Origin of the sequence: Roseisolibacter sp. H3M3-2 (genome assembly GCF_029211165.1) — a bacterium.
Classification (GTDB): domain Bacteria; phylum Gemmatimonadota; class Gemmatimonadetes; order Gemmatimonadales; family Gemmatimonadaceae; genus Roseisolibacter.
Genome location: NZ_JARGEK010000002.1, coordinates 1 through 55,231, shown reverse-complemented (window position 1 = coordinate 55,231; position 55,231 = coordinate 1). Strand labels below are relative to the sequence as shown.

Annotated in this window: 56 protein-coding genes and 2 pseudogenes (1 of these 58 cut by a window edge); 24 read left to right on the top strand and 34 right to left on the bottom strand. The window is 76.1% G+C overall.

The window, feature by feature from the left end; all coding sequences use genetic code 11:
* The 14 genes from PYV61_RS00615 to PYV61_RS00550 form a co-directional block, all read right to left on the bottom strand.
* Positions 1-77 carry the 5' portion of a DUF2334 domain-containing protein gene (locus tag PYV61_RS00615; protein WP_275827218.1) on the bottom strand. Its footprint begins 631 nt before the window's first position, so only the first 77 of its 708 coding nucleotides appear in the window; its start codon is at positions 75-77; the stop codon falls past the left edge of the window.
* A complete protein-coding gene (locus tag PYV61_RS00610) occupies positions 74-958 on the bottom strand; it encodes an alpha/beta hydrolase (protein ID WP_275827215.1) in 885 nt (294 codons plus the stop codon). The genes PYV61_RS00615 and PYV61_RS00610 overlap by 4 nt, the downstream gene beginning before the upstream one ends.
* Positions 955-4,536: a M1 family aminopeptidase gene (locus PYV61_RS00605; RefSeq protein ID WP_275827213.1), complete on the bottom strand. Its 3,582-nt coding sequence runs from the start codon at positions 4,534-4,536 to the stop codon at positions 955-957. Before PYV61_RS00605 ends, PYV61_RS00610 begins: the two co-directional genes overlap by 4 nt.
* Positions 4,533-5,441, bottom strand: coding sequence for an ABC transporter ATP-binding protein (locus tag PYV61_RS00600; protein ID WP_275827211.1), 909 nt, complete (start codon positions 5,439-5,441; stop codon positions 4,533-4,535). The genes PYV61_RS00605 and PYV61_RS00600 overlap by 4 nt, the downstream gene beginning before the upstream one ends.
* Before the next feature lie 64 nt (positions 5,442-5,505).
* Positions 5,506-6,531, bottom strand: a complete 1,026-nt coding sequence (locus PYV61_RS00595; RefSeq protein ID WP_275827208.1) for a carboxypeptidase regulatory-like domain-containing protein — start codon at positions 6,529-6,531, stop codon at positions 5,506-5,508.
* Positions 6,524-7,171 (bottom strand): hypothetical protein, encoded by a 648-nt coding sequence (locus PYV61_RS00590; RefSeq protein ID WP_275827206.1) that lies wholly within the window; start codon positions 7,169-7,171, stop codon positions 6,524-6,526. The genes PYV61_RS00595 and PYV61_RS00590 overlap by 8 nt, the downstream gene beginning before the upstream one ends.
* Before the next feature lie 103 nt (positions 7,172-7,274).
* Positions 7,275-8,468, bottom strand: a complete 1,194-nt coding sequence (locus PYV61_RS00585) for an MBL fold metallo-hydrolase (protein ID WP_275827204.1) — start codon at positions 8,466-8,468, stop codon at positions 7,275-7,277.
* On the bottom strand, positions 8,465-9,241 hold the full coding sequence (locus PYV61_RS00580; RefSeq protein ID WP_275827202.1) for a heme ABC transporter ATP-binding protein: 777 nt from the start codon (positions 9,239-9,241) through the stop codon (positions 8,465-8,467). The genes PYV61_RS00585 and PYV61_RS00580 overlap by 4 nt, the downstream gene beginning before the upstream one ends.
* Positions 9,242-9,257: 16 nt before the next feature.
* Complete coding sequence (locus PYV61_RS00575) at positions 9,258-10,307, bottom strand: iron ABC transporter permease (RefSeq protein WP_275827198.1); 1,050 nt, start codon at positions 10,305-10,307, stop codon at positions 9,258-9,260.
* On the bottom strand, positions 10,304-11,200 hold the full coding sequence (locus tag PYV61_RS00570) for an ABC transporter substrate-binding protein (RefSeq protein ID WP_275827196.1): 897 nt from the start codon (positions 11,198-11,200) through the stop codon (positions 10,304-10,306). The genes PYV61_RS00575 and PYV61_RS00570 overlap by 4 nt, the downstream gene beginning before the upstream one ends.
* On the bottom strand, positions 11,197-13,542 hold the full coding sequence (locus PYV61_RS00565) for a TonB-dependent receptor plug domain-containing protein (RefSeq protein WP_275827194.1): 2,346 nt from the start codon (positions 13,540-13,542) through the stop codon (positions 11,197-11,199). Before PYV61_RS00565 ends, PYV61_RS00570 begins: the two co-directional genes overlap by 4 nt.
* A 112-nt stretch (positions 13,543-13,654) precedes the next feature.
* Complete coding sequence (locus PYV61_RS00560) at positions 13,655-14,392, bottom strand: dihydrofolate reductase family protein (RefSeq protein WP_275827192.1); 738 nt, start codon at positions 14,390-14,392, stop codon at positions 13,655-13,657.
* 58 nt (positions 14,393-14,450) lie between these two features.
* Entirely contained in the window at positions 14,451-15,728 is a 1,278-nt protein-coding gene (locus PYV61_RS00555; protein WP_275827191.1) for a cytochrome c peroxidase, read from the bottom strand.
* Between the two features lie 108 nt (positions 15,729-15,836).
* The gene (locus PYV61_RS00550) at positions 15,837-16,421 is read right to left on the bottom strand and encodes a hypothetical protein (protein WP_275827189.1); all 585 of its coding nucleotides are present in this window, start codon (positions 16,419-16,421) and stop codon (positions 15,837-15,839) included.
* 189 nt (positions 16,422-16,610) lie between these two features.
* Here PYV61_RS00550 and PYV61_RS00545 point away from each other — a divergent pair, with 189 nt between their 5' ends.
* The gene (locus tag PYV61_RS00545) at positions 16,611-18,110 is read left to right on the top strand and encodes a hypothetical protein (RefSeq protein WP_275827187.1); all 1,500 of its coding nucleotides are present in this window, start codon (positions 16,611-16,613) and stop codon (positions 18,108-18,110) included.
* Positions 18,111-18,212: 102 nt separating this feature from the next.
* Entirely contained in the window at positions 18,213-19,466 is a 1,254-nt protein-coding gene (locus PYV61_RS00540) for a DUF1343 domain-containing protein (RefSeq protein ID WP_275827185.1), read from the top strand.
* Here the strand turns inward: PYV61_RS00540 and PYV61_RS00535 are convergent.
* Positions 19,463-20,038, bottom strand: coding sequence for an NADPH-dependent FMN reductase (locus PYV61_RS00535; RefSeq protein ID WP_275827183.1), 576 nt, complete (start codon positions 20,036-20,038; stop codon positions 19,463-19,465). The two genes, PYV61_RS00540 and PYV61_RS00535, sit on opposite strands and share 4 nt — an antisense overlap.
* Positions 20,039-20,301: 263 nt before the next feature.
* Here PYV61_RS00535 and PYV61_RS00530 point away from each other — a divergent pair, with 263 nt between their 5' ends.
* On the top strand, positions 20,302-20,658 hold the full coding sequence (locus tag PYV61_RS00530) for a hypothetical protein (protein WP_275827181.1): 357 nt from the start codon (positions 20,302-20,304) through the stop codon (positions 20,656-20,658).
* A gap of 15 nt (positions 20,659-20,673) precedes the next feature.
* Here the strand turns inward: PYV61_RS00530 and PYV61_RS00525 are convergent, their stop codons facing one another.
* The 11 genes from PYV61_RS00525 to mbhE all read right to left on the bottom strand — a co-directional run bounded on the left by PYV61_RS00525 (position 20,674) and on the right by mbhE (position 29,857).
* Positions 20,674-21,426 (bottom strand): hypothetical protein, encoded by a 753-nt coding sequence (locus PYV61_RS00525; RefSeq protein WP_275827179.1) that lies wholly within the window; start codon positions 21,424-21,426, stop codon positions 20,674-20,676.
* 100 nt (positions 21,427-21,526) lie between these two features.
* On the bottom strand, positions 21,527-22,300 hold the full coding sequence (locus tag PYV61_RS00520; protein ID WP_275827177.1) for an alpha/beta fold hydrolase: 774 nt from the start codon (positions 22,298-22,300) through the stop codon (positions 21,527-21,529).
* Positions 22,301-22,362: 62 nt separating this feature from the next.
* The gene (locus PYV61_RS00515; RefSeq protein ID WP_275827175.1) at positions 22,363-22,713 is read right to left on the bottom strand and encodes a hypothetical protein; all 351 of its coding nucleotides are present in this window, start codon (positions 22,711-22,713) and stop codon (positions 22,363-22,365) included.
* Positions 22,714-23,255: 542 nt separating this feature from the next.
* On the bottom strand, positions 23,256-23,552 hold the full coding sequence (locus PYV61_RS00510) for a hypothetical protein (RefSeq protein ID WP_275827173.1): 297 nt from the start codon (positions 23,550-23,552) through the stop codon (positions 23,256-23,258).
* 113 nt (positions 23,553-23,665) lie between these two features.
* Positions 23,666-24,118, bottom strand: a complete 453-nt coding sequence (locus tag PYV61_RS00505; protein WP_275827171.1) for a MarR family transcriptional regulator — start codon at positions 24,116-24,118, stop codon at positions 23,666-23,668.
* A 108-nt stretch (positions 24,119-24,226) separates the two neighbouring features.
* Positions 24,227-24,589, bottom strand: a complete 363-nt coding sequence (locus PYV61_RS00500; protein WP_275827169.1) for a monovalent cation/H(+) antiporter subunit G — start codon at positions 24,587-24,589, stop codon at positions 24,227-24,229.
* Complete coding sequence (locus PYV61_RS00495; protein ID WP_345785192.1) at positions 24,586-24,786, bottom strand: monovalent cation/H+ antiporter complex subunit F; 201 nt, start codon at positions 24,784-24,786, stop codon at positions 24,586-24,588. Before PYV61_RS00495 ends, PYV61_RS00500 begins: the two co-directional genes overlap by 4 nt.
* A gap of 77 nt (positions 24,787-24,863) precedes the next feature.
* A complete protein-coding gene (locus PYV61_RS00490; protein WP_275827166.1) occupies positions 24,864-25,214 on the bottom strand; it encodes a Na+/H+ antiporter subunit E in 351 nt (116 codons plus the stop codon).
* Entirely contained in the window at positions 25,211-26,728 is a 1,518-nt protein-coding gene (locus tag PYV61_RS00485; RefSeq protein WP_275827163.1) for a proton-conducting transporter membrane subunit, read from the bottom strand. The genes PYV61_RS00490 and PYV61_RS00485 overlap by 4 nt, the downstream gene beginning before the upstream one ends.
* Positions 26,718-27,101 (bottom strand): NADH-quinone oxidoreductase subunit K, encoded by a 384-nt coding sequence (locus PYV61_RS00480; protein ID WP_275827161.1) that lies wholly within the window; start codon positions 27,099-27,101, stop codon positions 26,718-26,720. The genes PYV61_RS00485 and PYV61_RS00480 overlap by 11 nt, the downstream gene beginning before the upstream one ends.
* Positions 27,098-29,857, bottom strand: a complete 2,760-nt coding sequence (mbhE, locus tag PYV61_RS00475; RefSeq protein ID WP_275827160.1) for a hydrogen gas-evolving membrane-bound hydrogenase subunit E — start codon at positions 29,855-29,857, stop codon at positions 27,098-27,100. The genes PYV61_RS00480 and mbhE overlap by 4 nt, the downstream gene beginning before the upstream one ends.
* A 230-nt stretch (positions 29,858-30,087) precedes the next feature.
* Here mbhE and PYV61_RS00470 point away from each other — a divergent pair, with 230 nt between their 5' ends.
* From PYV61_RS00470 to PYV61_RS00460, 3 genes are all read left to right on the top strand, one after another.
* Positions 30,088-30,843, top strand: a complete 756-nt coding sequence (locus tag PYV61_RS00470) for an SDR family NAD(P)-dependent oxidoreductase (protein WP_275827158.1) — start codon at positions 30,088-30,090, stop codon at positions 30,841-30,843.
* Between the two features lie 152 nt (positions 30,844-30,995).
* Complete coding sequence (locus PYV61_RS00465; RefSeq protein WP_275827156.1) at positions 30,996-31,466, top strand: PAS domain-containing protein; 471 nt, start codon at positions 30,996-30,998, stop codon at positions 31,464-31,466.
* A gap of 80 nt (positions 31,467-31,546) precedes the next feature.
* Positions 31,547-32,017 (top strand): pyridoxamine 5'-phosphate oxidase family protein, encoded by a 471-nt coding sequence (locus tag PYV61_RS00460; RefSeq protein ID WP_275827154.1) that lies wholly within the window; start codon positions 31,547-31,549, stop codon positions 32,015-32,017.
* 1 nt (position 32,018) lies between these two features.
* On the opposite strand, the gene PYV61_RS00455 is transcribed toward PYV61_RS00460, so the two are convergent.
* Positions 32,019-33,581 (bottom strand): peptide ligase PGM1-related protein, encoded by a 1,563-nt coding sequence (locus PYV61_RS00455; protein ID WP_275827152.1) that lies wholly within the window; start codon positions 33,579-33,581, stop codon positions 32,019-32,021.
* Between the two features lie 235 nt (positions 33,582-33,816).
* Here PYV61_RS00455 and mscL point away from each other — a divergent pair, with 235 nt between their 5' ends.
* The 10 genes and pseudogenes from mscL to PYV61_RS00405 all read left to right on the top strand — a co-directional run bounded on the left by mscL (position 33,817) and on the right by PYV61_RS00405 (position 40,049).
* The gene (gene mscL / locus PYV61_RS00450) at positions 33,817-34,284 is read left to right on the top strand and encodes a large conductance mechanosensitive channel protein MscL (protein ID WP_275827150.1); all 468 of its coding nucleotides are present in this window, start codon (positions 33,817-33,819) and stop codon (positions 34,282-34,284) included.
* A 113-nt stretch (positions 34,285-34,397) separates the two neighbouring features.
* Positions 34,398-35,108: a PEP-CTERM sorting domain-containing protein gene (locus PYV61_RS00445; protein ID WP_275827148.1), complete on the top strand. Its 711-nt coding sequence runs from the start codon at positions 34,398-34,400 to the stop codon at positions 35,106-35,108.
* 236 nt (positions 35,109-35,344) lie between these two features.
* Entirely contained in the window at positions 35,345-35,857 is a 513-nt protein-coding gene (locus tag PYV61_RS00440) for an Rrf2 family transcriptional regulator (RefSeq protein WP_275827146.1), read from the top strand.
* A 190-nt stretch (positions 35,858-36,047) separates the two neighbouring features.
* A pseudogene (gene nirK, locus PYV61_RS00435) lies at positions 36,048-36,992 on the top strand (copper-containing nitrite reductase); the annotation flags it as partial.
* Positions 36,993-37,072: 80 nt separating this feature from the next.
* Positions 37,073-37,861, top strand: coding sequence for a formylglycine-generating enzyme family protein (locus PYV61_RS00430; protein ID WP_275827142.1), 789 nt, complete (start codon positions 37,073-37,075; stop codon positions 37,859-37,861).
* A 19-nt stretch (positions 37,862-37,880) separates the two neighbouring features.
* Positions 37,881-38,498 (top strand): SCO family protein, encoded by a 618-nt coding sequence (locus tag PYV61_RS00425; protein WP_275827140.1) that lies wholly within the window; start codon positions 37,881-37,883, stop codon positions 38,496-38,498.
* A 5-nt stretch (positions 38,499-38,503) separates the two neighbouring features.
* Positions 38,504-38,773, top strand: coding sequence for a hypothetical protein (locus PYV61_RS00420; RefSeq protein WP_275827138.1), 270 nt, complete (start codon positions 38,504-38,506; stop codon positions 38,771-38,773).
* The gene (locus tag PYV61_RS00415) at positions 38,770-39,102 is read left to right on the top strand and encodes a cupin domain-containing protein (protein ID WP_275827135.1); all 333 of its coding nucleotides are present in this window, start codon (positions 38,770-38,772) and stop codon (positions 39,100-39,102) included. Before PYV61_RS00420 ends, PYV61_RS00415 begins: the two co-directional genes overlap by 4 nt.
* Positions 39,102-39,566 carry a hypothetical protein gene (locus PYV61_RS00410; RefSeq protein WP_275827133.1) on the top strand — a complete coding sequence of 155 codons (465 nt, stop codon included), beginning with the start codon at positions 39,102-39,104 and terminating at the stop codon, positions 39,564-39,566. Before PYV61_RS00415 ends, PYV61_RS00410 begins: the two co-directional genes overlap by 1 nt.
* 18 nt (positions 39,567-39,584) lie before the next feature.
* Positions 39,585-40,049 carry a group III truncated hemoglobin gene (locus PYV61_RS00405; RefSeq protein WP_275827130.1) on the top strand — a complete coding sequence of 155 codons (465 nt, stop codon included), beginning with the start codon at positions 39,585-39,587 and terminating at the stop codon, positions 40,047-40,049.
* Between the two features lie 22 nt (positions 40,050-40,071).
* Here PYV61_RS00405 and PYV61_RS00400 read toward each other — a convergent pair whose 3' ends face one another.
* From PYV61_RS00400 to PYV61_RS00380, 5 genes are all read right to left on the bottom strand, one after another.
* Positions 40,072-40,545: a DUF3597 domain-containing protein gene (locus tag PYV61_RS00400; protein WP_275827128.1), complete on the bottom strand. Its 474-nt coding sequence runs from the start codon at positions 40,543-40,545 to the stop codon at positions 40,072-40,074.
* 615 nt (positions 40,546-41,160) lie between these two features.
* Positions 41,161-41,742 (bottom strand): hypothetical protein, encoded by a 582-nt coding sequence (locus tag PYV61_RS00395; RefSeq protein ID WP_275827125.1) that lies wholly within the window; start codon positions 41,740-41,742, stop codon positions 41,161-41,163.
* A 118-nt stretch (positions 41,743-41,860) separates the two neighbouring features.
* Positions 41,861-42,091, bottom strand: coding sequence for a hypothetical protein (locus PYV61_RS00390; protein WP_275827123.1), 231 nt, complete (start codon positions 42,089-42,091; stop codon positions 41,861-41,863).
* A gap of 98 nt (positions 42,092-42,189) precedes the next feature.
* Entirely contained in the window at positions 42,190-42,915 is a 726-nt protein-coding gene (locus PYV61_RS00385; RefSeq protein ID WP_275827121.1) for a hypothetical protein, read from the bottom strand.
* Positions 42,912-43,181, bottom strand: coding sequence for a hypothetical protein (locus tag PYV61_RS00380; RefSeq protein WP_275827119.1), 270 nt, complete (start codon positions 43,179-43,181; stop codon positions 42,912-42,914). Before PYV61_RS00380 ends, PYV61_RS00385 begins: the two co-directional genes overlap by 4 nt.
* Before the next feature lie 682 nt (positions 43,182-43,863).
* Between PYV61_RS00380 and PYV61_RS00375 the strand changes: the two genes are divergently transcribed.
* The 3 genes and pseudogenes from PYV61_RS00375 to PYV61_RS00365 form a co-directional block, all read left to right on the top strand.
* Positions 43,864-45,486, top strand: coding sequence for a Na+/H+ antiporter (locus PYV61_RS00375; RefSeq protein ID WP_275827117.1), 1,623 nt, complete (start codon positions 43,864-43,866; stop codon positions 45,484-45,486).
* A gap of 304 nt (positions 45,487-45,790) precedes the next feature.
* Positions 45,791-47,299, top strand: coding sequence for a SulP family inorganic anion transporter (locus PYV61_RS00370; RefSeq protein ID WP_275827115.1), 1,509 nt, complete (start codon positions 45,791-45,793; stop codon positions 47,297-47,299).
* Between the two features lie 38 nt (positions 47,300-47,337).
* Positions 47,338-47,913 (top strand): annotated as a pseudogene (locus tag PYV61_RS00365) (carbonic anhydrase); the annotation flags it as partial.
* 564 nt (positions 47,914-48,477) lie between these two features.
* On the opposite strand, the gene PYV61_RS00360 reads toward PYV61_RS00365, so the two are convergent.
* Both PYV61_RS00360 and PYV61_RS00355 read right to left on the bottom strand, forming a co-directional pair.
* On the bottom strand, positions 48,478-48,936 hold the full coding sequence (locus PYV61_RS00360) for a histidine kinase dimerization/phospho-acceptor domain-containing protein (protein ID WP_275827111.1): 459 nt from the start codon (positions 48,934-48,936) through the stop codon (positions 48,478-48,480).
* A gap of 245 nt (positions 48,937-49,181) precedes the next feature.
* Positions 49,182-49,796, bottom strand: a complete 615-nt coding sequence (locus PYV61_RS00355; RefSeq protein WP_275827109.1) for a hypothetical protein — start codon at positions 49,794-49,796, stop codon at positions 49,182-49,184.
* A 614-nt stretch (positions 49,797-50,410) separates the two neighbouring features.
* Here PYV61_RS00355 and PYV61_RS00350 point away from each other — a divergent pair.
* The 5 genes from PYV61_RS00350 (at position 50,411) to PYV61_RS00330 (ending at position 54,361) form a co-directional block, all read left to right on the top strand.
* On the top strand, positions 50,411-51,337 hold the full coding sequence (locus PYV61_RS00350; RefSeq protein ID WP_275827106.1) for an RNA polymerase sigma factor RpoD/SigA: 927 nt from the start codon (positions 50,411-50,413) through the stop codon (positions 51,335-51,337).
* A 156-nt stretch (positions 51,338-51,493) separates the two neighbouring features.
* On the top strand, positions 51,494-52,030 hold the full coding sequence (locus tag PYV61_RS00345; protein WP_275827104.1) for a hypothetical protein: 537 nt from the start codon (positions 51,494-51,496) through the stop codon (positions 52,028-52,030).
* A 790-nt stretch (positions 52,031-52,820) separates the two neighbouring features.
* Entirely contained in the window at positions 52,821-53,321 is a 501-nt protein-coding gene (locus tag PYV61_RS00340) for a hypothetical protein (protein ID WP_275827102.1), read from the top strand.
* 61 nt (positions 53,322-53,382) lie between these two features.
* Positions 53,383-53,883: a hypothetical protein gene (locus tag PYV61_RS00335; RefSeq protein WP_275827100.1), complete on the top strand. Its 501-nt coding sequence runs from the start codon at positions 53,383-53,385 to the stop codon at positions 53,881-53,883.
* A gap of 73 nt (positions 53,884-53,956) precedes the next feature.
* Positions 53,957-54,361: a hypothetical protein gene (locus PYV61_RS00330; protein WP_275827098.1), complete on the top strand. Its 405-nt coding sequence runs from the start codon at positions 53,957-53,959 to the stop codon at positions 54,359-54,361.
* Positions 54,362-55,231: the final 870 nt, after the last annotated feature.

The following is a 55,231-nucleotide window of genomic DNA, read 5'->3' as shown; positions in this document are numbered from 1 at the left end:
CCGCGCAGCATCGCGCGCGTCTCGCGCGCGAACGCCGGCGTGGCGTCGTGGAGGCAGACGATGAACGGCCGCGTCACCGCGCCCCCGCCCGCCGCGCCGCGAACGCGTCGCCGTCGTGCCGCAGCTCGCGGTCGAGGAACGCGTGCAGCGCGCGGCGCGCCCGCGGCACGCGCCAGCACTCCTCGTGGCACTCCCCCTCGTCGCCGTCGAGGCGCACGAACTCGGTCGTCGCCCCCGCCGCGCGCAGCGCCGCCGTCAGCCGCTCCCCCTGGTCGACGTACACGTTGTCGTCGCCGGTCCCGTGGACGGTGAGCACCGCCGCGTCGGGGCGCGCGAAGGTGACGGTCGAGATGTCGCGCAGCTCGGCGGCCGACCACGGGGCGGGGTGCCCGAGCACCTGCGTCATGATGTCCTCGAAGTCGTCCATCACCCGCGCGGGGGGCATCGTCATGTCGTGCTCGCCGTCGAGGTTGACCGCGACGCGCACGCGCCCCGCGTCCCCCGCCGGATCCTCGCGCAGCGCGGCCATCGTCGCCAGGTGCCCGCCTGCCGACATGCCCAGCGTCGCCACGCGCGAGGGGTCGACGCGGTAGCGGCGCGCGTTCGCGCGCAGGTGGCGCAGCGCCTTCCGCACGTCCTCGATCTGTGCGGGCCACGTGCTGCCCGGGGGCCCGGCGCGGCGGTAGTTGATCGACAGCACCACGTAGCCGCGCGGGCACAGCTCCTCGGCGAACGCCTCCCCCCACGCCTTGTCGCCGCCGCGCCACGCGCCGCCGTGGATCGCCACCACGACCGGCCGGTCGGCGCGCCCCCCGTCCCCGAGCGGCTCGTACAGGTCGAACGCCCCCTCGTAGCCGATCGACGCGTCGTAGCGCAGCTCGGGGGTGACGACGAACGGGCGGTCGCACCCGGCCGCGGCGGCCAGCGCGAGCGCGGCGAGCGCGACGGCCCGCCTCACGGGGCGGCGGCCGGGGCGGCGCGCACCGTCGCCACGTTGTCCGAGCGGTCGCGCTCGATCAGCTTGCGCGCCGGGTCGACGCCGGCGCGCGCGGGCTCGCCCGACACGACGACGCGGATGGTCTGCCGCCCGCTCCGCAGCCGGTGGCGCCGGAGGTACAGCGGCGCGCCGCGCGCGCCGTCGGCCGCCGCCGCGGCGTAGACGCCGACCTCCACGAGGTCGTCCATCGGCGTCTCGGTCTCGCGCCCCACGCTGTCGGCGCGGAGCTTCCGCGCCACCACGTCGAGCGCCACCTCGCGGCGGCCGTCGGCCGTGCGCGTGACCGTCGCGCCGCGCGTCGCGACGTCCCACAGCGTGATCGTCTCGAACAGGTCCGTCACCAGGTGGCGGAGCGAGTCCGGCGTGACGGCGCGCAGCTCGGCGACCACCTCGCCCGCGGTCGCGTACGGCGCCCCCCCGCCGCGGTACCGCTCCAGCAGCCGGCGCAGCGCGGCGTCCATCGCCGCCTCGCCGAGGTGCTCGCGCATCGTGTACAGCGCGACCGCGCCCTTGCCGTACGCGACGTGCGGGTGGTCCTCGACCTCCACCAGCGGGACGTCGCGCGCGAACTCGGCGCGCCGGGTGAGGTACCGATCCATCTGGTAGTCGTACACGCGCCGCGCCTCCTCGGCGCCCAGCGTCCGCTCGGTCACCATCATGGCGCTGTAGTTCGACAGCCCCTCCGAGACGAACGCCGCGCCGCGCGCGTGGGCGGGGCGGACCTGCCCGCCCCACCAGGCGTGCGCGACCTCGTGCGCGGTGCCGAAGGAGGCGTGGTCCACGCGCCCGCCGCCGCCGCGCGTGATGAAGTTCTGCTCCGCGAACGCGATCGCGCCCGCCATCGCGCGCCCGTTGATCGAGTACGGCGGGATCTCGACCACGCGCAGCTGGTCGTACTGGTACGGGCCGAACGCCCGCGCGTAGTGGTCGAGCGACGCCTTCATCGCCGCCAGCATGCGGCCGACGTTCTCCCCGTGCGCCGGGTGGTGCAGCACCCGCAGCGCCACGCCCCTCCACCGGTCGTCGCGCACGGCGTACCGCGCCGAGAACGCGGCGGGGCCGAACGGCGACGGCGCGGCGGTGCCGTAGCGCGCGTAGTTGCGACCGTTCTCGGTCCAGCTGCGGCGCAGGAGCCCCGTGGCCACGGGGAGCTGGTCGGCCGAGGTGCCGACGGTGACGTCCGCCAGCACGCGGTCCTCGTGTCGCGCCGCCCCGCCGCGATCCGTGGCGCCCGGCGCGCCGGCGGCGGGGAGCCCCGTGCGCGCCACCAGGCCGAGGCGGCGGCGGGCCGTGGCGCCCGAGACCTCGAAGGCCGGCTGGTAGCCGACGAAGGGGAGCCACGTGCGGTCGACGTACGTCCCGTTGCCGACGACCGCCGTCGGGGGCCGTCCCGCGCGGAAGCCGCGCGGCCGGTACGTCACGTCGAACGCGAGGCGCAGCGAGTCGCCGGGCGCGAGCGGCCGCGCCAGCGCGAGGATGCGGTACCCGGTCTCGGCGTCGGACAGGACCTCGCGCGACGGCCGGTCGAGCGTGAGCGTGCGCGCGGCGACGTCGGTGCTCAGGACGACGTGCACCGAGTCGATCGGCGCGGCGGTGCGGTTGACGAGCGTGTAGGCGCCGCGCAGGTCGGCCGCCGGCGCGTCGGGGTACAGCTCGACGCGCAGCGTGGCCGCCGTGAGGCTCGGCTGCGGTGCGTCGGCGAAGCGCGCGTAGCGCCGCTCGTACTCGGCGAGCGGGCGCGACGCCTCGTCGGGCGCGGGCTCGCGGGCGAGCACCGCGGTGTTGTAGGAGACGAAGCCGCCCAGCGCGAGGGCGAGCGCGGGCGCCGCCCCCGCCACGCGCGCCGTGCGCCCCGCGAGGCGCGCCCGCGCGACCGCGAGCCGCCGACGCGCGCCCGGCTCGCGCCCGCGCACCCAGAACAGGCGCGCGACGACGCCCAGCAGCAGCGCCCACGCCGCCCAGTACGCCTTGAACCAGAGGAAGGGCGCCAGGAACGGGCCGAAGCCGTTCATGTCGGAGTACGTCCAGCGCGGCCCCGCGCCGTACACCGCGAGCGGCGACAGCCCGAGCGGCGCCGCGAGCATGCCGAGCAGGAACGCCGACATCACCACCACGTGGCCGACGTACTTCTGGTTCACCAGCACGTGCACCGCCATCGCGAGCGCGGCGAGGATCACGTGGCTCAGCAGGTTGAGCCCGAACAGCACGCGCAGGTACAGCCCGGGCTCGTAGCGCCGGTAGCCCTGCAGCGTCTGCAGCAGCACGCCGCCGGCGAGGAACGCCACGTGGACCGCGACGACGATCGCCACCAGCGCCAGGAAGCGGCCGAGCAGCGCGACGCCGGTCGGCACCGGCGCGGCGTCGGCGATCTCCGACGCGCCGACCTCGCGGTCCTTCCACACCAGCTCCCCGGCGTAGAGGGCGATGAACGCCCACGGCACCAGGATCGCGCGCTGCGACAGCACGGTCGACAGGACCAGGTGCGTGACCGGCCACGTCGCGGTGTCGAAGGCGGTGTCGGCCGCGTTCCACCCCCAGAGCAGCACGAGCCCGACCGCCGCGACCATCGCCGCCTGGAACGCGCGCCCCGACGCCACCTCGGCCAGCGACCGCCGCGCCACGGCGAGCGTCTGCCGCACGCGCGTGCGCGCGCCGAACGTCCCCGCGTGCGCCGGGACCGCGGTCGGTGCCGCCGGCGCGGTGCCCTCCTCCGCCGTGAGGCGGCGCCCGCGGCGGGACGCCCCCTCGGCCCGGTGCGCGAACCGGAACCCGCGCACGAGCGCCGCCAGGATCGCCAGGGCGACGGCGAGCCAGAGGACGCGGTTCGCCAGCAGCACCGCCGGGAAGCCGACCAGCCGCGCGTTCAGCTCGGCCGGCGTCCAGTAGCGCGTCATCGCCTCGAGCGCGTTGATCCCGAGCGGGTCGGCCAGCGCCGACAGCGTGGGGCTCTCGAGCGCCGACCAGTAGTTGGCGGCGACGATGTAGCCGACGAAGAACGCCGCCGTCCCCAGGTAGACCGGGACCGCCTGCCGGACCAGGGTGCCGATCGCGAACTGGATCGCCCCCACCAGCACGAGGTTCGGCAGCAGGAAGAGGAGCAGCGGCTGCGCGTATGCCGCGACGCGGTGCGGGCCGACCGCGTCCGCGTCCACCAGCGTCAGCGTCGAGACGAGGAAGCCCAGCGGCACCGCGACGACGACGATCGCGTTCACCGCCAGCGCGGCGAGGAACCGGCCGCCCAGGTACTCCGCCGGGCGGAGCCGCGTCGTGTAGAGCAGCGGGTCCATCCCCGACGCCGGGTCGCGGATCGCCGCGTCGCCGAACAGCGCCGCCGACACGATCAGCCCGAACAGCCCGCCGAAGCGCACGACGGCGAGCGCCAGCTCGCGCGGGGCGTTCACCGCCACCGCGTCGCTCCCGTCGGCGGTGGCGAGCAGCCCCCACGCCATCACCAGGAAGAGGAACGCGGCGTGCGCCCAGGTCGCACCGCTGCGCAGGCGGTAGCCGAACTCGTACCGGAAGACCTCGCGCAGCCTCACGCGGCGGCCCCCGCGCGCGCCGGCGCGCGCCGGCCGTGGTGCCCGGCCATCACGCTGAAGTAGACGTCCTTCAGGTCCGGCTCGACGGGCTCGAACTCCGCCCCGGGCGCGGCGTCGGCGTACACGTGGGCGACGGTGCGCCCGGCCATCAGCTTCGTCGAGATCACCGGCAGCGCGCGCTCGAGCGCCGGCAGCTCGTCGCGGGCGACCGCGCGCCGCCAGATGCGCCCGCGCAGCTCGGCGACCGCGCGCGCCGGCTCCCCCTCCAGCAGGATCTCGCCGCGGTCGATGATGGCGAGCCGGCTGCACAGCTCCTCGACGTCCTCGACGATGTGCGTCGACAGGATGACGGCGCTCTCCTCGCCGATCTCGCCGAGCAGGTTGAGGAAGCGCACGCGCTCCTCGGGGTCGAGCCCCGCCGTCGGCTCGTCGACGATGATGAGCTTCGGGTGGCCGAGCAGGGCGACGGCCACGCCGAGGCGCTGCCGCATCCCGCCCGAGAAGGTGCCGACGCGCTGCCCGCGCACCGCCCACAGGTTCGTGCGCCGCAGCAGCGCCTCCACCACCTCGCGCCGCGCCCCGGCCGACTCCAGCCCCTTCAGCACCGCGAAGTGGTCGAGCAGCCGCTCGGCGCTCACCCGCGGGTGGAAGCCGAACGTCTGCGGGAGGTAGCCGAGCGTCTCGCGCACCCGCGCCTTCTCGCGCACGACGTCGATGCCGCCGAGCGTGACGGCGCCCGCGTCCGGCTCCTGCAGCGTGGCGAGGATGCGCATCAGCGTCGACTTGCCGGCGCCGTTGCGGCCGAGCAGCCCGAACATCCCGGGCGGGACGTCGAGCGACACGCCCTTCAGCGCCTGCGTGCCGTTGGGGTACGTCTTCGACAGGTCGCGGATGGTGAGCTGCATGGGCCGGGGCGCGGGGCGGCGGGAGCGCCGACCGGCCGATTATGAAGTCCTTTGCGCCATGAAGTCAAGGGCGGGGCAGCCAGCGCACCCCGGTCACCCGCCCGGTCTCGACCACGACCGGCCCGTCGGCGTCGCGGAAGGTGTTGGTCAGCTCCCACTCGGCGAGCACCGGGACGCCGGCCCCCAGCTCGTCGAACCGCGCGCGCGTCGCGTAGCCGCGCAGCCCGCGGAACTCCGGCGGGATCCGGTTCAGCCGCGTCTCCATCCCCACCAGGCGGAAGTCGGCCGCGCGCACGTAGATGCTCCCCTCCAGGTCCACCTCGCGCGCGAGCCAGGGCACCGGCTCGAAGTCGACGCGGATCACGGAGTCGCCGCCGAAGCGCTGCTGCCCGGCGTACCACAGGCAGTGGTGGTTGGTGAACGCGGTGTCGGCGACGTCGGCCAGCTCGGGGAGCTTCACCGCCCACACCTCCCCCGCGCGGCCGTAGATGCGCCGCGGGACGTAGCGGTTCGCCGGCAGCGGGCCGCGCGTGATCGTGTCGGTCGCGAGCGCGCCGCCGCGGTCCCGCCGGCCGCGCGTGCGCGTCGCCTGCATCACGAACGGCCGCTCGGCGGCGAGGAGGCGCGTGCGGTCGGCGCCCTGCTCCACCTGGTCGAACAGCTGCGCGAGGTCGGCCGGGCGCGGCTCGAACGGCGTGCGGTCGGTGCACGCGCCGTTCACCACGCGCGTCGGCAGCCGGAGGACGAGGCGCGCCAGCGCGACCCGCACGCGCGCGGTGCCGTCGGCCGCGACGGCGAGCGTCGTGTCGCGCGGGGCGTAGCCGATGCGCGTGAAGCGGAGCCGCACCTCTCCCGGCGGCAGGCCGCGCAGCACGAACGTCCCCTCCTCGCGCGCCAGCGTCCGCACGCCGAGCGCGGGGACGGCGACGGTGGTGTAGCCGAGCGGCTCCCCGCCCTCGTGCGCGACGACCGCCCCCGCGACGGTCGCGCCCTGCGCGGTCGCGGCCCGCGCGACCGCCCCCTGCGCGGCCAGCGGCGCGCCCGCGGCCGCGACGGATCGCGCGCGCCGGGCGCCGGGCCGGTCACGCACCGCCGCCGGGGGCGGGCACCTCGCGCCCGCCCCGGTACGCCCGCACCATCCCCTCCGTGCTGTAGAGGAGGAGGAGCGCGTCCGCGCCGCCGCGCCGACGCATCAGGTCGCGCATCACCGGCGCCTCGCCGTCCCACGGGTAGCCGAACACGACGTCGAAGTCGTCGAGCGCCCGCCCCAGCGCCAGGTAGCCCGACTCGGCGTCCATGATGGTGCCCGTCCGCGTATCCCCGTCCTCCGACCGGAACACGTAGCCGGTGGGCAGGAAGCTCCCGCGCACGAAGCGCGCGCCCGAGCCGTGGCGCGCGGCGGTCGCGCGCGCCGTCTCGACCAGCCCGCCGTCGATCTCGATCCCGCTCGCGTCGAACCCCATCACGTCGGCCATGATCGTGATGGTCCCCGACGCCGACCCCCACTCGAGGAAGCGCAGCCCGGGCGCGCGCGCCGCCAGCAGCGCGCGCCGCACGACGTCGTAGTTGGCGGGGACGAAGGGGTGGAAGCGGCGCTCCCGCACCGTGCGGTCGAACCGCTCGAAGAACTCCCACCCGTCGGCGCACACCGCGTCGAGCCGGGCGTCGAGCGCGGGGTCGCCGCTCGTGGCGTTCGGGGGCTGCGTCGCGTCGGGCTTCGGGCGGGGCATGGGCGTGGCGTGCGGGTCCGCCGGAGCGGGAGGAGGGGGGACGAGCTGTCCCTGCTGCATCTTTCGCTCCGGCGGTCCCGACGGGTGCCGCCCGGGCACGATCTCAGGGGCGCGCGATGCCGCTCGACCAGACGGGCGCCTGCTGCACGGTCCGCCACGGCACCGCCGGCCACCAGCGCTCCGGGGCTCCGACCGTCGCCGGCTCCACCATGCCTCCCGGCCGCGGCGAGGCGACGCGCACCCCGGCAGCGCGCGCCGCGACGAGCACGCGCTCCATCGGCTCGGTCCAGCCGTGCAGCGCGAGGTCGAACAGTCCCCAGTGCACCGGCAGCATCACGTCGCCGCGCACCAGCCGGTGCGCCAGCACCGCCTGCTCGGGCCCGAGGTGCACGTCGGCCCACAGCGCGTCGTACGCGCCGCTCTCGATCATCGTCAGGTCGAACGGGCCGAGCCGCCGCCCGATCTCGGCGAACTCCTCGTGCAGCGCGGTGTCGCCGCTGTAGAAGGCGCGGCGCGTCGGCCCGGCGAACGCCCACCCGGCCCACAGCGTGGCGCCGGCGTCGTCGAGCCCGCGGCCGGAGAAGTGGCGCGCCGGCGTCGCCGTCACCGTGACGTCGCCGACGCGCGCCGCCTCCCACCAGTCCAGCTCCGTGACCCGCGCGTCCGGCACGCCCCACGCGACGAGGTGCGCGCCGACGCCGAGTGGCACCAGCCACCGCACGCCGCGCGCGGCCAGCGCGCGCACCGTCGGCAGGTCGAGGTGGTCGTAGTGGTCGTGCGAGATCACCACCGCGTCGACCGGCGGCAGCTCCGCCAGCGCGAGGGGCGGGGCGAAGAAGCGTCGCGGCCCGATCGACGAGAACGGGGACGCGCGCTCCCCCCACACCGGGTCGATCAGCACGCGGCGCCCGTCGATCTCCAGCAGCAGCGTCGAGTGGCCGAGCCACGTCACGCGCAGCCCGCCCGCGGGCGGGGTGCGGTAGTCGGCCGCGGTGCGGCGCAGCACGGCGATCGGCGCGTCGGGGACCCGGTGCTCGGAGCCCCCGAACACGAACTCGCGCAGCATCCGTCCCGCGGGCCCGTCGACGCGCGGGAGGCGGTTGCGGAAGGCGCCGTCGCGCCACTGCGGCGAGCGCTCGACGCGGGCGAGCCGCGCCCCCTCGACGCGCCCCCCGAGCGCCGCGCGGGCGTCGAGCCAGAGCGCGCCGGCGCCGAGGAGGGCCAGGACGACGAGGGCGAGGACGCCGCGCAGCAGCAGGCGCAGGAGGCGGCGCGGGCGCCGCGGCGCCGCGCTCACGCGTACAGCAGGTGGAGGCGGCCGTCGAGGCGGTGCGCGACCGGGCGCACGCCGAACGCCGCCTCCACCCGGTCCGGCGTCAGCACGTCGGCGGGCGCGCCGTCGGCGAGCACGCGCCCCCCCGCGAGCAGCACCAGGTGGTCGGCGAACCGCGCCGCCAGGTTGAGGTCGTGCACCACGCCCACGACCACCAGGTCGCCCGCCGCGGCGAGCTCGCGCACGCGGTGCAGGAACTCGAACTGGTAACGGATGTCGAGGAAGGTCAGCGGCTCGTCGAGCACGAGGTAGCGCGTCGCCCCGGGGGCGCGCTCCCAGATCTGCGCCATGACGCGCGCGAACTGCACCCGCTGCCGCTCGCCGCCGCTGAGCGTGAGGTAGCTGCGGTCCGCCCAGTCCCAGACGTCGAAGTAGCGCATCGCCGCCTCGCACGCCGCCTCGTCGCGCGCCGTGGGGCGGCCGGCGAAGTGCGGGTAGCGGCCCATGAGCACAACCTCCCACACCCGGAGCGGGAACGCCAGCTCCACGCTCTGCGACAGCACCGCGCGGACGCGCGCCAGCTCGCCGTCCGACCACTCGCCGAGCGGGCGGCCGCCGTAGCGCACCTCGCCCGCCGCCGGCGGCAGCTCGCGGCACAGCACGCGCACGAGCGTGGACTTCCCCGCGCCGTTGGGGCCCACGACGACGCTCACCGCCCCCGGCGCGAACGACGCCGAGACGTCGTCGAGCAGGCGGCGGCCGCCGGCCGCGTAGGCGACGCCGCGCGCCGTCAGCACGGGGGCCCGCCGGCGCTCAGAAGAACGCGCGCCGCTGCCGCAGCAGCGCCACGAACGCGGGGACGCCCACCAGCGACGTGACGACGCCGATCGGCAGCTCGGCGGGGGCGAGCAGCAGGCGCGCCGCGAGGTCCGCGAGGCCGAGCAGGATCCCGCCGGCCAGCATCCCGCCGAGCATGAGGAACCGGTTGTCGGCGCCGCGGAGCATGCGCAGCAGGTGCGGCACCACCAGCCCGACGAACGCGATCACGCCGGTGAACGCGGTCGCCACGGCGACCATCACGACGTTCGCGCCCAGCACGACCGCGCGCAGCCGCCGCACGTCCACGCCGAGGTAGCGCGCCTCCTCCTCGCCGAGCATGAGCGCGTTGAGCTGGCGCGCGTGGCGCAGCCCGACCGCGACGCCGAGCGCGGTGGCGGCACCCACCACGGCCACCGCGCGCCAGCTGGCGCCGGCGAGCGTGCCGAGGTTCCAGAAGGTGATCGAGCGCGCCTGCGGGTCGCGCGCCATGTAGGACAGGAATCCGACGCCGCTCATGAACAGCGCGTTGATCGCGATCCCGGTGAGCAGCAGCGCGACCACCGACCCCCGCCCCGCCGCGCCGGTGCGCGACAGCGTGAACACCAGCCAGGTCGCCAGCAGCCCGCCGGCGCAGGCGGCCGCCGGCAGCGTCCAGGCGCCGGCGTGGACGCGGAACGACGCGCCGAGCACGAAGTACAGCGCCGCCCCGAACGCCGCCCCGCTCGACGTGCCGACCAGCCCCGGCTCGACGATCGGGTTGCGGAAGAGCGCCTGCATCAGCACCCCGCCCACGGCCAGGCTCGCCCCCACCAGCGCGGTCAGCAGCGCGCGCGGCAGGCGGATCTCGAGGAAGATGCGCTCGTCGAGCGTCAGCGCGCCGGGCGCCTCCCACGAGTGGCGCAGCGCGCTCGCCATCTCGGCCGGCGCGATCGCGACCGCGCCCCAGCGCGCCGACGCCAGGACGACGAGGACGAGTCCCGCCGCGAGCAGCGGCAGCACGCCGCGGTAGTGGCGCGCGAGCGCCGGCGCGGCCGCCGCCGTCACCGCGCGGGGGCGCCGGGCTGGTGGATCACCTCGCGCAGCCGGTCGACGTTCTCGCCGGTGCGGGGGCCGAGGTAGACCAGGTCGTTCTCCTCGACGCGGAAGATGCGCCCCGCGCGCGCCGCCTTCGTCGCGCCGACGCCGGGGAGCGCGAGGATGTCGTCGCGTCCGGCCAGCCGGTCGTAGCCGAAGTCGGTGAGCAGGATGACGTCCGGGTCCGCCTTGGCGATCACCTCGGGGGAGGTGAGCTGCCGCATCCCACCCGAGTCGTCGAGCGCCATGCGGCCACCGGCCCAGCGCACCATCTGCCCGGCGGTCGAGCGCCCGAGGATCGTGAGGTACACGTTCATCGCGCGCCCGTAGTGCACGATCACCACGCGCGGAGTGTCGGCGACCTGCCGCGCGGCCGCCGTCGCGCGCGCCATGTCGGCGTCGAGCTTCGCGGCCAGCGAGTCGGCCTGGCGCTCCCGCTTGAAGTACGCGCCCATCTCGCGGAAGAGCGCCTTGGTGCTCGCGAGGTCCGTCGCCTTCGCGTCGAAGTCCTTCATCGGGATCTTCAGCGACTCGAGCTGCCGCACCACCGGCTCGGGCCCCATGTTCCCCGGCCCGCCGGTGAGGATGAGCGTCGGCCGCGCCGACAGCATCCCCTCCAGGCTGAGGGCGCGGTGGTAGCCGACGTTCGGCAGCGTCCTGGCCTGCGGCGGGTAGACGCTCGACACGTCCACCGCCACCAGGTCCGCGTCGGCGCCGAGCGCGTAGAGGATCTCGGTGTGCTGCTTGGACGTCGAGACGATGCGGCGGGCGGCGCCGGCCTTCGCGTCGTCGTTGCCGAACCGGCCGCACGCCGCGAGCGCGGCGGCGGCGAGGAGCGCGGCCAGGGCGCGGCGCGCGCTCACCGCAGGAGCCCCAGCTTCACGCCCGCGTAGAAGCGCGCGTCGTACGGGCCGGGGAGGAACACCGCCGGCGACGCGGCGGCGTAGTTCCCGTTCAGGAACGCCATCGTGTAGTACAGCCCGCCCGTGAGGTTCTGCCCGCCGACGTAGGCGTCCACGCGCACGTTTCGGAAGTCGCGCGCCGCGCCGACCTTGGCGTTCAGCAGCGTGTACGCCGGCGCCTCGTGCCGGTTGTCGTAGGTCAGCGGCACCGCGCCGCGGCGCTCGACGGTCACGCTCCCGTACCCGCCTCCGCGCACGCCCAGGTCCACGCCGCCGGCGACCACGTGGCGCGGCACGCCGACCACGCGGTTGCCGCCGTAGTCCACGGTGCGCGCGTTGCCGTTGGCGTCGCTCTTGAAGTCCGTGTAGGTGAAGTCCGAGTAGGTGTACGACAGGAAGGGGCGCAGCGACGCGACCGCGCCGCCGGGCCGCTCCACGAGCGCGTAGGCCAGCGCCAGCTCGGCGCCGCGGTTCGACTGGTCGCCGGCGTTCACGGTGAACGAGTACAGCGCCGAACCCGTGGCGTCGAACACCGACTGCGTCGTCAGCTTGTCGCTGACGCGCAGGTCGAACAGCGCCAGCTGGTAGCCGAGGCGGCGGCCGAACAGGTTCCCCTTCGAGCCGACCTCGTACAGCGTGCCGCGCTCCGGCTTGATCCCCTCGTTCGCCTGGCCGGTGAACTGGATCACCGCGTCGCTCGACGTGGCGGGGGTGAAGCCCTGGCTGACCGTGCCGTACACCGAGAAGGCGTCGCCGAACGTCCGGCGCAGCGCGACGCGCGGGATGACGACCGGGTCGTACGTCTTGCGCCCCGTGATCGGCTTGCGCGTCGGGTTCGACGCGTTGGCGAGGCGGTCGAGCAGCGCGTACTCGATGAAGTTGACGCTGGCGCCCACGGTCAGCGCGACGTCCGCCGGCAGCCCCACGTCCCACTGGCTGAAGACGTTGTACTGCATCGTGCTCGACTCGGTGTCGTTCGTCGGGGCGCCGAGCACCTTGTTGGTGAGGCGGTACCCCTTCACGAAGGCGTTGGTCTTCTCGAACTCGCCGCCCGTGACGCCGGTGATCGGGCGCCCGCCGAGCGCCGCCGGCAGGAAGCGGGTGTTGAACACCGCGCGCGCGCCGAACGTCTGCGCCGACTTCGGGTTCACGCCCGCCGCGAACACGTCCTCGCGCGACCCGCCCGAGTAGTACGCGGTGGCCACCGTCTCGACGGCGTCGCTCACCCGGTAGCCGTGCGTCACCCCGGCGCGGAAGCTCTCCAGGTTGACGTGCGCGTCGTTCGCCAGGTACGGCGCCTCGCCCGCGTCGCGCCGCCCGAAGAACTGCGCGCTGTCGAGCTGCCCGGCGCGGTCGTCGCGCGAGTTGGCGTACGACAGGAAGGTCGAGATCGTGCGCCGCTCCGACGGGCGGAAGTCGCCGACGAACGTCGCGAAGTCCTTCCGCGACCCGCTGTGGATCCGGTAGCTGTCGTAGCGCTGCCGGCCGTAGTTGAGCACCAGGTTCGAGCCGCCGGTCGAGTGCGTGAGCCGGCTGTCCGAGCGCACCAGCCCGTCCTGCCCGGCGAGCACCTCCTGCTCGGCGGTCGTGCCGGGGCGGTCGGGGCGCAGCGTGTACAGGTTGACGACGCCGCCGATCCCGGCGCCGAACAGGCTCGACGCGGGGCCGCGCACGACGTCGACGCGGCCGAGCGACGCGAAGTCCACGTCGTCGAGCACCGTGATCCCCTCCGCGTCGGTGAGCGGGATCCCGTTCAGGTACGCCTTGTAGCCCGAGCCGTCGAAGTTGGAGCGATTGCCGTAGCCGCGGATCGTGATGCGCTGCCCGCCGGCCATCGTCCGGCGCTCGAAGCGCACCCCGGGGACGAGGTCGAGCGCCTCCTCGGGGAAGACGCCCGAGCCGCGCCGCAGCTCCTGGCGCGTGACGGTGGAGACGGAGAGCGGCTGGCTCACCCCGGCGGCGCCCGGCGACTCGCGCGTCTCGACGATCGCCACCTCGTTGAGGCTCTGCGCCCCCGGCGTCAGCCCGGCCTGCACGAAGTCGGAGCAGGCGGCCGCCTCGGCGCGCAGCGGCTCGTAGCCGAGGCGGCGGAAGGTCAGCGCGACCGGCGCCGCGCAGGGGACGGAGAACCGGCCGTCGCGGTCGGTCACCACCGGGCTCCCCCCGGCGGGGGTGACGGTCACGCCGGCGAGCGGCGCCTGCGTGTAGGTGTCGTACGCGCGGCCGCGCAGGGCGGGCTGGGCGGCGAGCAGGCCCGGAACGAACGCGGCCAGCACGGGGGCCGCGACACGGGATGGAGCCATCAGGAACCGGGGGGCGGAGGGCGGCGGGCGACGGCGGGTGTCAGATAGAACCTTACACCCGTGTAGGCAGATCCCACTACGCCGACCCCCGCGCCCCTGTTGGCGCCCGCCGTCAGGGGTGATCTGGGGGCGAAACGACGCCGTAGCGCAGCCAGAGCACGTCGCCGTCGCGGCGCTCCACCGACTCCAGGCGGAGCCGGGCCGGGGCCGCGTCCTCCCCCGCGACGTCGAACAGTGCCGCCGTCCCCACCCGCCCGTCGGCGACCGGCGCGACCAGCAGGCTCACCTCGTCGACCAGCCCGGCGCGCAGGAAGGTGCCGTTGATCCCGCCGCCCCCCTCGAGCATCAGCGTCCGCACGCCGAGCCGCGCGCCGATCCGGTCCAGCGCCAGCGGCAGGTCGACGTCGGCGTCGCCGCACAGCAGGTACGACACGCCGCGCGCGCGCAGCGCCGCGAGGTAGTCGTCCGAGACGCGTTCGGTGAGCACGGCGACGACGTGGTCGCCGTCCAGGTCGCCCGACTCCCACACCAGCTTCCCGCGCGGGTCGACGGCGATCGCGTACGACGCGTGCTCCCCCGGCGCCACGAAGTCGTCGCGCGGCGGGCCGTCGTGCGTGCGCGCGACCTCGGCGTCGCTCCGCGTGCCGGCGGCGAAGTGCCGCTCCATCGTCACGCGGCCGCAGATCCAGCCGTCGGCGTCGAACGTGTCGTGCACGCGCTCGTACTCCCCGCGCTCGTCGGACGAGATCGGCCACCCGTCGGCGACGATGCGCCCGTCGACCGACGCCATCATGTGGCAGACGACGCGCGGGCGCGCGCGCCCGCTCCCCCCGGTCCGTGCTTCGCTCACGATGCCCTCCCTGGCGTGCGTGGAGGGCGCAAGCTAGCGGCGGCGGCGGCGCGCGCGCTCAGGGCTCCAGCGACGGGAACGCGAGGAACGCCGGCGGCGCCGACACGGGGCCGCGCAGCGTGCGCAGGAACGCGACCAGCTGCCGCCGCTCGGCCGCCGAGAGCCCGAGCGGGCGCAGCTCGCTCCGCCCGGCCGGCGCGGCGGGCGCGCGGTCGTAGTGCGCGACCACGTCCTCCAGCCGCGCGAGCTGGCCGGCGTGCATGTACGGCGCGCGGTGCGGCACGCCGCGCAGCGACGGCGTCTTGAACGCGCGCACCAGCGCCTCCCCGCCGGCGACGGTGCCGCGCAGCGCCGCGCACTCCTCGGGGCGCACGTCGCTCCACCGGCTGCGGCAGTTGAACTCGGCCGCGAGCACGTCGCGCGCGCCGGTCGCGCGCCCGCTGTCCGGCGCGGGCACGTCTGGCGACGGCGGGACGCCGGTGTTGTGGAAGCCGTCGTCGGTGAGGCGCGGCCCGACGTGGCAGGTGACGCAGCGCCCCTTCCCCACGAACGTGCGCAGCCCGGCCTCCTCGTCCGCCGAGAAGGCGCTGGCGGCGGTGTGCGGGCGCCCGGCCAGCTCGGCCTCCACGTAGCGGTCGAAGCGCGTCGGCGCGTACCCGATGCGGCGCTCGTAGGCCGCGATCGCCTTGCCGACGTTCACGTACACGCGCGTCACCTCCTCCTGCCGCGCCGCGGGGATGCGCCCCCACTCGGCGCGCCACGTCGGGTTCGGCACGGGGCCCGCGCGTTCCGGGAGCCCGTCGAGGTCGGGGAGCGGGCCGAAGGCGGCGACGTACGCGCGCCGGTGGTGCTCGGCCACCGCGAGCACGACCTGCGTGCGCGTGGTCCCGTGCTCCACCGCGCTCTCCAGCGGCCCGAGCGCCTGCGCCCACTGGCTGTCGGCGCGCCCGTCCCAGAACTGCCACGGCGTGTACGCGGTCCCGGCGATCGGCTGCGTGCGGCGCGTGGTCGTGCCGACGCCCGCGGACAGCGGCGCGCCGTCCTGGAACACGCGCCCGGGGACGTGGCAGAGCGCGCACGACACGCGGCCGTTGCCGCTCAGGCGCGGGTCGAAGAACAGCCGGTGGCCGAGCGCGGCGGCGGCCGTGTCGTCGGCGACGCGGTTCGACGGGTCGGGCGGCAGCGGGCCGAGCGCGGCCAGCGAGAGGGAGCGCAGCGTCTCGCGCTCCTCGGCCGTCCAGCGCCCGCCGCCGGTGAACGAGCGGGCGGGGGCCGCGGCGGCCAGCGCCGCGGCGGTCGTGAGGACGAGCGCGAGCACGGTCCCGGCGCGCGACACGGGGAGACGACGGAGGGAGGGGGGTCGGGCGGAGGGGGGCGGGACGTCCGCCCCTCCTACAACGACGACCGCGGCCGGCGCGTTGAGGGGCGCCGAATCCCCGCGCGCCTACCTCACCTCGACCTTCGCCACGAGCGTCGCCAACCCGTCGGGCCGGAGCTGCCGCTGCACCACGACGAGCACGTGGCGCACCGCGCCGCCCGCCTCCGTCACCTGGCCGCGCACGCGGAACCCGTCGGTCCCGCGCCCGTGCCCCCCGACGATGTTGGACGAGACCTCCGTGTAGAGCCCCGTCCCCTCGGCGACCGGCGTCCCGCTGCACAGGTCCTCCGTGCCCGCCGGATACAGGAGGAGCGGCACCTTCCCGTCCGACCGGAACACCGCGTGGATGCCGTTCGGCCCCTCGGCGAAGAGGTCGCGCGAGGGCCCGAACTCCGGGTCGCCGCCGCTGCAGAAGTCGCGCGCCGCGCTCGCGCTGGCGCCGATGACGACGAAGTACGGCGCGTCGGGCACGCGGACGCTGACCACGAACTGCCCCCCGCCGCGCGAGATCTGCGCGCCGGGGCCGGCGGGGGCGTGCTCGGTGCGGCGCGACGGGGCGGCCCCCGGCGCGAGCGCCGTGGGGAGGTCGGACGCGCAGGCGGCGAGCAGCACGGCGCCGACGAGAGCGCGACGGGCGGGGGAGCGTGGCATCGCGGGTTCGGAGGGAGTGAGGTCGGGCCGGACCGCGCCGGCCCTCCTCCATCGATCGCCGAACGAGGGCGCCGTCCCTCACGACGCGCACCGCCGCGCCGGGACGAGGCGCGGATGAGGGAATCGACAGGTGGTTGTCGATCAACCTGTCGAAGCCCGTACGCCTCCTCCCGTCCTCGAGCTCCCGCCATGCTGCATCTCGTTCCGCCCCGGCGCGCCGGCGCCGTCCTCGCGCTCGCCGGCCTCGCCGCCTGCGCCGACACCGTCCCCACCGCACCCGGCGCCGCGGCGCGCGGGCGCCCCGTCCGCTCCCTCGCGCCCACGGCCGCCGCCAACGGCCGGATCGTGTTCGCCGGGGAGCGCGACGGCGTGCGGGGGCTGTTCTCCGTGAACCCCGACGGCACCGACGAGCGGCGGCTCACCTCGGGGACCGGGTGGAATCCCGACGTCTCGCCCGACGGCACGCGCGTCGTCTTCGAGAGCAACCACGAGGGCGACTCGCAGCTCTACGTCATGAACGTCGACGGCACGGGGCCGTGGACCCAGATCACGACGGCCCGGAACCTCGAGGAGTACCCGGCGTGGTCGCCCGACGGCTCGCGCATCCTGTTCGGGCGCTACACCGGCAGCAGCGAGGAGCTGTACGTCGTGAACGCCGACGGCACCGGGGAGCAGCGGATCACCTACACGTCGACGTCCGAGCGCGAGGCCGAGTGGTCCCCGGACGGCACGCGGATCGTGTTCAGCCGGTCGGGCGCCGCGGGAACCGGACTGTTCGTGATCGACGCCGACGGGAGCGACGAGATCGCCCTGCCGCGCATCGAGCACCGGGAATACCAGCCGTCGTGGTCGCCCGACGGGCGGTCGATCGTGTTCGCAGCGCGCGGGCAGGCCGCCGACACGCCCGCGCAGCTCTGGGTGATGGACGCCGACGGCGGCAACCGCCGGCAGCTCACCGCGGGCGAGGCCTGGAGCACCGGCCCGACGTGGTCGCCCGACGGGACGCGGATCGCGTACGCCAGCGGCTACCGGTCGGAGGGGGGCCGGATCCTCGCGCGCAACGACATCTGGGTGATGCGGGCCGACGGCTCGGAGCAGACCCGCGTCACCGACGCCCCCGACCTCGCCTCCGACGAGGGCCCGTCGTGGGGCGCCGTGCCGAACGTGGCGCCGACCATCGCCGTCGCCGCCGGCGGGCAGTGCCGGGGCGACGCGGGCGGGCTGCTGCGGCTGACCGTCGGCGACGCCGAGACCGCGGCCGGCGCGCTCGTGCTGAGCGTGGCCTCCTCCGACCCCGCGCTCGTGCCGGTCGGGAACGTGGCGCTCGGCGGCGCCGGCGCGGACCGGACCGCGACCATCACCGTCGTCCCCGGGCGCACCGGGCGCGCGGTCGTCACCCTGACCGTCACCGACGGGCGCTGGCGGCGCGAGGTGCGCGTCACCGTCGTCGCGGGCGGCAACGCCGCGGACGTCCTCACCGGCACGGAGGGCACCGACCTGCTGCTCGGCCAGAACGGCGACGACGTGCTCGCGGGGCTCGGCGGCGCCGACCTGCTGTGCGGCGGGCGGGGCGACGACCGGCTCACCGGCGGCGCCGGCGCCGACCACTTCGGCGGCGGGCAGGGGCGGAACACGGCGACCGACCTGCGCGCGTCCGAGGGCGACACGCACGACGGCACCGCCGGCTGAGCGGGGCACCACGCGGCCCGGCCGTCCCATCCGGGCGGCCGGGCCCCTTCCGCCGCGCGCGGTCGGTGTGGTAGGCATCGGGCGTCTCCCTTCCCCGCCCCCATGACCGCACGTCTCCGCCCGCTGGCCGTCGCCCTGCTGGCCCTCGCGCTCGCCCTCCCGTCGGCCGCCGCCGCGCAGGTCACCCCCGGCGCCGACCGGCTGTTCGGCGAGTTCGCGTCGCTGATCCGCGGCAAGCGGCTCGCGCTCGTCGCGAACCACAGCGCGCGCCTCGCCGACGGCACCCACCTCGCCGACGCGCTGCACCGCTACCCCGACGCCCAGCTGCGCGTGCTCTTCGGCATGGAGTACAACGTCCGGTCGAACGACTATTCGGCGGCGCGCGACCCGGAGTCGACGGTCGACCGCGCGACGGGGCTGCCGAAGCACAGCCTGTACGGCGAGCGCCACAAGCCGACGCCCGAGATGCTGCGCGACGTCGACGTCATCGTGTTCGACATCCAGGAGGTCGGCGCCCGCTTCTACGAGCACGTCAACATCCTCGGCTTCGTGATGGAGGCGGCCGCCGAGCAGGGGATCCGCGTGGTCGTGCTCGACCGCCCCAACCCGATCGGCGGGCGCGCGGTGGACGGCTTCGTCACCGACGACTCGGCGCTCTTCCGATTCGGGTCGTACGCGCCCATCCCCGTCGTGCACGGCATGACGGTCGGCGAGCTGGCGCGCTTCTACAACGGCGAGCGCCTGCTGCGCGGGGGGCGCGCCGCCGCGCTCGACGTGGTGCCGATGCGCGGGTGGACGCGCGCGACCTGGTACGACCAGACCGGGCTCTCCTGGCGCCGGCCGTCGCCCAACCTGCTGACGCTGGAGTCGCTGCTCGCGTACGTGGGCACCTGCCTGTTCGAGGCGCTGAACGTCTCCGAGGGGCGCGGCACCGACCGCCCGTTCGAGTACGTCGGCGCGCCGTGGCTCGACGCCGAGCGCGCGGCGGCGCTGCTCAACGACCTCCGGCTCCCCGGCGTGTCGTTCGAGCCGGTCGCGTTCACGCCGGAGCAGAAGCCCTACCACGGCCGCCCGCCCGAGCTGGCGGGGGAGCGGCTGCGCGGCATCCACCTGCGCGTGACCGACCGCGACGCCTTCGCGCCGTACCGCGCGGGCGTCGCGATGGTGTGGGCGGTGCACCGGCTGCACCCCGAGCGCCTGGTGTGGAACGACGCGGTGCTCGACCGGCTCGTCGCGACGCCGCGCCTCAAGGCGATGATCCTGGCCGGCCGCCGCCCGGACGAGATCTTCGCGGCGTGGCGCGGGGAGGTCGACGCCTTCCGCGCGCGGAGCGCCCCGTACCTGCTCTACCGCTAGCGGGCGGGGCGCGGCAGCGCGGTGTACACGCGCGTGACGTAGCCGTGGAACTCCTGCATATAGTTGGCGAGGAACTCGCGCGTGGCGTCCACCGTCACCTCGCCGTCGTCGGTGACGAGGTTCGGGGTGAACTCGATGTACGCCTCGATCTGGTTGAACATCGGCGAGTTACAGAAGGCCATGATGCTGCGCACGTGCTGCTGGCCGACCGCCGTGCCGATCTTCCCCGGCGACGCGCCGATCACCGCCGACGGCTTGCGGGCGAACGAGTTCGTCCCCCACGGGCGGCTCGCCCAGTCGATCGCGTTCTTGAGCGCGCCGGGGATCGAGCGGTTGTACTCGGGCGTCACGAAGAGCACCGCGTCGACCGCCGCGATCGCGTCCTTGAGCGCGCGCCCCGCCGGCGGGTAGTCGGCGTCGTAGTCGTAGCTGTAGAGCGGCAGGTCGCCGATCGGGATCTCCTGCAGGCGCATCCCCGCCGGCGCCAGCCGCGTGAGCGCGACGGCGAGCTTGCGGTTGATGGAGGCCTTGGCGAGGCTGCCGACGAAGTAGCCGACCGTGAACGCGCTCATCGCTCCCCCCTGTCCGGGTGCACCCGACGCGGCGCGGGCCGGAGGCGGTCCACACCCCGGCCGTGCGGGCCCGCACGTTCCGCACCAGGGGTCCGCGCGCCGTCGCGGGCGCGCCCTCCGTGTCGCGCACGACGGTCACGGTGTCGGTGCGGGAGCGCACCGGTCCGTCGCGCGGTCCGTACCGCGGCCGCCGACGGACCGGCCCGCCCGCCGCGGCGCGGCCCGCATCTTCCTCCGCCGCGCGGCACCCCTCGCCCACGGCCATGCCACGCCACGCCCCGCGACCCCGCCCCCGGCGGCTCCTCCGCGCCGCCGCCACCGCGGCCGCGCTCGCCCCGCTCGGCGGCTGCCTGTTCGGCATCGGGCGGCGGACGCCGACGGCCACCCTGGAGGTGCGCAACGAGGCCGACGTCGCGGCGAACCTCTACGTGCTGCCGCGCGCCACCTTCGGCGAGGTGTTCCTCGGCCAGGTCGGGCCGCGCGCGAGCCGCACGGTGCGCATCCGCGACGCGTCGGCCGGCGACACCCTCTCGCTCCAGGCGCGCCCGGTCGACGGACGCGCGGTGTCCACGCGCGAGCGGCTCGTGCTCGGACCCGGCGCGGTGTGGCGCTTCCCGTGACGTGCGGCTACGGGCCTACGGGCGCCACACGATCGACGCCACGGCGTAGTGGAGCCAGGCGAAGTTGTACGTCTCCTCGACGTCGGCGCCCCCCTCGAGCGTCCGGTAGCCCGCCTGCAGCGTGACGTTCGGGCGGACGTCGTAGCCGGCCTTCAGCGCCGCGTCGATCGCGCGCCCCGGGCCGCCGGCCAGCGCGTCGGCGTCGAGCGAGAGGCGCCAGCGCGGCGCGGCGCGCCACTCGCCGGCGAGGTGCAGCAGCGGCACGAAGCCGACGTCGTCCTTGCGCGTCGTCGTCCCGCTCTGCGTCAGCGCGACCGTCGCGTCGCGGATCTTGCCGGTGACACCGACCCACGCCGTCGTCCGCGGGGCGGCGCGCACGCGGTAGCGGTAGGTGAGGCGGTACGAGTTGAAGGTGTAGCGCGCCTCGACCGGCGCGCCGGCGGCGAAGCGCCGCCCCTCGAAGTCGATCGCCGCGTCGGGCACGCCGGTGCCGCGCACCGACAGCGGGGCGGCGAGCGCGCGCAGCCCGTGCCGCTCGCCGAGGTTCCACGTCAGGTACACGCGCCCCGCCGGCCACGGCCCGCGCCCGGTGATGCCGGCGAGCGAGAAGCGCGTCGCCGAGCCGTCGTTCGGGATCTCGGCGTCGTTGGAGCCCTGCCAGACGGCGCCCCCCTCGAGCTCGAGGACGAGCCGCGGCGTCTGCGCGGCAAGCGCGCACGGCACGGCGGACAGGGCGGCGGCGAGCGCGAGCGGCGAGAGGCGGAGCATGGCGGGACGTCGGGTGGAGTCGGCGCGCGGGGCGCCGCGCGGAACGCCGCACCAACGATCCGGCGCCGCGTCGCGTTCCGCGCGCCCGACGCCCCGCGCGTCAGCGCGCCGCCTCCTCCGTCGCGTCGGACCCGCCGTCGGACCTCCCGTCGAGCGCCGCGGTGAGCCAGCCCGCCGCCGTCCGCACGCTCTCGTCCGTGATGCCGTGCCCCATCGGCAGCTCGCGGTAGGTGAGCGCGAGCGGGAAGCGCGCGAGCTGCTCGCGCGCCCACCGCGCCAGGTGGATGCCGAGCTTCTCGTCGGCGGTGCCGTGCACGACGAGCGCGCGGCGGCCGCGCAGCGCGTCGGCGGGTGCGGCCTGGGGGAGCACCTCCGGCAGCAGCCGGCCGCTCATCGCCACCGCGCCGGCGATCCGCTCCGGCGCGGTCAGCAGCGCGGCGAGCGCCATGATCCCGCCCTGGCTGAAGCCACCGACGTAGACGCGCGCGGGATCGGCGCCGTAGGCCGCCGCCGCCTCGTCCGCGAAGCGCGCGACGTGCGCCCACCCGGCGGCCGCCTCGTCGCGGTCGATCACCGGCCCCTCGGGCGTGAACGTCACGTGGAACCAGCCGAAGGCCTCCTGCCCCGACGGCCCGCGCCCGAGCGTGAGTGGCGAGCGCGCGCTGACCACGACGAAGCGCGGGTCGAACGCCGGCGCGAGCGCCGCCATCTGCCGTTCGTTCGCGCCGACGCCGTGCAGCAGGATCAGGAGCGGCGGCCGCGCGCCCTCGGCGTTCGCGCCCGGCGCGGGCGGCCGCACGTCGTGGACGAGGGAGAGCGGGACCGACGACGTGCCGGCGCCGGCGGCTGGATGGTCCGGGGTGCGTGCGTTCATCCGATCGGCTCCGGTTCGGGTGGACGGGCAGCCGTCAGCGACGCGGGATGCGGGCCGCGTGCTCACGCGCCGCGCGCGCCCAGCAGCCGTCGGCCCACGAGCGCGGCCGCGGCGGCGCCGAGCAGGAGCGGCGCGAGACGCGCGGGGCTGCCGTGCGCGAGCATCAGCGCGGCGGCGACAGCCAACGCCCCCGTGGTGATGGCGACGACGCGCCGGCGGTCCGGAGCGACGATCGCGTGACCACGGCCGGCCGTCGTCGCGCCGGCCGCCGTCGGCGCCGACCGGCGGAGCGCGAGGTCGGCGGCGGCCACCAGCGCCAGCCCGCCGACCACGAAGGCCGCGAGCAGGGCGAGCAGCGTCGCGGGGAGCACGAACGCGGCCGCCACCAGCAGCACGAGTCCGGGGAGCGCCATCCCCCAGCGGATCGCGGCGCGCGGCCGCGGGGCGGCGCCGCGCCGCGTCCCACATCGACCAGCGCACCCCCGACTTCCGCAGCGTGCGGTACAGCAGGTACGCGATCCCCCGGATGCGCGACTCGTGGATCGGCGGCGGCACGCGCAGCGCGAAGCCGAACGTGTCGGCGCCGTCGCCGCCGGTCGCGTCGGGGCGCAGCAGCCGCGCGACGCGGTGCCCGTCCGCCCACACCGACTCGACCTCGCCGTGGCGGCTCAGCGCGAGCGGCACCGGGACGATGGGGAGCGCGCGGCGGCCGTCGTCGCGCGCGAGGCGCCGCGAGAGGGTGCGGTGCGCGATCCACGCGGCGTGCGCGGCCTCCGAAGCGTCGCCGAAGCCGCGGAAGGCGATGGTGTCGCCCCGCACCCAGCCGACCGCGCGGTCGGCGTCGACGAGCGCGAACGCCGGCGGCGGCGTGGGGAGGGTGTTCGGGGGGACGGGCGTGACGGGGTGTCGGTGCGTGCGCATGGTGCCTCTCCTCGAGTCGGATGTGGTGTCGGGGTCAGGGCGCGGCGTGCCGCGCCAGGCGGTCGGCGGTGCGGTAGCTGGGGCGGTCCCGGCCGGCGCCGCGGCCGTGCGCGCGGCGGTCGGTCAGCGCGATCGCGCCGCCGACCACGACGCCCGTGGTCAGGATGACGGTCAGCAGCGCCAGCACGGCCGCGGGCGTCGCGCTCGCCAGGACGAGCAGCGCCGCGAACGCCAGGAGCACCGCGCCGATCCGCGCGCGCCCCCACAGCCGCGCGCGGATCGCGGCCCCGGTCCGTCGCGCGTCGATGCGTACTCGATTCGTGCGTGCCATGTCTCCCTCCGTGCGGTGAAGGTGGCGTCCGGCGCGGCGACCGCCGCGTTACTCCTCATCGGGTCTGTCGTTATCACGAGCATCGGGGCGGGTCCGCCCGGCGGCCGCCCCGCTCACGCGCCGGCCGCGTCGTCCCCGCGCAGCTGCGCGATCAGCGCGACGAGCGCGCGGAACTCGGCCCGGCCGAGGCGGGCGAACTGCGCCGCGTGCAGCGCCGCGACCTGCGGCGCGTGCCTCGCCAGGACGGCGAGGCCGGCGGCGGTGATGCGGGCGAGCACCACGCGGCGGTCCGCCGTGTCGCGCGCGCGGGTGACGTACTTCCGCGCCTCCAGCCGGTCGAGCAGCCGCGTCACGTCGGGGTCGGGGCGCACGAGCCGCTCGGCGATCTCGCCGCACGCCACCCCGTCGGCGCCCGCGTTGCGCAGGATCCGCAGCACGTTGTACTGCGCCGGCGTCACCTCGGCGGGGCGCAGCGCCTGCCCGAGCTGCAGGTCGAGCTCGAGCGCGGTGCGCAGGAGCAGGTCGAAGGCGAGCAGCTGGGGCGTCTCGTAGCGCTTGCCGGGCACGCGCCGCTCCGGGTGTCGGGGATCGCGGATCCTGCCTGCCTCTCAAGGATAATCGTTGTAACACACAACTGCAACCGCCCGGCCGCCCGTCGCCGACCGCGGCGTGGGTCACGGCCCGACCCGCTCGGACGCCGCGGCGTCGGCGCGGTCGAGCACCCCGTCCAGCGGATCGGGACCCTGCATCCCCTCGATCGGCGCGCCCGACAGGTACGCGGCGCGCCCCAGCAGCTGCGACGCGACCGAGAGGCTGAGCAGCATGAACGCGATCGTGAGGACGCACGTCAGCGGGCGCGCCACGCCCCCGGCGACCAGCACGCCGAGCACGACGAGGCTGGTGCCGATGCCGCCCGCCTTGGTCGCCGCGTGCATGCGCTGGAACACGTCGGGGAGGCGCGCGACGCCGAGGCTGGCGATCGCGATGAACGCCACGCCGCTGGCGAGCAGCGCCGTCGCCGCCAGGGCGCGGATCACCGGCGCCCCCGCCGGCGCTCCAGGAACGCCGCGAACGCGCAGGTGGAGACGAAGTTGATGAGCGCGACGCCGAGGCCGACGTCGAGGAAGGCGCCGCGCCCGGTCGCGAGCGCGGTGAGCGCCGCGACCGCGACCACGACCGCGGTGAGCATGTCGAGCGCGACGAAGCGGTCGGCGTAGCCCGGGCCGCGCACCATGCGCCACGCGGCGAGCGCGAGGCAGAGCGCGAGCGCCGCCACGAGGGCCGCCGCCACGGCGGGGAGGTCGGGCATCGTCATCGGGAGGCCTCCGGGCCCTCGATCTGGAGGATGCGGCGCTCGTACAGCGCCTTCACGTCCGCCGCGCGCGCGCCGGCGTCGGGCGCGTCGAGGAAGTGCACGTAGAGCGTGCGCCGGTCGTCGGCCACGTGCAGGCAGGTGGAGCCCGGCGTCGTCGACACCAGGTAGGCGAACAGCGCCACCCCCCACTCGGTGCGCGCGTCGACGGGGACGGCGACGATCGCCGGCGCGTGGCGCGGGCGGCGCGCGAGGACGATCCGCGCCACCGCGAGCGACGCGGCGACGAGGTCGTACAGGAAGATGCCGAACAGCGCGAACGCCGCCCCCGCCCGCCGCCCGGCGCTCACGGCGCCCCCCCGCCCTGCGCGGGCCCGGCCATCAGCTCCGCCGCCGCGACGCGCGAGATGCGGACGACCGGCTCGATGGCCACCCCGAGGCCGACGGTGCACGCCGCCATCAGCCCCACGGCGACCACCATTGCCGTCGGGATGCGGTGCGCCGCGCCCCCCTCGCGCCGCCGCGGCCGCTGGAACGCCCGCGTCCACAGGGTGCTCATCGAGTAAAGCGTGAGGAAGCCGGTGACGAGCGCGGCGGCCGCGAGCCACCCGCGCCACGGCGCCGCCGAGCGGAAGGCCGCGTCGACGACCAGCGCCTTGGCCCAGAACCCCGAGAGCGGCGGGATGCCCGAGATCGAGAGCGCGAGCGCGGCGAAGAGCGCGGCGAACACCGGGTGCTCGCGGATCAGCCCCCCGAGCAGGCGCAGGTCGTAGCCGCGCCCCGCCCGCGCGATCGCGCCGGCGCCGAGGAAGAGCCCCGTCTGCACGAGCATCGTGTGCACCGTGTAGACGACGGCCGCCGCGGCGCCGGCGGCGGTGGCGAGGGAGAGCCCCATCACCAGGTACGCCACCTGGCCCATCACGTGGAACGCCAGCAGGCGCCGCACGTCGACCTGCGCGATCGCGGCGAGGACGCTCACGAGCATCGTCGCCGCGGCGAGGAGGGCGAGCAGCGGCGGCACCCCCGGCACCGCCGCCGCCGCGGTGCCGACGCCGAGCACCGTCACGAGGACGCGCAGGCAGGCGTAGAAGGCGGCCTTGGTGAGCAGCCCCGCGAGCGCCGCCGCGACGCCGATCGGCGCGGTGTGGTACGACGCGGGGAGCCAGAAGAAGAGCGGGAACACCCCGGCCTTGAGCGCCAGCCCGGCCAGCAGCAGGTACGACGCCGCGGTGACCGCGACCGACGGGGGGCGCCCGGCGAGCGCGGCCGACAGGTCGCCCATGTCGAGCGTGCCGGCGACGCCGTACAGCAGGCCGATGCCGAGCAGCATGCACGTCGCGCCGGTCATGCTCATCGCCGCGTAGCGGAGCGCGCCGTCGACCTGTGCCGGGCGCCGGTCGAGCGTCAGCAGGCCGAGCGCGGTGACGAGCATCAGCTCGAACCACACGTAGAGGTTGAACAGGTCGCCCGTGAGGAACGCGCCGTTCACCGCCGCCAGCATCCCCAGGAACAGCGGGTCGAAGCCGGCGCGGCGGCGGCGCGCGCGCACGTCGGCGCGGGCGAAGATCGCGACCGCCAGCGCGACCATCCCCGCCGTCGTGGCCAGCAGGGCGCTGAGCGCGTCGGCGACGAAGGTGATGCCAACGGGGGCGCCCCACCCGCCGAACGCCATGACGACGCGCCCGCCGCCGGCGACGCGCCCGAGCAGCGCCGCCACCGCGGCCAGCGTCAGCGCGAGCGCGCCCTCCATCACGCCGCGCTGCAGCGCCGGGCGGCCGCGGAGGAGCAGCGCGAGCGCCGCCGCGGCCAGCGGTACCACCACCGGCCACACCGCGACGCCGGCGCGCAGCGCCTCACCGATCACGGCCGGGCTCCGGCGCGAGGGGGTCGCCGAGCGCCCGCGCGGCGCGCAGCTCGTCGCTGCGCAGCGTGCCCTCGCCGCGGAACGCCCGCAGCGCGAGCGCCGCCAGGATCACGGTGAGCGCGAAGCCGATCACGATCGCCGTCAGCACGAGCGCCTGCGGCACCGGGTCGGCCGACTCGCCCAGGCGGACGGCGCCCTCTCGGATCAGCGGCGGCTGCGCCGTGCGGACGCGCCCCGCCTGGAAGAGCATCAGGTTCACCGCGGTGCCGAGCAGCGAGAGCCCGAGCACCATGCGCACGACGTGCCGCGACAGGATCATGTAGAGCCCGCAGCCGGCCAGCCCCGCGGCGGCGAGGGCGAGCAGCACGCTCATCGCTCGGCCTCCCGCGACAGCCCGAAGAGGAAGGCGAGCACGGCGCCCAGCACCGCGAGGTAGACGCCCAGGTCGAAGAGCAGCGTCGTCCCCTGCTTCACGGCCACGCCCAGCACCTCGGCGTCTATCCAGAGGTGGCGCAGGTAGTCGCCGTGCGCCGCCAGCCCCGGCAGCCCGCTCGCGACGGCGAGCAGCAGCCCCGTGCCGGCCAGCGCGAGCGGGTGCCAGCGCAGCCGCCCCCGCGCGCGCCCGACGCCGTACGCCAGCGCGACCACCGCGAACGCCAGCGCCGCCGTCAGCCCGCCGACGAAGCCGCCGCCGATCTCGTTGTGCCCGCGCAGCAGGACGACCGCCGACAGCACGGCGAGCAGCCAGTAGAAGGCCGGCGTGGCGAAGCGGAGCACGAACGGGCCGGGGCGCGCCGGCGGGTCGGGCGCGTCGCCGCCGTCGGCGGCCCGCCCGCGCGGCCCGAGCAGCGACCAGGCGATGACCGCCGCCAGCGCGATCACCGTCGTCTCGCCGAGCGTGTCGAAGCCGCGGAAGTCGACGAGGATCACGTTCACGACGTTGCGCCCGAACGCCTCCGTGTAGCTGCGGGCGCCGAAGAAGTCCGCGACGGCCGTGCGCGGCTCCGCCGCGCTCATGTCGAGCACCGCCACGAAGCACACCGCCGCCAGCGCCGTCGCCAGGGCGGCGTCGCGCCCGCGCGCCGCCCGCGCCCGCGTCGGCGGCGCCGCGAGCGGGAGCGCGAGGAGCGCCGCGGTGAGCAGCACGACGAGCAGCGACTCCACGGCGAACTGGGTGAGCGCGAGGTCGGGCGCACCGTTGGTGAGGAAGAGCAGCGCCGCGACCAGCCCGACGAGCCCCGTCCCCAGCAGCGCGCCGAGGAGCGGCGGCGCGCGCGCGGCGGCGGCCGCGCCGCCGAGGCCGACCGCCCCGGCGACCGCCGCGCCCGCGCGCACCGCGAGCGGCTCCGCGGGGACGCGCGGCACGACCCCGGCGGCGAGCAGCCCCCAGCCGACGAACGCGCACGCGGCGGCGACGACGGTCGCCAGCTGCGCGCGCAGGTCGGCCCGCTGGACGCGGCGCGCCACCCCCGCGGCGGCCGCCTCGATCCCGCGCAGCAGCGCCTCGTACCCGTGCTCCGCCTCGACGCGGTCGAGCAGCGTCTCCGCGCGCAGCCGGCGGTGGATCGGCACCCAGTAGACGAACAGCAGCGTGCCGACGCCGACGACGACCGCGCTGAGGAGCAGCATCGGCGTCACGCCGTGCCACAGCCCGACCTGCACGTCGACGGGGGCGCCGTACACCGCGGCCACCGCCGGGCGGAGCACCGTGCGGTCGAACCAGGCCGGCTCCAGGCTGATGACGAGCCCCAGGAGGGCGAGCGCCACCGGGCCGACGAGCAGCCCGGGGACCTCGCGGTGCTTCACCTCGCGCACGCGCCCGCGCCCCAGGAAGAACGGGCGCAGCGTGACCACGCCGGCGACGCCGACGATGACGGCGTTCACCAGCACCGCGACCGCCATCGGCGCCGCCTCCCACGAGCTCTCGATCTGCGCCTCGAACAGGAACTCCTTCGACACGAATCCGAGGAACGGCGGCAGCCCGGCCATCGACAGGCTGGCGAGCAGCGACGCCGCGGCGGTCACCGGGAGGAGGCGTCCGAGCCCGCCGAGCTGCCGCAGCTTGGTCAGCCCGGTGGCGTGGATGACCGTCCCCGCGCAGAAGAACAGCGTCGCCTTGTAGAGCGCGTGCGCGAGCAGGAAGCCGACGGCCGCCACGCTCGCCATCGGCCCGTCGAGCCCGACGAGCATCACGAGGATGCCGAGCGAGGCGACGGTGGAGTACGCGAGGACGGCCTTGTAGTTCTCGGCGCGGATCGCCTGGAACGCGCCGACGAGCATGGTGGCCAGGGCGACGCCGATCACCACGTCGCGCCCGCCGCGCACGGCGCCGACCAGCGGCTCGAAGCGCGCGAGCAGGTAGACGCCGAGCTTCACCATCGTCGCCGAGTGCAGGTACGCCGACGCGGGCGTGGGCGCCTGCATGGCGTTCGGCAGCCAGAAGTGGAAGGGGAACTGCGCCGACTTGGTGAAGGCGCCGACCAGGATGCCGCCGAGGATCGGCACGGCCCACGGGCCGCGCGCGAGCTCGGGCGCCCGCGCCACGGCCTCGGCGACCGAGTAGGTGCCGAGCGACGCGCCGACGAGCAGGACCGCCGCCAGCAGCGCGAGCCCGCCGCCCGCGGTGACGCGCAGCGACATGAGCGCCGAGCGGCGCGCCGACGGGCTGCCGCCGTCGAAGCCGATGAGCAGGAAGGAGACGACGCTCGTCATCTCCCAGAACAGGAAGAGCAGGAGCAGGTCGTCGGCGAGCACGGCGCCGAGCATCGCCGTCATGAAGAGCAGCAGCAGCGCGAGGAACCGGGCCCGGTCCGACGCCGTGCGCTCCGCGAAGTAGGCGCCGGCGTACACGACCACGAGCGCGCCGACGCCGGTGACGAGCAGGCAGAAGAGGTACGCGAAGCCGTCGAGCCGGAGCGCGAAGTCGACGCCGAGCGAGGGGACCCACGCCAGCCGCTCGGTCACCGTGCGGCCGGCGGCGACCTGCGGGCCGAAGCCGAGGAAGGCCGCGAAGAGCCCGGCGGGCACGAGCGCGAGGCCCCAGCCCGCGCCGCGGCGGCCGAGCAGCCGGCCCAGGGGCCAGGCGGCGCAGCTGCCGGCGAGCGATGCGGCGAGCAGGGTCGAGAGCATGCGCCCCCAGGTTCACGTCGTGGCGTGCGGGGGGCGCGCCGGACGTGCGAGGCGCCCCCCGGTCCCGTGCGCCGCGCCCCCAGCCGGTGCGGCCGCCGGCTTCGCACGCCTCGCGCCACGTGCCCGCGCCGACCCCAGCCGCCCGGAGCGCGACGCGGTTCGCCGGCCCGCGCCGGCAGTCGTACACTTTCCCTTCGGGAGTCGGACGCGACGCCACACGGGAGGTGCGCATGACGGGACTCGACGGCAAGGTCGCGATCGTGACGGGCGGGGGCTCGGGACTCGGCGAGGCGATCGGGCGGGCGCTCGCGGGCCGCGGGGTGAAGGTCGTCCTCTCGGACATCAACCTCGACGGCGCGGAGCGCGTGGCGCGCGAGATCGCGGAGGCGGGGGGCACCGCCAGCGCGGTCCGGCAGGACACGGCGAAGCCGGCGGACGCCGAGCGCGTCGTCGCCCACGCGCTGGACCGCCACGGCGCGCTCCACTACGCGGTGAACAACGCCGGCATCGGCGGGGCGCAGGCGCCGGCGGGCGAGGTGGACCTCGCGGACTGGGACCGCGTGATCGCGATCAACCTGAGCGGGGTGCTGTACGGGATGCGCCACCAGATCCCGGCGATGCTCCGCGCGGGCGGGCGCGGCTGCGCGATCGTGAACATGGCGTCGATCCACGGCACGGTCGCGGCGATCGGCAACGGCGCGTACACCGCGGCCAAGCACGGCGTCGTCGGGCTGACGAAGAACGCGGCCGCGGAGTACGGCGCGCAGGGGCTGCGCGTCAACTGCGTGGGGCCGGCGTACATCGAGACGCCGCTGCTCGCCGACCTCCCCGACGACGTCCGCGCGGCGCTGGTCGCGCGCCACCCGCTCGGCCGGCTCGGGCGGCCGGAGGAGGTGGCGCCGCTGGTCTGCTTCCTCCTGTCGGACGACGCGTCGTTCATGACCGGCGGCTACTACCTCGTCGACGGCGGCTACACCGCGGTGTGAGCGACGCCGGGGGCGGCGTGCGCCGTTCCCCTACGACCGCGTGGGAGTTCGCCGACGCCGCGGCGCCGCCGCGCGGGCGACGCTTCAGGCGCGGCCCGACCGCGGACGCCGTCCGCGCACGACGCGGCCCACGCCGACGCCCAGGAGCGCCCATGTCGTCCCCCCGCGCACGCCGCCTCCGGCCGTCCCTCGACGCGAGCCGCGCCCCGCGGCCGGCCGACCGCGCCGCCGACGCCGCCCCGACGTTCGGGGGCGCCGCCGCCGCGCTCCGGCTCACGCCGGGCGTGCTCGACCAGGTGCTCGAGCGGGCGCTCGTCGGGCTGCTCGTCGCCGACGGAGGCGGGCGCGTGCTCTACGCCAACCGCGCCGCGCGCGAGCTGGGGGTGGCGGACGGCGCGGCGCTCGGGGCGACGATCGCGGGCGCGCTGCGCGGCGACGTGCCGCGCAGCGAGGCCGTCACGCACGCGGTTCCGGGATCGACGCCTCGCACCCTGCACGTGGACGTGGTCCCGGCGCGGAGCGCCGACGGCGGCCTCGCGGCCGTGTGCGCCGTCGCCGACGTCACGGAGCGGACGCAGGCCGCGGCGTGGCGGCCGCTGATCGGCGCGCTGATGGACCTCTGACGCACCGTCACCCGCCGCGCCGCGCGCGACGCCGCACCCGAACCGAGGCCGCCGAAGCCACCGAGACCCCGGGGGACACCATGACCGCCACGCCGACCGCCCCACCGACCATCGTCGAGCTCTCGCGCGCGGACACGGAGGCGCTGCTCCGCGCGCAGCACGTCGGCCGGATCGCCTACAGCGGGCGCGACCGGGTGGACGTGGAGCCGATCCACTACGTCTACGACGACGGCGCGATCTACGCGCGCACCTCGCCCGGCGCGAAGCTGCTGGCGCTCCGGCACCACCCGTGGGTGGCGTTCGAGGTCGACGAGGTGCGCGGGCTCTACGACTGGCGGAGCGCGGTCGTGCACGGCACGGTGTACACGCTGGCGGCCGACGGCCCGCCGCGCGAGCGCGACGCGTACGCGCACGCGCTCGCGCTGCTGCGGACGCTGGAGCCGGCCGCGCTGACGGCACGGGACCCGGTGCCGTGGCGTACGACGCTCTTCCGCATCAGCGTCGGCGACATGACCGGGCGCGCGGCGCGCACCGCCGGCGGCGCGCCGTAGCTCAGGCGCCGCCGCGCCGCCGCCACGCCGCGCGCAGCAGCGTGTCCACGGTGCCGCGGAAGTACCGCTCGGCGGCCGCGTGGCTCTCGCCGACGGCGACGGCGCCGAGCTTCCCGTACGCCGGCAGCGCGCCGAGCAGGTGGAAGGTCACGCCCCGCTGCGTCGCGGCGTCGAAGTGCAGGTCGTGGCACACCGCGATGTCGAGCAGCGCGTCGGGGGTGAGCCCCAGGTAGGCCGGGTCGCCCAGGTTGTCGGACGCGCAGTAGCAGCAGGGGCGCCCGGCCGCCGAGCGGTACGTGCCGGTGTCGGGGTCGTACGCGCCGTCGGTGAGGAACTGGAGCGTCAGGTACGGGTGCGTCGTCCCGCCCTTGCGCAGGTTGACCTCGATGGCCGCGGACTCCCAGCGGTCGCCGCGCCGCACGGACACGAAGTCGACGGCGAAGCGGCCGAGCACCCCCTCGTCGGCGAGCAGCGCGGCGACGCGCAGCCCGGCGTCCTGGATGTCGGCGCGGTACGGGCCCGCCGCGGGGAAGGTGCACCCCCAGTACACCTGGCCGGACGGGCCGCCGAGCAGCTGGTCGTGCGTGGAGATGATCGAGGCGCGGCGCAGCGGGTCGACGCGGCACTGCACGGACGGGGAGCGCGCGTCCGCGCCCTCGAGGAAGCACTCCGCGACGCCGCCCATCGCCGCGAGCTTCGGCAGGTAGCGCTCCCACGTCTCGCCGGCGGCCTCGAAGCGGAGGCGTGTCGGCAGCTCGTCGCGCACCCACGCCGCGAGCGCGGCGCCGCCGGGGGCGCCGTCGTACGCGAAGGTCGCGTTCCCCTCCCCCGAGAACCCCTCGTCGAGCTTCACGACGGCGCGCCGGAGCGTCGGGTCGGCGCGCCTGAGCGCGACCAGCGCGCCCGCCACGTCGTGCACGTCGCGCAGCCGCTCGAAGCCGTCGGGGAGCGCCACGCCCGCGCGCCGGAACAGCTCGCGGCTGCCGCTCTTGGTCCCGAGGTGCGCGAGCGCGGGGTCGCAGGCGTAGAGCGGGATCCCGAGCCGCACCGCCAGCGTGCGCTCGAGCGCGGTGGCGTTGAAGCACGTCAGGTGCGCCGACTCCGGGTCGGCGACCGCCGCGCCGATCCGCGCGAGCAGCGCCGGGCGGGCGAGCAGCTTCGCGGTCAGCGGCGTGGCGCCGTCGTCGTCGCAGGCGAGCAGCGTGAGGCGGCGGCGCGCGTGCCCCGGCGGCACGCCCGGGAGCAGGTGCAGGTAGTAGTCGACGATCGCCGGGTCGACGGGCGCGCTGGTGACGTAGACGACGTGCGTGCGCGGCTGCCGGAGCAGCATCAGGAGGCACAGCAGCCGCTCCTCGTAGTGCGTGGCGGCGGCGAGCTTCGCGAGCTCCCCCGCGTCGAGCGACATGCTCGGGACGACGACCACCGTCTGCGGCGCGTGGCGGTCGTGGAAGACGCGGCGGAAGAGCGGCGCGAGGCGCTCCTGCAGCTCGGCGAACCGCCGGCGCTCCCCGGGCGAGCCCGGGGGCGGGTGGCCCGCGTCGTCGGGCGGTCCGGCGGTGCGCATCGCGGCCTCCTGGCGGCTTCCGGGAGCGCGGCCGCGCGCCGCGGACGCGGGCGGCGCGAGCTCGCCCCGCACGGTGCGGCCGCGCCCCCCGCTCCGCGATCGGGGAAGCGCCGCCGCCGCGTCCCGGAATCCCGCACCCGCGCGCGCCCGCTGGCGCCGCCCACGGCGCGCGGTAGTATGAGGCCACGTCGGACGGAGCGGCGATGTGTCACGCACCCTACACGGAGGTGGCAGGATGTGGAACGACTTCAAGGCGTTCGTGATGCGCGGGAACGTGATGGACCTCGCGGTCGGCGTCATCATCGGCGCCGCGTTCGGCAGCGTCGTCAAGTCGCTGGTCGACGACGTCCTCATGCCGCCGCTGGGCCTCGCCACGGGCGGCGTGGACTTCAGCGACAAGTTCCTCCTGCTCAAGGAGGGCGCGACGGCGCCGGGCCCGTACGCGACGGTGGCGGCGGCCAAGGAGGCGGGCGCGGTGACGCTGAACTACGGCCTGTTCCTGAACAACATCATCGCGTTCCTGATCGTGGCGCTGGCGATCTTCATGCTGGTGCGCGCGGTGAACCGGCTGTACCGCAAGCCGGCCGAGCCGACGCCCGACACGAAGCCGTGCCCGTACTGCACCATGTCGATCTCGCTGCAGGCGTCGCGCTGCCCGCACTGCACGTCCGAGGTCGGCCGGGCGATCGCGGCGCCGGCCTGAGAGCCGCGGGGGCGCGCCGGCCGGCGCTTGTCCGGTTCGGCGGCCGGATCGCGTGAAGGGGGTGGGGCGGCCGGCCGGCGCGCCCCGTCAACCCCGGGCTCGAGGAGCCATTCATGCGCAGTCGTTCGTGGCAGGTCCGCCTGGCGCTCGCCGCCGCCCTCACAACCGGCGGCGCGCCGGCCGCCCTCGCGCAGACCTCGTCGATCGACCTGCGCGCGACCGACGGCGGGTTCACGACGCAGACCCTCGTCGGCGGCGGGACGCCGTGGACGTGGGTCGCCGGCGACGGCTGGGTCACCCTCGGGACGTTCGCGGTGGCGCGCAAGCGGCTGCTCAGCCCCGTGTTCGTGGCCACGGCCGACGCGTCGGCGATGACGGCGGAGCACCGCTTCATCTTCGAGGGGGACGAGACGCAGGACCGCTGCGCGGACGCCGGCGTGGTGTTCGCCAGCGTCGACGGGGGCGCGTTCACGCCGCTGCTCCCCGGCGGCGCCCCCTACTCGGGCGTGATCTCGACGGCGGGGCAGAACCCGCTCGCGGGGGGCGGGCAGCGCGGGTTCTGCGGCTTCTCGCCGTTCGGGCTCGTCACCAGCGTGTTCAGCGCCGCGGTCGGCGCGGGCTCCACCGTCCAGTTCGCGTTCGACGGCGGCTGGGGCGACGGCAACGCCTTCGTGAACCCGAACTGGGTGATCGAGCGGGTGACGCTGCGCAACCTGACGCCCGCCGAGCAGATCGTTCCGGAGCCGTCGACGTACGCGCTCGTCGCGACGGGGCTCGCGATGGTGGCCGGCGCGGCGCGGCGACGGCGCGGCCGCACGCGCTGACGCGCGGGGCGGACGCCGCGCCCGCGGCCGACGAGGGGGCGCCACCGGGAGCATCCCGGTCGCGCCCCCTCGTCGCGTGCCCTCCCCCGTCGGCGCACCGTGTCCGCCGAACCCCGACGCGGCGTGCGGGGACGGGGCGCGAAACATCCGGGCTCCGCCGACGGGGCGGACGCGGCGACGCCCCGATCTTCATATCCAGATGCACAACTCGTCTTGCCGCCGCACGAGGTGACCCGATGCTCTCCCAGACGTCCGACCACGCGCTCCGCGCCCTGCTGGTCCTCGCCCGCCGCCACGGCGCGGGCCCGGTCCGCACGGAGGAGATCGCGGACGCGACCGGGGCGCCGCGCAACTACCTGAGCAAGACGCTGCACGCGCTCGTGAAGGCCGGCCTCGTCGCCAGCGCGCGCGGTCCGCTGGGCGGCTTCGCCCTCGCCGTCGCGCCCGACGCGCTGACGCTCGCGCGCGTCATCGACTGCTTCGACGAGCCGCGCCCGCAGACGCGCTGCCTGCTCGGCACGCGGCCGTGCGACCCCGCCCGCCCGTGCGCGGCGCACCACCGCTGGACCGCGATCCTGGAGGCGCGGCGCGCGCCGCTCGCCACCACGACGCTCGCCGACCTGCTCGCCGACGCGACGCCCCTGCTCCACACGCTCCACCCCGACGGCGCCCCGGCGGCTGCCGCGCCGTCGCCGGCCAGCCTCGGGTACGACCCGACCGCACGCCTCGCAGCCGCGAGCGCCGCCTGACGCGACGCCCTCCCGCCGTCCCCACTCCCCCGTCAGGACCGTCCCCATGCCGACCGCCGCCCCCCGCCCGGTCAGCCTCCCCCCGCTCGCCGCCGCCGCCGCGCTCGCGGCGGGCGCCATCCTCGCCAGCGCGACGCTCACCGGCTGCAGCATCGGGAGCGCCGAGGCGGCCGAGCGCGCGGAGGGCGCGGTGCCGCGCCTGCGCCCGACGCCCGCCGACGCGATCGTCGGCGAGGAGCGCGCGGTGCTGACCGCGGCGCCCAACGTGCCGCCGCCGATCACGCGCGCGCACGCGACGAAGGTGATCGTGGAGCTGGAGACCACCGAGGAGGTGAAGCGCCTCGCCGACGGCGTGTCCTACACCTTCTGGACGTTCGGCGGCGAGGTGCCGGGCAAGTTCATCCGCGTCCGCGAGGGCGACCAGGTCGAGTTCCACCTGAAGAACCACGCGCACTCGACCGTGCCGCACAACATCGACCTGCACGCGGTCACGGGCCCCGGCGGCGGCGCGGCGGCGACGCTCACCCTCCCCGGCGGCGAGTCGGTGTTCACCTTCGCCGCGATGAACCCCGGCCTGTACGTCTACCACTGCGCGGTGTCGCCCGTGCCGATGCACATCGCCAACGGCATGTACGGGATGATCCTGGTCGAGCCGAAGGGCGGGCTCCCGAAGGTCGACCGCGAGTTCTACGTGATGCAGTCGGAGTTCTACGCCAAGCCCGGCGCCGCGGCCGGCGCGCCGCACACGCTCGACATGGAGCGGGGCGCGGCCGAGCAGCCCACGCACGTGGTGTTCAACGGCAGCGTCGGCGCGCTCACCGGCGACCGCGCGCTGCAGGCCAAGGTCGGGGAGCGGGTGCGCCTCTTCGTCGGCAACGGCGGCCCGAACCTCGTCAGCAGCTTCCACGTGATCGGCGAGGTGTTCGACCACGTGTACGGCGAGGGCGGCACGATGGTCACGCAGAAGAACGTGCAGACCACGCTCATCCCGGCGGGCGGCAGCGGCATCGTGGAGTTCGGCGTCGAGAAGCCCGGCACCCTGGTGCTGGTCGACCACTCGATCTTCCGCGCCTTCAACAAGGGCGCGCTGGCGATGCTCAACGTGACCGGCGAGGACGCGCCCCGCGTCTACGCGCAGAACAAGGGGCTGCCGATGGCGGCCCACTGAGCCCGACCACTCCTCCTCGCGCCCGACCACCCCCCGTCCCCGCCGCCATGCGCCGCCTCGCCGCCGTCCTCGCCCTGCTCGCCCTCGCCCCCCGGGCGGGCGCCGCGGCGGACGATGCGGCGGGGCGGCGCCCGGGCGCGGAGATGGTGCGGCTGCCGGCCGGCACGTATCGCCCGCTGTACGGCCGCCCCGGCGACGCGCCGACCGCGGTGGCCGCGTTCCGCCTCGACCGCGACGCGGCGACGCGCGGCGAGTTCCTCGCCTTCGTGCGCGAGCGTCCCGAGTGGCGCCGCGGCGCGGTGCGGCCGCTGTTCGCCGACCGCCGCGGCTACCTCGCCGACTGGGCGGGCGACCTCGACGCCGGCGACGCGACCGACCGCCGCCGCCCCGTCACCGGCGTGTCGTGGTTCGCTGCGAAGGCGTACTGCGCGTGGCGCGGCAAGCGGCTGCCGACCGTCCACGAGTGGGAGTACGCCGCCGCGGCCAGCGCCACGCGCCGCGACGCCGGGCGCGAGCCGTGGTTCGTGCAGGACCTGCTGACGCGCTACACGACGCGCCCCCGCCCGCTCCCCGCGCTCCCCGCCGGCGCCGGGAACCTGTACGGCGTGCGCGGGCTGCACGGGCTGGCGTGGGAGTGGACGGCCGACTTCAACAGCGTGCTCGTCTCCGACGACTCGCGCGGCGTCGGCGCCCGCGACCACGACCTGTTCTGCGCCAGCGCGGCCGTCGGCGCGACCGATCCCGGCAACTACCCCGCGTTCCTGCGCTACGCGCTGCGCGCCGGCCTCACCGGGCGCGCCGCCGTCGAGACGCTCGGCGTACGCTGCGCCGCCTGACCGCCACACCGGAGCCCCCATGCGCCGCCCCACCCTCGCCGCCCTCACGCTCGCCCTGGCCGCGCTCGCGAGCGCGCCGGCGTGCGACGGCGCCGCGCGGCCCGACCCGGCCGCCGAGACCGCGCCGGCGGGCGAGCGCTACTCGCTCTACGACCTGCCGTCGACGTGGCGCGACCAGGACGGCGCCGCGCTTCGGCTCGCGTCGCTCGCCGGCCGGCCGCGCGTCGTCGCGATGGTCTACACCAACTGCCACGCGACCTGCCCGCTGATCGTCGCGGACCTCAAGCGCGTCGAGGCGTCGCTCCCCGCCGCGCGGCGCGACGCCGTGGGCTTCGTGCTCGTGTCGCTCGACCCCGAGCGCGACACGCCGGGGCGCCTCGCCGAGTGGGCGGCGCGCACGCAGCTCGAACCCGCGCGCTGGACGCTGCTCAACGGCGACGCCGACGCGGTGCGCGAGGTCGCCGCCGCCCTCGGCGTGCGCTACCAGCCGGAGGCGGACGCCGAGGGCGGCGGCGAACTCGCGCACACGAACGTGATCACCGTGCTCGACGCCGACGGCGCGCCCGTGCACCAGCAGGTCGGCCTCGGCGCCGCCGCCGCCGGCACCGTCGACGCGGTGCGACGCCTCCTGCGCTGACGCGCATGCTCTCCTCTCCTCACGCCCCCGCCGCCATGCACCCGCTCCCCTCCGCCCCGGCCGCGTGCGCCGCCGGGATCGATCCGACGCTCTCGGTCAACGAGACGCTCCGCCGCTGGCCGTCGTCGGTCGCCCCGCTCAACGCGTTGGGCGTCGACACGTGCTGCGGCGGCGCCGCCACGCTCGCCGCGGCCGCCGCCGACGTCGGCGTCCCGCTCCCCGAACTGCTCGCCGCCGTGGCGGCCGCCGCGGCCGGCGGAGGACGCGACGCATGATCACCCTCGACCCGCGCGCCGCCGCCCGCGCCGCGCACGCCGCCTCTTCCACGCGCCCGGCGACCGCCGTCCTGCACGACGGCCCCGACGCGCGGCTCGTCGTCTTCCGCCTCGCGCCCGGCCAGGCGGTGCCGCCGCACCGCAGCGCGTCCACCGTCACGCTCGCGGTGCTCGAGGGCGCGGGCGTCCTCTCCGGCGGCGACGGCGAGCGCGCGTGCGCGGCCGGCGACGTCGCGGTCTTCCAGCCCGACGAGCTGCACGGGATGCGCGCCGAGGGCGGCGAGCTCCTGCTGCTCGCCACCATCACCCCGCGCCCCGGGAGCCGCTGATGGAGCGCTTCGTCCGCGCCTTCCTCAAGGCGAGCCTCGCCTGGCTCGCGCTGGGCGTCACGCTCGGCGTCGCGATGGCGGCGCGCCCCGCGTGGACGGCGTACCGGCCGGCGCACGTGCACATGGTGCTGCTCGGCTTCGTGACGATGATGATCTACGGCGTCGCGTACCACGTGATCCCGCGCTTCAGCGGCCACCCGCTGTACGGGCGCCGCGCCGGGCCGTGGCACTGGTGGGCGTCGAACGCGGGGCTCGCGCTGATGGCCGCCGGGTTCGTGCTGCGGGCCGCGGGCTCCGCGCTCGGCACCCCGGTCCTGGCGGTCGGCGGCGCGCTGTCGGCGGCGGGCGCGTACACCTTCGCCTACCTGATCTGGCGCACCCTCGACGGCGCGGGGCCCGACGCCGCGCCCGCCACCACCCCGATCCGCCGAGCCGCCGCCGCGCCGCGCGCCGCGGGCGCGTGAGCGGCGCGACGGATGCTGATGCACGCCGAAGAGTCGGAGGCCGTCCGGCCTGACGTGGACGAGGACGCGCTGGAGCCGCTGCTCACCGCGTTCTACGACGCGATGGGCGCCGACGCGATGCTCGCGCCGTACTTCGCGCCGCTCGACATGGCGGCCCACATCCCGCGCATCGCCGACTTCTGGTCGACGCTGCTCTTCCAGTCGGGGCGGTACCAGGGGAACGCGTTCCGGCCGCACGCGACGATGCCGGGGCTCACGGCCGCGCACTTCACACGCTGGCTGCGCACGCTCGACGCGGTGGTCGACGGCGGGTGGGCGGGCCCGGTCGCCGAGCGGATGAAGGCGCTCGGGCACCGCGTCGCGTACAGCATGCAGCTGCGGCTGCATCTCACGCCGGAGGCCGCGTATCCCGCGGAGCCGGACGTCGCGCCGATTCGCGTCCTCGCCGGCGCCGCGCCGGGCGCGAACGGCCGCCCGGCGTGATCCGGCGCGGGGGCGCCGCCGCTCAATCGAGGAGGTCCGCCGGCACCTTGCCGCCGTTCTCGGCCATTCGCTTCATCACCTGCTTGTGCAGCCAGATGTTCATGCTGGCGCTGTCGCTCATGTCGCCGGTGTAGCCGAGCTCGCGTGCGAGCTCCTTGCGGTCGGCGAGGCTGTTGTCCATGCCGAGCAGCGACATGAGGTCGACGATCGAGTAGCGCCAGTTGCTCTTGTGCCCGCTCTTCGCCTCGAGGTCCATCATGATCGCCTCGACGTCGACCGGCGCCGACGGGGTGGCGGCCGACGCGGTGCCGCCTGGCGCGGCGCTCGTCGCCGGCGTCGACGGCGTCATCGGCGCCGGCGTCGGGGCGGGCGCCGGGGGGCGTGGCGCGGGCGCCGCGGCGGCGCCGGTCGCGGCGGGCCTGGCTGGCGCGTCCTTCCCGACGGCGGCCTTGCTCGCGTCGGTGATCCTGTCCCAGAGCTTCCCGAAGATGCTCACGCCTCGCCTCGCTGTGTCGGGGTGGTAGGAACCGCGGCGTAGGGCGGAGCAAGGAGAGGACCGCTTGGTTCCCATAGCGAACCCGGCGCTCGGGCGAGCAGCAGAGCGAGCGGCCCGGCCACCCCGCACGGGGCGACCGGGCCGCTGACGCATCGCGGGCACGAGCGGCTGCTTACGCGCGCACGAGCTTCCTGTACGCGATCCGGTGCGGCTGGTCCGCGTCCGCGCCCTTCCGGCGCTTCAGGTTCTCGATGTACGACTGGTAGTTCCCCTCGGAGTGTCGCGTGTCGCAGGTTGTTGGGGCTTGGCCGGCTAGAGAGCCCGTATGGCGTCTGGCGATTCGCGGCACGCGGAGTGGTTGGATCTCGTCACAACTGACGTCCCGTGTCAGGATCGTTCTGACACAGCGGGCGCCTGCGCTCGTTCGGTGGTCACTGTGCCACCCGCGGCTCGGAAGCGGGTTCGCTCGACGGCGAGAGACGGCGAATCCGGGAGGGGAAGGCGCGACGCGCGCGCCCTCCGGTACGAGACCGGAGAGGTACGGTGCGGCGTCCATCTCGCATTCAACCGGACATTGAACACTGCGTACGGGCGTGTCCGACGCCGCGGCGCGGGTTAGGCGCCCAGGGTGGGTGCGGCGGTGCCGCCCAGTAGCTCGTCGAGCAGCGCGAGGAGCGCCGCGCGCGCGGCCGGGTTCTTCAGCGCGCCGAACCCGATGCGCAGCCGCGCCTCCGGGCCGAGCACCGCACGCGAGTGCGCGTTGAAGAGCGCCCGGACCCGCTCGCGCGTCGCCTCGTGCGCCACACCGGACGACGGCAGCACCTCGACCACCGGGCCTTCGCCCCGGACCGGGCGGATGCACCAGCGCGGCCCGGTGGAGCCGGTGCCGGGGCCGAAGGCGATCCCCCCCAGGGTCCCCGCGGCGGGCGCGGCGACCACGCGGTCCACGCGAGCCGCGGCCCAGGCGAGCAGGTCGTCCAGCACCACGGTGTAGCGCGCCAGGTCCGAGCCCGGCGTGTCGCGCGCCACCGCCGCGAGGAAGGCGGCACGGAGCGTCGCGAGCGGCCCGTCCGACGCGCGCCGGGCCTCCGTGGCCTGGGCGGTGGTCGGCAGGCCCGTGACCGGATCGTGGGCGGCGGGCGCGGGCCGGGCGCCGGTGGTGGCACGGGTGGAGCGCAGGACGCGCGGATTCGACATGAAGCAACACCGGAATGGGAACCGTACGGGCCCGGCACGCGCCCCTGGCAGGAGCGGCTGGGGGTACGGAGTCGAGCGCGTGGGGAACGACCACGTCGACGCGTGCAGGTCGCGCGGGCTACTCGACGCGGCGGAGTGCCGCCTCCTGCACCGCGCGCTTGGCCGCGAGCTCCTGGCACAGGTGGCCGAGCACGTAGTGCGGCGCGGTGCCGACGACGAGCTCCTGCCTCGTCGTCAGGTCCGCGAGCGCGCTCCCGAGTGCCGCCCAGAGGGGCGTGCCCTCGTACTCCTCATAGGCGGGCGACCGGGGTGCCGCGTCGGGCCCGGGGTCGTGCGACGGCGTGCGCATGGTCAGGACTCCGGAAGACGGGTGGCGACGGGTGACGGCGCGGACTCCGCACGGGCGAGACACGGCCGGGCGACCGGTCGCCTCTGCGGAGCGCGGGCTCAGCGCGTGTAATAGGCCTCCACGCTCCGGCAGCCGGCATCGTGCACCAGCCGCGCGAGCGACGCCGTGTCGAGCGTGGATGACGCGGACCCGGCCCCGGCGTGCACGGCCAGTGCGACCGCCCCCGCCGCCCGACGCGCCGAGCAGCCCTCCACGCGCAGCGCCCGCGTGTATACGGACACCGCGGTGAGGAGCACGGTGTGCGCGGCATCCCGGGCCGCGTCCTGCGCGCGCCACCCGGCGCGTTCGCCCGCGCGCGGCAGCCGCTCGCGTGTCTGGTCCCGTGCGGCCGATCCCTGCGGCGTCGACGGCGCGCGTCGATCGCCGTCCTGCCCGCCCCGTGGCGCGAACGCGGCGGCGCACGCGGCGGCCGCGCGCCGCAATGCGCGCCACGCGACGTCCCGATCTTCCGCCGCCGGCTCCGGCACCGGCGCGCGCAGGGCGCTCCCGGGCGGCACGCCGAACAGCTCGAAGCGACCGCCCGAGGACACCCGCTCGATCGCGCACGAAGTCCAGCCGTGGGCCTCCGCGTGCCGCCGGTTCGCCGCGAGGCGGTCCAGCACGACGGCGTGTGCGGTCCAGGCGGCCTCGTCGGCCCCCTGTGCCCCAGGCACCCGCTGATCGGTTGCGATGGCGCGCGCGTGCGCGTCGGCTCGGGCGTGCAGCGTCTCGAGAGACGCGGGCGATGCCGGCCGTCCTGCGGCGTCGCCCCGCGGCGCGGTCACGAGACCACTCCGTCGGCGGTTTCACGGCCGGGAGTTTCCCCACCGACCGACGCGGCCTGCGCACCGGCGGGCTCGACGAGCGCGCGCGCCCGCGCGAGCGCCGGCACGTCGGCGATGGCCGCACCCCCTTCCCGGGCGGCGAGAAACGCGAGCACGGCGCGCAGCGCGTGCCGCTGCTGCACGTAGCCGCGCACCAACGCGCGCAGCGGCCCGTCGTTTCCGGCGTCTGCACGGGCCAGCAGCATGCGCAGGTCAGCGTCGGCCATCGAGCCAGCGGACGCGTGTGCCGTCGGCGGCGCCGCGCTCCCGGTCGGGGGGACGGCGGCGACGGGGGCGCGGCTCAGGGCGCCGGCGGGGCCGGCGGCGGGGGACGGGCACATGCGGGCACCTCTCGGAGGGCGCCGCCAGGAGCGCTGAAGTCCATCCGGCCGTGGCACGCGACGCACGACGCGCCCGCATGCGACGGGATCTGGTGGATGCGACCCGTCATCGCCCGAGATCCGACACTGCGGCGCCACCGATGTTCCCCCGCCGCACGGCACGCGAGGCGTCAGCCCCCGCCTCCGCGTCGCGTACGGATTCGCGGCTCGCCCGCCCGCGCGCTTCGTGCCCCCGCGCCGACGCTGGGCCGGGGATTGCACCACGCGCCTCGGCCGCGGACTTCGGTGTCACCCCTGGTCGGCGGGCGTCCACGGCTCGCCGCGGTCGCCGCCCTCGCACGGGGCGGGCCGGCATCCGCTCGCATGCGCTCGACGACCGGCGGTGGCCGCGGCCCTGGCGGCTGGTGCGCGAGTCGCGTGGAAGGGATCGGTCGGGGACGCCCGCGCCGGGCGCCTGCCCGGTCCGCTCGCCGAGGTGTCATGCCCCACCGTCCGCCACCCGCCGTCGTGTGCACGCTCGCGGTGAGGCCACACGCCGCCTTCGGCTCGGCAGCCGACGCGGCAGGCGATGCCTGACTTCGCCGTCGTCCTGGGGCTGCTTGCCGCGATCGCGCTCCTCGCGGCCGTCGGCCGTCGCGCCTCGCTCCCGGACCCGATCGTCTTCGCGCTCGGCGGGCTCGCCCTCGCCCTCGCGCCGGGGGTGCCGCGCGTCGCGCTCCCGCCGTCGCTCGTCCTCGTCGCGTTCCTCGCGCCGCTGATCTTCGCCGCCGCGCAGGACACCTCGTGGGCCGAACTGCGTCGCGACGCCCGCCCGATCCTGCTCCTCGCCGTCGGGCTGGTGCTCGCCACCATGGCCGCCGTCGCGGTGGTCGCGCACGCGCTCGTCCCGACCCTCTCGTGGGCCGCGGCCTTCACCCTCGGCGCCATCGTCGCGCCGCCCGACGCCGTGGCGGCCAAGGCCATCGCCGACACGCTGCACCTGCCGCGCCGCCTCGTCGTGATCCTCGAGGGCGAGGGGCTGGTGAACGACGCGACCGCGCTCGTCGCGTTCCAGGTCGCGAGCGGGGTGGCCATCGCCGGAGGCGCCTTCGCGCTCGCGCCCTCGGCGCTGCGTGTGGCGTACGCGGCCGCCGCAGGCGTCGCCGTCGGCGTCGCCGTGGGTTGGCTCGGGCGCCAGGCGCTGCGCCGCGCCGGCGACCCCGCCGTGGAGAGCACGGTGACGCTGCTGCTCCCCTTCGGCGCCTTCCTCCCCGCGGAGCGCCTCCACGCCTCGGGCGTGCTCGCGGTCGTGGCGCTCGCGCTCTACCTCAGCCGGTTCGGGGTGTTGGCGGCCGGCGCGGCGGGTCGACTGCAGGGGCGTGTCGTATGGCAGATGCTCAACTTCCTGCTCACCGGCCTCTCGTTCGTCCTCGTGGGCCTGCAGCTCCCCGCCGCCGTGGAGGGGCTATCCGACCGCTCCGGCGGCCTGACGGCCGCCCTGCTCGTCTGCTTCACGGTGATCCTGGTCCGGCCGCTCTGGGTGTTCGGGACGGCGTGGCTCTCGCACAGCGTGCGCCGCGTGCTCGAGCCGGACGGCGCGGACGGCGCGGCGACGCGTCCGCGCGCCGGGGTGCTCGCGGTGGTGAGCTGGGCGGGGATGCGGGGCGTCGTCTCGCTCGCACTCGCGCTGTCGCTCCCGCACACGACCGCCGACGGTCGACCGTTCCCGGGCCGAGGGCTGATCGTGTTCGTCACCTTCGGCGTGGTCCTCGTGACGCTCGTCGGCCAGGGACTGACGCTGCCGGCCCTGATCGGGCGACTCGGCGTCGGCGCGACGGCCGGCCGCGCCGAGGTGCAGGAGCTCGCCGCCGAGCTGCGGATGGCTCGGGCGGCGCTGCGACGGCTCGATGCCGTCGGCGGCGAGCTCCGCGCGGCTCCGGATGCCGTGGAGCGGGTGCGCGGAATCTACGCGGACCGCATCGAGCGTCTGGAAGGCCGGCAGGAACGACGGCCGACGACGAGTCCGCCGGGCGACACCGCGCAGGCGCGCGCGGCGCGACTCCACGACGAGACGCGCCGACTGCTCGCACGGCTGCACGAGATCGAGCATGCCGAGCTCCAGGTCGTGCGTGCCGGCACCGACGTGGATGCGCCCGCCGCACGGAGGCTCCAGCAGAGGCTCGACGCGATCCGGGTGCGAGACGCCCACTGAGCGGGCCGGCGCGGCCTCCGCCCGCCGCACGTCGCGCGGCCCGAGTCGTGGCACGCGGAGGGCGCGAGCCCGCAATTCGCGATGCTGCGGCGGCCTGCCTCGCCGCGCGCCACCGCGCGCGAGGCCGCGTGCGACGCCGCGTCCCGGCGGGCGCACCACCCGCCCGGGACTCCTCCTCGTGACCGCACGCCCCACCCAGCGCCCGACCCCGAGCGCGCCCGCCGTGCCTCCCGCCACCGCGCGACGCGAGCCGCCTATCGCACCCGACGGGACGCGCGGCCCACTGGCCCACTGGCGCGCGGACGTGCCCGCGTCGCTCGTCGTGTTCCTCGTGGCCCTCCCGCTCTGCCTCGGCGTGGCGCTCGCCTCGGGCGCGCCGCTCCTCAGCGGGATCGTGGCCGGCGTGGTCGGCGGACTGGTCGTCGCGTTCGCGTCGGGGGCGCCCCTCATGGTGAGCGGCCCGGCGGCCGGCCTGACGGCGATCGTGTTCGCCGGCGTCCAGCAGGTGGGCGGCTTCACGCGGCTCCTCCCCGCCGTGGTGCTCGCCGGCGCGCTGCAGCTCGTCCTCGGCGCCGCCCGCGCGGGGCTCGTCGGCTACTACATCCCGTCGGCCGTGATCCAGGGGATGCTCGCCGCCATCGGGCTGATCCTGATCCTGAAGCAGATCCCGCACGCGGTCGGCTACGACGCCGACTACGTGGGGGACTTCTCGTACCTCGAGCGCGACGGCGAGACCACGTTCTCCGCCCTCGCGCAGGCGTTCCAGCAGGTGCAGCCCGGCGCGGTGGCGGCCGCCCTCGTCGGCCTCGCGGTGCTGATCCTCTGGCCGCGCACCCCCCTCGCCCGCGTGCGGCTGATCCCGGCCCCGCTGGCGGTGGTCGCGGCCGGCGTGGGGCTGAACACGCTGCTGCAGGCGATCCGGCCCGCGTGGGCGATCCGCGAGACGCACCTCGTCGCCCTCCCGACCGGGGGCGGCCCGGCCGGCGTGGTCGCCCAGCTCCCGCGCCCCGACTGGTCCGCGCTGGGCGACCCGGCGGTGTGGACGCTCGCGGCGACCATCGGCATCGTCGCGAGCCTCGAGTCGCTGCTGAGCCTCGAAGCGACGAACAAGCTGGACCCGCTCAAGCGCGAGGCGCCGGCGAACCGGGAGCTGCTCGCCCAGGGGCTCGGCAACGTGTGCTCGGGGCTCCTGGGCGGGCTCCCGGTGACCGGAGTGATCGTGCGCAGCTCGGCGAACATCGACGCCGGCGGACGCACCCGGCTGTCGTCCGTGCTGCACGGCGTGCTGCTGCTGGTGGCGGTGCTCGCGCTCGGGCCAGTGCTGAACCGGATCCCGCTCGCGGCGCTCGCGGCGATCCTGTGCTTCACCGGCTACAAGCTCGCGCACCCTGCGCTCTGGCGCGCGGCGTGGCGCGTCGGGCCGGGCCACTTCGTGCCGTTCGCGGCCACGGTGGCCGCGATCCTCTTCACCGATCTGCTCGTCGGCATCGGCATCGGGCTCGTGGTCGGGCTGACGTTCATCCTCGTACAGCACCTGCGGCAGCCCGCGTTCACCCAGGTCAGTCCGCCCGGCGCGGTGCTCACGCGCTACGCCCTGCCCGACCACGTGACGTTCCTGAGCAAGGCGGGCATCGCGCGCGCCCTCGACGCCCTCGCCCCCGGGAGCCGCGTCGAGATCGACGGCCGTCGGACGAAGCGCTTCGACTACGACGCGCTCGAGGCCCTGCTCGACTTCCGGCCGACGGCGCGCGCGCGCGGCATCGACTACCGCCTCGTGGGCGTGCCCGAGGTCGAGACCACGCCGGCGCACTGACCGACGACGCAGGCTACCCGAACCCCCATCCGGCTCCCGTGGACGCCTTCCACCGCCTCATCACGTACAACCGGGAGTGGGCCGCTGCGCGGACCGCGACCGACCCCGACTACTTCGCCCGTACCGTGTCGCGGCAGACGCCGGAATTCCTGTACATCGGCTGCTCGGACAGCCGGGTGCCGGCGGAGGTCGCGACCGGCGCCGGGCCGGGCGAGCTGTTCGTGCACCGAAACATCGCGAACGTGGTGCTGCCGAGCGACCTGAGCGCCATGAGCGTGCTGCAGTACGCCGTCGAGGTGCTCGACGTCAAGCACGTGATCGTGACGGGCCACTACGGGTGTGGCGGCGTGGGCGCCGCCATGGGCACGCAGTCGTACGGGCTCGTCGACCACTGGCTCGGTCCGATCCGCAACGTGGTGCGGTGGAACAAGCCGGAGCTCGACGCGATCGCCGACGCGCAGGCGCGGTTCGACCGCGTGGTCGAGCTGAACGTGCTCGAGCAGCTGTATCACCTCAGCGTGACCCCGGTGATCCAGCAGGCGTGGGAGAAGGGGCGTCGGCCGCTGCTGCACGGTCTCGTGTACGACATGCGCGACGGTGTGCTGCGCGAGCTCGCGACCGCGATCGACTCGCCGGCCGCCGCGGACGAGCTGGCGGCGCGTCGCCTGTCCGGCGTCCCGGCCGGGCCGCCGCCCATGACGCGCCGCGCGGGTGACGGCACCGCGGCGTCCCCCGCGGCCGAGTCGCTCGCGAGCGACGAACTCGTCGACCGCATCGCGGCGCGCGTGGTCGAGCGACTCGCGGCCGACGGCGGCCGACCCCCGCTGGTCGCCGGGGCGTCGGGCCGTCGCCCATCGCCGGCGGCTCGGTCCGGGGGAGGTGCAGAGTAGAGAGAGTAGAGGTGGTGCCGTCGGCCTTCGACGATTCGACGGCGATGTGGCCTCCGCGCGTGGGGACGATGCGCACAGCCATGCGTAGCCCCAGGCTGCCCTGAGGCCCCGTCTCCGGCACGCGGTCCGGTGCCCGCAGCGCCTTGATCGGGTCGAAGATGCCGGCGAGCTGCTCGTCCGGGATCACGGCGCCGCGGTCGTGCACGACGACGGCCACCGAATCGGAGGCGCCGCGGATCTCCACCGTCACCGCGGCGCCGGACGTCCTGTGCTGCACCGCGTCGCGGGTCACGTTGCCCAGGCCTTGCCGAGCCGCCCGGCGTCCCACCACCCGCGCTGCGCCCCGCGCGTGTCGACGCGGATCCGCCGCTCAGGGTGGGCTGCTCCGAGCTCGTCGACGACGTCGCGCACGACGCGACCGAAGCTCGTCTCCACACGCGCGACTGGGATCCCGCCTTCGAGGCGGCTCCTGGTGAAGTCGAGCAGGTCGCCTACAGCATGCGCGCGCCGCACGCTCCCGACGATGCGCCCCGCCAACGTCCGGTGCGGCTCTTCCAGCTCACCCATCTCGAGCATGAGCGATGCCGGGGTGCCAATCGCACCGAGCGGCGTACGCAGGTCGTGCTCGAGGATCGCCAGGGACGCCGCCTTCGCCTCCTCCACCTCCCGGTTGAAGCGCTCGACCCGCCCGGCGAGCGCCTGGTCCACTGATTCGTGGAAGCGCGTCAGGTGCTCGAAGTCGACCACGTCGTGCGTCCGCGCGGACGCGACCCACGGGCAGATCACCCTCGCGCGCGCAGGGCGCGGAACTCGGCGACCTCAGAGTCCCGCGTGACTCCGCTGTCCCCTCGCCCGATGCCGCGTCGCTCGGCTGCGGTGCGGTCGCGCCGCGTCGCTCATCGGCGTACTGGCGGGCATGCCCGTGCGGGCGAACGTCTCCCATTCGCCGCGGATCGCTCCCCAGTGGGCAAGGGTGAAGTCGGGGCGGCGCGTCACTGCACGAAGGGCGCGACCAGCGCGCGGTACGCGACCGCCGCACGGGTGTGCGTGTGGAGTCCCGGCCTGTCGCACGCGACGAGCGCCGTGGCCGCCGACAACACCGCGTCCGCGACCTCGCGCGGCGTGAGCTGCGCCCGGCCGTCGTGATCCTCTCGCGCGAGCACCACCGACGCCGCGTGCTCCAGGTACCGCGGCAGGCGCGCCACCGCGTGCGCGCGCCGCGGGTCGCCGACCAGCAGCGCGGTCACGACCGCCCGCGCGCGGTGCAGCGGGGCGTCGGCCGCGGCGAGCGCCCGAAGCCGCGCCGCTGGCATGGTCGCGGCGCGGATCACCAAGTCGCGCACCTGCGGGCCGCGTGGCCCGTCGAATGGCGGCACCTGACCGGACAGCACGTGCCGCGCAGCGTGCAGCAGGAGCGCGCGCAGCGCCTCGGGGCCGCGCGACTCCCAGTCGCCCGGGAACGTGCACTGCCCGACGACCTCGGGCAGCATGTAGGACACGATCTCGGCAGGCACGGCGCCCCGCACCGGCTCCACCCCCTGGTGATCGCGGACGCCGGAGCCGAGCAGCACGCACGTCCGGCCGTCGTCCATCAGAAGCGTGCGCACGTGCCCCCCACCGAACCCCTTGCGCGCTCACACGCCGCGCCGCGATGCGCGCAGAGGAACGCCGCGGACGATGGCACGTCGCGACCCGCGTCCAGCCCCGCGCCCGACCGTGCGACGCGGGTCGCGGCGCGCACACGGGCCACCGTCTCCGGCGCGACCGCGCCGACGGCGCGGGGGCCCGTGCCCGCGGAGACCACGAGGGGACCGGGGGCGGCGCTCGCCACGGCAAGGGTCGGCGACGGCATGGCGACGGTACCGGTGATGACGCGTCGCCAGAAACGCCGGTGAGCTCCGCGGCCGCCGCGCGAGTCGTGCGGCCGTGTGCTGCGTGCTGGTGGCGTCCCGCAGCTCCTGCAAGCTGCTGTGGTCGACCGTGTGCCCACAAGGGCGTGTGGTGCACACCCCGCCATGCTCGACCGTGCCATGCCCCGCGGAACGCCCGGCGCCCACGATTCGCGCGCCCTGTGTTGTCTGGCGTACCGACCCCGCTAGCTTCCGTGCTGACTGTGACCGCTGCGCATCACCAGACGCGGTCGGAGGGATGCGGGTCGGTCGATCCGCCCTCCCCAACAGCGTGCTCGCGGTCCTGGCGCCGCCCCTGTTGAGGTCCGCACATGACTGCGCCCCTGTCGCCGCGCCCCGCGCGTCCCGATGACAGCGAGGTCGGCACCGCCCACGCCACGTCGCGACCGGCCCGACCGCGTCGCCAGCGCGACGGCGAGGACGCTCTCGACCAGTACTTCCGCGACATGGGCGCGTACCCCCTCATCAGCCCGGACGAGGAGGCGGCGCTCGCGCGCCGGATCCGCGTCGGCGACCAGGGGGCGCTCGACAAGCTCGTGTGCTCGAACCTGCGCTTCGTCGTCTCGGTCGCGAAGAAGTACCAGAACCAAGGCGTCTCGCTCTCGGACCTGATCAGCGAGGGGAACCTCGGGCTGATCCGGGCGGCGCACAGGTTCGACGAGACCAAGGGGATCAGGTTCATCTCCTACGCCATCTGGTACGTCCGCCAGGCGATCCTCGAGGGCCTGGCCGAGCAGAGCCGCACAGTGCGCGTGCCACTCCACCAGATCGCGACGCTGCACCGCATCGGCAAGCGCGCCAACACGCTGCTCCAAGAGCTGGGCCGCGAGGCCACGCACGCCGAGATCGCCGAGGGGATGCACATCAGCGCGGTCGAGGTGTCCCGCCTCGTGGCCGCGGCGCAGCCACTCGCCTCACTCGATGCGCCGGCGACCGTCGGCGCGGGCGACGGGCTGCTGAACCACCTGCCAGACACGCAGGGACTGGCGCCGGACGCCCCGCTCCTCCAGCGCATGCTCGCCGAGGGCGTCTCCGCCGCGCTCGGCGGGCTCCGGGTGCGCGAGGCGAGGATCCTCCGGCTCTACTTTGGGCTCGACGGCGAAGACCCACTGTCGCTCGAGCAGATCGGTGCCCTCCTGGGGATCACGCGGGAGCGGGTGCGGCAGATCAAGGAGACTGCGCTCGCGCGCTTGCGCCACACCATCGCGGGAAGGTCGCTGGCGCACTTCCGCGCGTAGGGACCGACCGACGCGACGCACGCGCACATTCGCCCTTGCCGCCGGGGGCGGCCGTCCCAATGATGGGCGTCACACATCGCGCGACGCGGGAGGGTCACTCCCGGCCGCGCGAGTGCGCCGCCGGCCTGCTCGCCGGCCGGAAGGACGGAGGTCCAGATGCAGCGCAGCGCCATCATCCCGCTCGCCGCGCTCGCGGGCGGGTGCGCCGCCCTCGTCGCCTGCGCCGATCCATCCGCCGCGCCCGTCGCCGTGCGCGGTGCCGCCAGCGGCAACCCACACGCTCTCCAGGCCGACGTGGCTATGCGCGCCAGCGCACCGCGGGAGCTTGCGTGCAGGGAGACGAGGCCCTCCCTGGCCGGCGACATCGACCAACGTGCGTCGGCGCGGGACTCGCGGACGTACGCCTGCCCGGTCGGCGAGACGAAGGACCCCGACGTCGCGAGCACGCGCGCCATGAGCACCGAGGAGTCGGCGCATGGCATACTCGTCGTACGGAGTACCGGCATCGGGGGTGCGCTCCGGTTCGGCCTGCCGTCGGCGGGCGGTTCCTGGTGTTCGAGCGGACGCCGAGCTGCGCTCGTGGACGTCGCATTCCGCGACATGCTGCTGGGGGGCCTCACGACGGCACCGGACGCGGTGGTGACGCGCGGCGACGTCCCCACACCGCTGCTCCTCGTCCCCACAGCGGCGTGACCGCGCATTCGCGCGCTTCCCGCGTTCGACGACCGGGCGCTCACTCCGGACCTGCGCTCCGCCGCGCGGGCCCATGCCGCGGTGCTGTCCGCGACGCCGGCGGGTGCCGCGCCCGCCCCGCGGGTGGTCCTCGTCGGAACCGAGGGAGAGGTCGGCCTGTCGGTCGCCCCCGGCGCTCGCGCGGCGACCACGCAGGCCTGGTCGCAGGCGTCCGAAGGCGCACGCCGCACGACGGCGGCCGCGTTCCTGCGCGCTCAGGAGTGGAGGCTGCCGCTCCGTCGGCCGGGTGCTCGCCGCGCAGCGGCTGCGCGGGCTCGGCGCGATCCGCTACGCGCGAGCGCTCGTCCGACGCGCCGGTCCCCCCCCCGGTCTCCCCATGCCTACATCGCCCGTCCCCACGCTTGCCGTCCGTTCGCCGGACGACCCCGCCGCTCACGCGTCCGGTGTCATCGAGACGGCACCCAGGCGGGCGGACGAGCGGAACGCGGCACTCGTCCGCACGTTCGCGCGCGACCTGGAGCGCGCGGGAATGCCGCTCCCCGCGATCTTGCGCGCCATCGCGGCGGCCGCGCGATCACGGCCGGCGAACGCCGAGGCGTCGGGGCGATCGCCGCCGGTCGTCGCCGACGCGTAGGAAGCGTCCGCGTCCGGCTCTCGTCCGCCCGCCCCCGCGCACCTCTGGCGTCCGGGCCACACCTCGGGCGGACTCCACTCGATTCGATCGAGCCTCCGCCGACGCACGGGGCATCATGAGCGCTCGCATCCACGTCCATTCCTCGAGGCCACACAGTTGTCCACCGAACCCGCACGTCCGTCGCAGGTCGCCCTGCCGACCCAGCCGGTCCGGCTGCGCCAGAACGCGATCAGCGACCGCACGCACCTGCGGGTCACCGGGGACGCGGCGACGAAGGAGAACGCCTTCCCGAGCTCCAGCGGGCACGCGAGCGGCATGAGCAACCTGCAGACGCAGCTCCGCGTCGAGGCGTGGGTGCGGAACCTCAGCTTCGTGAAGAGCGCGTGGCTCGACGTGCACGTGTTCGACCGCGACGGGCGGCTGCTGACGTCCGAGACGTTACCCCTACGGTACACGCACGCGGCGGGGGACGGGGGCGACCTCTTCGTCTTCGACGGCGTCGTCTACCAGGGCTCGGTGGCCACGCAGGGGTCGGTCGATCCGCGCCCCGACGCGCGGGCGCTGCAGTACCGGCTCTACTGCGAGCAGGGCGCCCGCGTCTACACCGACGGGCTGCAGCACTGGTGCGAGCTGCGCACGGACGCGGCGGGCGGATGACGGCACGACCCTCGGCGCCGCGCACCCGCGCGCGCGCCCCCATGCCGGAGCACGCCTTCGGATGATGATCGACACCGTCGACGAACGACACGCCGCCGTGCTGCTCGTCCGGCTCGCGCCCGTGATCGACGCCGAGCTGCGCGCGGCGCGCGAGTCCGCGCCCGCCCTCGGCGACGACGCGGCGGATGACGCGGCGGATGACGCGGCGCTGCGCGCCGCCCTGGCGACGATCGACGCGGTCGTCTCGCCGCGGACGTTCGTCTACCTGATCCGCCGCCTGCGGCACGGCCGGGCCGCGCGGCGCGGCGCCCCGGCGGCCGCCCGCGATTCCGACGTGGAGGCGCGCGCGCGTGGCATCCCGCGGCTGATGTGCGACGCCGCCGGCGCGCGCTGGGTGGTGTCGGAGGTAGAGCCGGTCGAGCCGGCCGAGCCCACAGACCCGGCGCGCGGCGGCGTGCTCCTGTTCGCGCAGGCGCAGGCGCGCCGGCGCCAGCCGGTGTACCCGAGTGACTGGCGCACGCTCTCCAACGAGGCGCTCGAAGCGCTGCTGCCGCCCGCCTGAAGGCGGGCGCGGGCCTCGCCGCGCCCGCACCCTCGAGCCCTCCCGGCGACGCCGTCCACCCGCTCCCTCGACGATGCCCGACCAGCCCCCCGACGCCTTCCCCGAACCGCCCCCCGGGACGCCGGCGCACCCGCTCCCCCTGCCGGTCGCCGCCGTCGCGCCCGACGACACGCTCGGCGCCGCCCCGGCGGCGCGCGCGGCGCTCGGCCTCGCGGTCGGCAAGCGCACGCGCGAGGGCGAGCGCACCGGCGCGCCCCACTCGTGGGACGCGCACGAGGTCCGGCAGGAGCGCGTCGCCGACGCCGTGCGGACGTACACCCGTGTGCTGCGGGGCGGCGGCGCGCCGCTGGCGGCCGCGCTCGTCGTCGTCGCGTCGGAGGTGCGCCGGCACGCCGCATCGGGGCTGTCGACCGACGCACGCTCCGCCGTGGAACGCGACGCGGCGTGCTCCTGCCTCGAAGCCTACTACGGTCCGTGAGCGCCGCGCGACGGCGACCCGACGGGCCATGTCGGCGCACACGCGCTCGGCGCCCGCCGCGAAGTTCCGTTGCGTGCTCCGGGTCGGCGCGCGGCGTGTCGTACCCGGCGGTCCGTCGCGACGGCTCCGCGCGCGGGTGCATCGTCGGGCGCGTGACGCCGTATGGTCGTCACGGCTTCAGGCCGACCGCCGGAATCCGATTGAGTCTTACGTCCCACCTCGCAGGAGCGTCGCCTGTCGACCGCCGAGCGGGGGCAGCAGTCGGTCCATCCCCTTCCCCTTCGGCCGCAGGCGAGCACGCCGCGCTGCGCCTGATGCTGGTCGCGCTGGTGCGCGAGGCGGCCGCGCCGGCGGTGCCCGGCCCCGCGCTCGACGACCTGGTGCACGACGCGGGACGGCACTGCGTCATCGCCCGCTTCGCGCGCTGAGCGAGACCGCGGGGCTCAGCAGCGATGCGTCACCCACGGCGGGGGCCGATGCGCTTCCCCTTCGGCGCTCCGTTCGCGCCGCCGCCGCTCCGCTCGCGTTGGAGCGCGGCCTCGGCGTTCACCCGTTCCAGCGTGGCGCGCGCCTGCCCTTCGTGTCGCTGCGCTCCGCATGCGAGTCGGCGGCGCGCGCAGCCTTCGGCTTCTTCCCGTTCCGGTCCATGAGCGGCTCCAGCCGGCTCGGCCGGCGGTGCGGGTTCGCTGCGTCGTGCCTGTCGCGTGCGGCTGGCCTGACGGCCGCGGTCAGTACATGCCCCCCATGCCGCCCATCCCCCCGCCCCCGCCGGCCTCCGCGCCCGCGGCCGCCTTCGACCGCCGCTCGACGATGGTCGCCTCGGTCGTGAGCAGCAGCCCCGAGATCGAGGCGGCGTTCTGCAGCGCCGTG

What these genes read in the sequence shown, in the direction of transcription:
- PYV61_RS00600 (WP_275827211.1), bottom strand. Translation starts at nt 5,441, where the DNA reads ATGCAGCTCACCATCCGCGACCTGTCGAAGACGTACCCCAACGGCACG.
- PYV61_RS00590 (WP_275827206.1), bottom strand. Translation starts at nt 7,171, where the DNA reads ATGCCCCGCCCGAAGCCCGACGCGACGCAGCCCCCGAACGCCACGAGC.
- PYV61_RS00565 (WP_275827194.1), bottom strand. Translation starts at nt 13,542, where the DNA reads ATGGCTCCATCCCGTGTCGCGGCCCCCGTGCTGGCCGCGTTCGTTCCG.
- PYV61_RS00550 (WP_275827189.1), bottom strand. Translation starts at nt 16,421, where the DNA reads ATGCCACGCTCCCCCGCCCGTCGCGCTCTCGTCGGCGCCGTGCTGCTC.
- PYV61_RS00545 (WP_275827187.1), top strand. Translation starts at nt 16,611, where the DNA reads ATGCTGCATCTCGTTCCGCCCCGGCGCGCCGGCGCCGTCCTCGCGCTC.
- PYV61_RS00540 (WP_275827185.1), top strand. Translation starts at nt 18,213, where the DNA reads ATGACCGCACGTCTCCGCCCGCTGGCCGTCGCCCTGCTGGCCCTCGCG.
- PYV61_RS00535 (WP_275827183.1), bottom strand. Translation starts at nt 20,038, where the DNA reads ATGAGCGCGTTCACGGTCGGCTACTTCGTCGGCAGCCTCGCCAAGGCC.
- PYV61_RS00530 (WP_275827181.1), top strand. Translation starts at nt 20,302, where the DNA reads ATGCCACGCCACGCCCCGCGACCCCGCCCCCGGCGGCTCCTCCGCGCC.
- PYV61_RS00525 (WP_275827179.1), bottom strand. Translation starts at nt 21,426, where the DNA reads ATGCTCCGCCTCTCGCCGCTCGCGCTCGCCGCCGCCCTGTCCGCCGTG.
- PYV61_RS00520 (WP_275827177.1), bottom strand. Translation starts at nt 22,300, where the DNA reads ATGAACGCACGCACCCCGGACCATCCAGCCGCCGGCGCCGGCACGTCG.
- PYV61_RS00515 (WP_275827175.1), bottom strand. Translation starts at nt 22,713, where the DNA reads ATGGCGCTCCCCGGACTCGTGCTGCTGGTGGCGGCCGCGTTCGTGCTC.
- PYV61_RS00510 (WP_275827173.1), bottom strand. Translation starts at nt 23,552, where the DNA reads ATGGCACGCACGAATCGAGTACGCATCGACGCGCGACGGACCGGGGCC.
- PYV61_RS00495 (WP_345785192.1), bottom strand. Translation starts at nt 24,786, where the DNA reads ATGGTGCGCGGCCCGGGCTACGCCGACCGCTTCGTCGCGCTCGACATG.
- PYV61_RS00480 (WP_275827161.1), bottom strand. Translation starts at nt 27,101, where the DNA reads ATGAGCGTGCTGCTCGCCCTCGCCGCCGCGGGGCTGGCCGGCTGCGGG.
- mbhE (WP_275827160.1), bottom strand. Translation starts at nt 29,857, where the DNA reads ATGCTCTCGACCCTGCTCGCCGCATCGCTCGCCGGCAGCTGCGCCGCC.
- PYV61_RS00470 (WP_275827158.1), top strand. Translation starts at nt 30,088, where the DNA reads ATGACGGGACTCGACGGCAAGGTCGCGATCGTGACGGGCGGGGGCTCG.
- PYV61_RS00465 (WP_275827156.1), top strand. Translation starts at nt 30,996, where the DNA reads ATGTCGTCCCCCCGCGCACGCCGCCTCCGGCCGTCCCTCGACGCGAGC.
- PYV61_RS00460 (WP_275827154.1), top strand. Translation starts at nt 31,547, where the DNA reads ATGACCGCCACGCCGACCGCCCCACCGACCATCGTCGAGCTCTCGCGC.
- PYV61_RS00455 (WP_275827152.1), bottom strand. Translation starts at nt 33,581, where the DNA reads ATGCGCACCGCCGGACCGCCCGACGACGCGGGCCACCCGCCCCCGGGC.
- mscL (WP_275827150.1), top strand. Translation starts at nt 33,817, where the DNA reads ATGTGGAACGACTTCAAGGCGTTCGTGATGCGCGGGAACGTGATGGAC.
- PYV61_RS00445 (WP_275827148.1), top strand. Translation starts at nt 34,398, where the DNA reads ATGCGCAGTCGTTCGTGGCAGGTCCGCCTGGCGCTCGCCGCCGCCCTC.
- PYV61_RS00440 (WP_275827146.1), top strand. Translation starts at nt 35,345, where the DNA reads ATGCTCTCCCAGACGTCCGACCACGCGCTCCGCGCCCTGCTGGTCCTC.
- PYV61_RS00430 (WP_275827142.1), top strand. Translation starts at nt 37,073, where the DNA reads ATGCGCCGCCTCGCCGCCGTCCTCGCCCTGCTCGCCCTCGCCCCCCGG.
- PYV61_RS00425 (WP_275827140.1), top strand. Translation starts at nt 37,881, where the DNA reads ATGCGCCGCCCCACCCTCGCCGCCCTCACGCTCGCCCTGGCCGCGCTC.
- PYV61_RS00420 (WP_275827138.1), top strand. Translation starts at nt 38,504, where the DNA reads ATGCTCTCCTCTCCTCACGCCCCCGCCGCCATGCACCCGCTCCCCTCC.
- PYV61_RS00415 (WP_275827135.1), top strand. Translation starts at nt 38,770, where the DNA reads ATGATCACCCTCGACCCGCGCGCCGCCGCCCGCGCCGCGCACGCCGCC.
- PYV61_RS00410 (WP_275827133.1), top strand. Translation starts at nt 39,102, where the DNA reads ATGGAGCGCTTCGTCCGCGCCTTCCTCAAGGCGAGCCTCGCCTGGCTC.
- PYV61_RS00405 (WP_275827130.1), top strand. Translation starts at nt 39,585, where the DNA reads ATGCACGCCGAAGAGTCGGAGGCCGTCCGGCCTGACGTGGACGAGGAC.
- PYV61_RS00395 (WP_275827125.1), bottom strand. Translation starts at nt 41,742, where the DNA reads ATGTCGAATCCGCGCGTCCTGCGCTCCACCCGTGCCACCACCGGCGCC.
- PYV61_RS00390 (WP_275827123.1), bottom strand. Translation starts at nt 42,091, where the DNA reads ATGCGCACGCCGTCGCACGACCCCGGGCCCGACGCGGCACCCCGGTCG.
- PYV61_RS00380 (WP_275827119.1), bottom strand. Translation starts at nt 43,181, where the DNA reads ATGGCCGACGCTGACCTGCGCATGCTGCTGGCCCGTGCAGACGCCGGA.
- PYV61_RS00375 (WP_275827117.1), top strand. Translation starts at nt 43,864, where the DNA reads ATGCCTGACTTCGCCGTCGTCCTGGGGCTGCTTGCCGCGATCGCGCTC.
- PYV61_RS00350 (WP_275827106.1), top strand. Translation starts at nt 50,411, where the DNA reads ATGACTGCGCCCCTGTCGCCGCGCCCCGCGCGTCCCGATGACAGCGAG.
- PYV61_RS00345 (WP_275827104.1), top strand. Translation starts at nt 51,494, where the DNA reads ATGCAGCGCAGCGCCATCATCCCGCTCGCCGCGCTCGCGGGCGGGTGC.
- PYV61_RS00335 (WP_275827100.1), top strand. Translation starts at nt 53,383, where the DNA reads ATGATGATCGACACCGTCGACGAACGACACGCCGCCGTGCTGCTCGTC.
- PYV61_RS00330 (WP_275827098.1), top strand. Translation starts at nt 53,957, where the DNA reads ATGCCCGACCAGCCCCCCGACGCCTTCCCCGAACCGCCCCCCGGGACG.